This is a genomic window from Streptomyces sp. NPDC059989 (assembly GCF_042736975.1).
Classification (GTDB): Bacteria; Actinomycetota; Actinomycetes; order Streptomycetales; family Streptomycetaceae; genus Streptomyces.
This window is the reverse complement of the sequence record NZ_JBHWUO010000011.1, coordinates 101,205-158,381: the sequence shown is the minus strand read 5'-3', so window position 1 is coordinate 158,381 and position 57,177 is coordinate 101,205. Positions and strand designations below refer to the sequence as shown.

46 protein-coding genes and 2 pseudogenes (2 of these 48 running past the window's edge) are annotated in these 57,177 nt (G+C 71.6%); 26 read left to right on the top strand and 22 right to left on the bottom strand.

Going from position 1 to position 57,177, the window contains the following annotated elements; genetic code table 11:
• Both iolB and iolC read right to left on the bottom strand, forming a co-directional pair.
• On the bottom strand, positions 1-740 hold the 5' portion of the coding sequence (gene iolB / locus ACFWBN_RS12775) for a 5-deoxy-glucuronate isomerase (protein ID WP_385175009.1). The gene continues 319 nt to the left of window position 1, outside the view; the window shows 740 of its 1,059 coding nt (coding positions 1-740); it begins with the start codon at positions 738-740; its stop codon lies off the left edge, out of view.
• Positions 724-1,695: a 5-dehydro-2-deoxygluconokinase gene (gene iolC / locus ACFWBN_RS12770; RefSeq protein ID WP_385175006.1), complete on the bottom strand. Its 972-nt coding sequence runs from the start codon at positions 1,693-1,695 to the stop codon at positions 724-726. Before iolC ends, iolB begins: the two co-directional genes overlap by 17 nt.
• A 42-nt stretch (positions 1,696-1,737) precedes the next feature.
• On the opposite strand from iolC, the gene ACFWBN_RS12765 reads away from it, so the two are divergent.
• From ACFWBN_RS12765 to ACFWBN_RS12755, 3 genes are all read left to right on the top strand, one after another.
• On the top strand, positions 1,738-2,652 hold the full coding sequence (locus tag ACFWBN_RS12765) for a sugar phosphate isomerase/epimerase family protein (RefSeq protein ID WP_385175003.1): 915 nt from the start codon (positions 1,738-1,740) through the stop codon (positions 2,650-2,652).
• Positions 2,653-2,672: 20 nt separating this feature from the next.
• A complete protein-coding gene (locus ACFWBN_RS12760) occupies positions 2,673-3,683 on the top strand; it encodes a Gfo/Idh/MocA family protein (protein WP_385174999.1) in 1,011 nt (336 codons plus the stop codon).
• Positions 3,684-3,926: 243 nt separating this feature from the next.
• Positions 3,927-4,127, top strand: coding sequence for an AlpA family transcriptional regulator (locus ACFWBN_RS12755; RefSeq protein ID WP_030710687.1), 201 nt, complete (start codon positions 3,927-3,929; stop codon positions 4,125-4,127).
• A gap of 58 nt (positions 4,128-4,185) precedes the next feature.
• Here the strand turns inward: ACFWBN_RS12755 and ACFWBN_RS12750 are convergent, their stop codons facing one another.
• Positions 4,186-6,432: an MMPL family transporter gene (locus tag ACFWBN_RS12750; RefSeq protein WP_385174995.1), complete on the bottom strand. Its 2,247-nt coding sequence runs from the start codon at positions 6,430-6,432 to the stop codon at positions 4,186-4,188.
• A 132-nt stretch (positions 6,433-6,564) separates the two neighbouring features.
• Here ACFWBN_RS12750 and ACFWBN_RS12745 point away from each other — a divergent pair, with 132 nt between their 5' ends.
• A complete protein-coding gene (locus ACFWBN_RS12745; RefSeq protein ID WP_385174991.1) occupies positions 6,565-7,236 on the top strand; it encodes a TetR/AcrR family transcriptional regulator in 672 nt (223 codons plus the stop codon).
• On the opposite strand, the pseudogene ACFWBN_RS12740 reads toward ACFWBN_RS12745, so the two are convergent.
• Positions 7,237-7,360 (bottom strand): annotated as a pseudogene (locus ACFWBN_RS12740) (cation:proton antiporter); the annotation flags it as partial.
• Between the two features lie 147 nt (positions 7,361-7,507).
• Between ACFWBN_RS12740 and ACFWBN_RS12735 the strand changes: the two are divergent.
• The gene (locus ACFWBN_RS12735; RefSeq protein ID WP_385174988.1) at positions 7,508-7,738 is read left to right on the top strand and encodes a heavy-metal-associated domain-containing protein; all 231 of its coding nucleotides are present in this window, start codon (positions 7,508-7,510) and stop codon (positions 7,736-7,738) included.
• 114 nt (positions 7,739-7,852) lie between these two features.
• A complete protein-coding gene (locus ACFWBN_RS12730) occupies positions 7,853-10,126 on the top strand; it encodes a heavy metal translocating P-type ATPase (protein ID WP_385174985.1) in 2,274 nt (757 codons plus the stop codon).
• 386 nt (positions 10,127-10,512) lie between these two features.
• Here the strand turns inward: ACFWBN_RS12730 and ACFWBN_RS12725 are convergent, their stop codons facing one another.
• The gene (locus tag ACFWBN_RS12725) at positions 10,513-11,802 is read right to left on the bottom strand and encodes a citrate synthase (protein WP_360902915.1); all 1,290 of its coding nucleotides are present in this window, start codon (positions 11,800-11,802) and stop codon (positions 10,513-10,515) included.
• Between the two features lie 182 nt (positions 11,803-11,984).
• Positions 11,985-14,231, bottom strand: coding sequence for an ATP-dependent RecD-like DNA helicase (locus tag ACFWBN_RS12720; RefSeq protein WP_385174982.1), 2,247 nt, complete (start codon positions 14,229-14,231; stop codon positions 11,985-11,987).
• 278 nt (positions 14,232-14,509) lie between these two features.
• Here ACFWBN_RS12720 and ACFWBN_RS12715 point away from each other — a divergent pair, with 278 nt between their 5' ends.
• Both ACFWBN_RS12715 and ACFWBN_RS12710 read left to right on the top strand, forming a co-directional pair.
• Positions 14,510-15,055, top strand: coding sequence for a DUF937 domain-containing protein (locus ACFWBN_RS12715; protein ID WP_385174979.1), 546 nt, complete (start codon positions 14,510-14,512; stop codon positions 15,053-15,055).
• A gap of 154 nt (positions 15,056-15,209) precedes the next feature.
• Positions 15,210-15,707 (top strand): annotated as a pseudogene (locus ACFWBN_RS12710) (GNAT family N-acetyltransferase); the annotation flags it as partial.
• Here the strand turns inward: ACFWBN_RS12710 and ACFWBN_RS12705 are convergent.
• Positions 15,658-16,593, bottom strand: coding sequence for an EamA family transporter (locus tag ACFWBN_RS12705; RefSeq protein ID WP_385174976.1), 936 nt, complete (start codon positions 16,591-16,593; stop codon positions 15,658-15,660). The pseudogene ACFWBN_RS12710 and the gene ACFWBN_RS12705 sit on opposite strands and share 50 nt — an antisense overlap.
• A gap of 100 nt (positions 16,594-16,693) precedes the next feature.
• On the opposite strand from ACFWBN_RS12705, the gene ACFWBN_RS12700 reads away from it, so the two are divergent.
• Entirely contained in the window at positions 16,694-17,590 is an 897-nt protein-coding gene (locus tag ACFWBN_RS12700; RefSeq protein ID WP_385174973.1) for a LysR substrate-binding domain-containing protein, read from the top strand.
• Here the strand turns inward: ACFWBN_RS12700 and ACFWBN_RS12695 are convergent.
• Positions 17,547-18,557, bottom strand: coding sequence for a GlxA family transcriptional regulator (locus ACFWBN_RS12695; RefSeq protein ID WP_385174970.1), 1,011 nt, complete (start codon positions 18,555-18,557; stop codon positions 17,547-17,549). The genes ACFWBN_RS12700 and ACFWBN_RS12695 overlap by 44 nt on opposite strands.
• Positions 18,558-18,648: 91 nt before the next feature.
• On the opposite strand from ACFWBN_RS12695, the gene ACFWBN_RS12690 reads away from it, so the two are divergent.
• Complete coding sequence (locus tag ACFWBN_RS12690) at positions 18,649-19,245, top strand: MBL fold metallo-hydrolase (protein ID WP_385174967.1); 597 nt, start codon at positions 18,649-18,651, stop codon at positions 19,243-19,245.
• Positions 19,246-19,413: 168 nt separating this feature from the next.
• Positions 19,414-21,222 (top strand): glycoside hydrolase family 3 protein, encoded by a 1,809-nt coding sequence (locus ACFWBN_RS12685; RefSeq protein WP_385174964.1) that lies wholly within the window; start codon positions 19,414-19,416, stop codon positions 21,220-21,222.
• Positions 21,223-21,248: 26 nt separating this feature from the next.
• On the opposite strand, the gene ACFWBN_RS12680 is transcribed toward ACFWBN_RS12685, so the two are convergent.
• Together ACFWBN_RS12680 and ACFWBN_RS12675 are read right to left on the bottom strand one after the other, a co-directional pair.
• Positions 21,249-22,682 (bottom strand): aminopeptidase, encoded by a 1,434-nt coding sequence (locus ACFWBN_RS12680; RefSeq protein WP_385174961.1) that lies wholly within the window; start codon positions 22,680-22,682, stop codon positions 21,249-21,251.
• Between the two features lie 84 nt (positions 22,683-22,766).
• Positions 22,767-23,171, bottom strand: coding sequence for a hypothetical protein (locus tag ACFWBN_RS12675; protein WP_385174959.1), 405 nt, complete (start codon positions 23,169-23,171; stop codon positions 22,767-22,769).
• 271 nt (positions 23,172-23,442) lie between these two features.
• Between ACFWBN_RS12675 and ACFWBN_RS12670 the strand changes: the two genes are divergently transcribed.
• On the top strand, positions 23,443-23,997 hold the full coding sequence (locus ACFWBN_RS12670; RefSeq protein WP_385174956.1) for an EF-hand domain-containing protein: 555 nt from the start codon (positions 23,443-23,445) through the stop codon (positions 23,995-23,997).
• Between the two features lie 63 nt (positions 23,998-24,060).
• Here the strand turns inward: ACFWBN_RS12670 and ACFWBN_RS12665 are convergent, their stop codons facing one another.
• The 6 genes from ACFWBN_RS12665 to speB all read right to left on the bottom strand — a co-directional run bounded on the left by ACFWBN_RS12665 (position 24,061) and on the right by speB (position 34,040).
• The gene (locus ACFWBN_RS12665) at positions 24,061-27,858 is read right to left on the bottom strand and encodes an ABC transporter ATP-binding protein (RefSeq protein WP_385174953.1); all 3,798 of its coding nucleotides are present in this window, start codon (positions 27,856-27,858) and stop codon (positions 24,061-24,063) included.
• 217 nt (positions 27,859-28,075) lie between these two features.
• Positions 28,076-28,729: a hypothetical protein gene (locus tag ACFWBN_RS12660; RefSeq protein ID WP_385174950.1), complete on the bottom strand. Its 654-nt coding sequence runs from the start codon at positions 28,727-28,729 to the stop codon at positions 28,076-28,078.
• Between the two features lies 1 nt (position 28,730).
• Entirely contained in the window at positions 28,731-30,875 is a 2,145-nt protein-coding gene (locus ACFWBN_RS12655; RefSeq protein ID WP_385174947.1) for a hypothetical protein, read from the bottom strand.
• Between the two features lie 15 nt (positions 30,876-30,890).
• Entirely contained in the window at positions 30,891-31,334 is a 444-nt protein-coding gene (locus tag ACFWBN_RS12650) for a hypothetical protein (RefSeq protein ID WP_385174944.1), read from the bottom strand.
• 61 nt (positions 31,335-31,395) lie between these two features.
• Positions 31,396-33,066 (bottom strand): thiamine pyrophosphate-binding protein, encoded by a 1,671-nt coding sequence (locus ACFWBN_RS12645; protein WP_385174941.1) that lies wholly within the window; start codon positions 33,064-33,066, stop codon positions 31,396-31,398.
• 5 nt (positions 33,067-33,071) lie between these two features.
• Positions 33,072-34,040: an agmatinase gene (gene speB / locus ACFWBN_RS12640; RefSeq protein WP_385174938.1), complete on the bottom strand. Its 969-nt coding sequence runs from the start codon at positions 34,038-34,040 to the stop codon at positions 33,072-33,074.
• Positions 34,041-34,167: 127 nt separating this feature from the next.
• Between speB and ACFWBN_RS12635 the strand changes: the two genes are divergently transcribed.
• Positions 34,168-35,697 (top strand): PucR family transcriptional regulator, encoded by a 1,530-nt coding sequence (locus ACFWBN_RS12635; RefSeq protein ID WP_385174935.1) that lies wholly within the window; start codon positions 34,168-34,170, stop codon positions 35,695-35,697.
• 177 nt (positions 35,698-35,874) lie between these two features.
• On the opposite strand, the gene ACFWBN_RS12630 is transcribed toward ACFWBN_RS12635, so the two are convergent.
• Positions 35,875-36,750 carry a hypothetical protein gene (locus ACFWBN_RS12630; protein WP_385174932.1) on the bottom strand — a complete coding sequence of 292 codons (876 nt, stop codon included), beginning with the start codon at positions 36,748-36,750 and terminating at the stop codon, positions 35,875-35,877.
• Between the two features lie 252 nt (positions 36,751-37,002).
• Between ACFWBN_RS12630 and ACFWBN_RS12625 the strand changes: the two genes are divergently transcribed.
• Together ACFWBN_RS12625 and tesB are read left to right on the top strand one after the other, a co-directional pair.
• Entirely contained in the window at positions 37,003-38,160 is a 1,158-nt protein-coding gene (locus tag ACFWBN_RS12625) for an acyl-CoA dehydrogenase family protein (protein ID WP_385174930.1), read from the top strand.
• A 27-nt stretch (positions 38,161-38,187) separates the two neighbouring features.
• Positions 38,188-39,066 carry an acyl-CoA thioesterase II gene (gene tesB, locus ACFWBN_RS12620; RefSeq protein WP_385174927.1) on the top strand — a complete coding sequence of 293 codons (879 nt, stop codon included), beginning with the start codon at positions 38,188-38,190 and terminating at the stop codon, positions 39,064-39,066.
• Positions 39,067-39,078: 12 nt separating this feature from the next.
• Here the strand turns inward: tesB and ACFWBN_RS12615 are convergent, their stop codons facing one another.
• The 3 genes from ACFWBN_RS12615 to ACFWBN_RS12605 form a co-directional block, all read right to left on the bottom strand.
• The gene (locus ACFWBN_RS12615; protein WP_385174924.1) at positions 39,079-39,891 is read right to left on the bottom strand and encodes a DUF4253 domain-containing protein; all 813 of its coding nucleotides are present in this window, start codon (positions 39,889-39,891) and stop codon (positions 39,079-39,081) included.
• A 282-nt stretch (positions 39,892-40,173) separates the two neighbouring features.
• The gene (locus tag ACFWBN_RS12610; protein WP_385174921.1) at positions 40,174-40,983 is read right to left on the bottom strand and encodes a phosphatase; all 810 of its coding nucleotides are present in this window, start codon (positions 40,981-40,983) and stop codon (positions 40,174-40,176) included.
• Positions 40,984-41,039: 56 nt separating this feature from the next.
• Entirely contained in the window at positions 41,040-41,618 is a 579-nt protein-coding gene (locus tag ACFWBN_RS12605) for a TetR/AcrR family transcriptional regulator (RefSeq protein ID WP_385174918.1), read from the bottom strand.
• 99 nt (positions 41,619-41,717) lie between these two features.
• On the opposite strand from ACFWBN_RS12605, the gene ACFWBN_RS12600 reads away from it, so the two are divergent.
• The 10 genes from ACFWBN_RS12600 to ACFWBN_RS12555 all read left to right on the top strand — a co-directional run bounded on the left by ACFWBN_RS12600 (position 41,718) and on the right by ACFWBN_RS12555 (position 55,035).
• Entirely contained in the window at positions 41,718-43,334 is a 1,617-nt protein-coding gene (locus ACFWBN_RS12600; RefSeq protein WP_385174914.1) for a carboxyl transferase domain-containing protein, read from the top strand.
• Positions 43,335-43,350: 16 nt separating this feature from the next.
• Positions 43,351-45,453, top strand: coding sequence for an acetyl-CoA carboxylase biotin carboxylase subunit (locus tag ACFWBN_RS12595; protein WP_385174911.1), 2,103 nt, complete (start codon positions 43,351-43,353; stop codon positions 45,451-45,453).
• Positions 45,450-46,382, top strand: a complete 933-nt coding sequence (locus ACFWBN_RS12590; protein ID WP_385174908.1) for a hydroxymethylglutaryl-CoA lyase — start codon at positions 45,450-45,452, stop codon at positions 46,380-46,382. Before ACFWBN_RS12595 ends, ACFWBN_RS12590 begins: the two co-directional genes overlap by 4 nt.
• Positions 46,383-46,390: 8 nt before the next feature.
• Positions 46,391-47,551: an acyl-CoA dehydrogenase family protein gene (locus ACFWBN_RS12585; protein WP_385174905.1), complete on the top strand. Its 1,161-nt coding sequence runs from the start codon at positions 46,391-46,393 to the stop codon at positions 47,549-47,551.
• A 143-nt stretch (positions 47,552-47,694) separates the two neighbouring features.
• On the top strand, positions 47,695-48,735 hold the full coding sequence (locus tag ACFWBN_RS12580) for an ABC transporter substrate-binding protein (protein WP_385174902.1): 1,041 nt from the start codon (positions 47,695-47,697) through the stop codon (positions 48,733-48,735).
• 41 nt (positions 48,736-48,776) lie between these two features.
• Complete coding sequence (locus tag ACFWBN_RS12575; RefSeq protein WP_385174899.1) at positions 48,777-49,712, top strand: siderophore-interacting protein; 936 nt, start codon at positions 48,777-48,779, stop codon at positions 49,710-49,712.
• Positions 49,713-49,879: 167 nt separating this feature from the next.
• The gene (locus tag ACFWBN_RS12570; protein ID WP_385174897.1) at positions 49,880-51,370 is read left to right on the top strand and encodes a pyridoxal phosphate-dependent decarboxylase family protein; all 1,491 of its coding nucleotides are present in this window, start codon (positions 49,880-49,882) and stop codon (positions 51,368-51,370) included.
• Positions 51,354-52,655, top strand: coding sequence for a lysine N(6)-hydroxylase/L-ornithine N(5)-oxygenase family protein (locus ACFWBN_RS12565; protein WP_385174894.1), 1,302 nt, complete (start codon positions 51,354-51,356; stop codon positions 52,653-52,655). The genes ACFWBN_RS12570 and ACFWBN_RS12565 overlap by 17 nt, the downstream gene beginning before the upstream one ends.
• A complete protein-coding gene (locus tag ACFWBN_RS12560; protein ID WP_385174891.1) occupies positions 52,652-53,257 on the top strand; it encodes a GNAT family N-acetyltransferase in 606 nt (201 codons plus the stop codon). Before ACFWBN_RS12565 ends, ACFWBN_RS12560 begins: the two co-directional genes overlap by 4 nt.
• Positions 53,254-55,035 (top strand): IucA/IucC family protein, encoded by a 1,782-nt coding sequence (locus ACFWBN_RS12555; protein ID WP_385174888.1) that lies wholly within the window; start codon positions 53,254-53,256, stop codon positions 55,033-55,035. The genes ACFWBN_RS12560 and ACFWBN_RS12555 overlap by 4 nt, the downstream gene beginning before the upstream one ends.
• 53 nt (positions 55,036-55,088) lie before the next feature.
• On the opposite strand, the gene ACFWBN_RS12550 is transcribed toward ACFWBN_RS12555, so the two are convergent.
• The gene (locus tag ACFWBN_RS12550) at positions 55,089-55,286 is read right to left on the bottom strand and encodes a hypothetical protein (protein ID WP_385174886.1); all 198 of its coding nucleotides are present in this window, start codon (positions 55,284-55,286) and stop codon (positions 55,089-55,091) included.
• 151 nt (positions 55,287-55,437) lie between these two features.
• Here ACFWBN_RS12550 and ACFWBN_RS12545 point away from each other — a divergent pair, with 151 nt between their 5' ends.
• A complete protein-coding gene (locus ACFWBN_RS12545) occupies positions 55,438-56,856 on the top strand; it encodes a hypothetical protein (protein ID WP_385174883.1) in 1,419 nt (472 codons plus the stop codon).
• Positions 56,857-56,905: 49 nt separating this feature from the next.
• Here ACFWBN_RS12545 and ACFWBN_RS12540 read toward each other — a convergent pair whose 3' ends face one another.
• Positions 56,906-57,177, bottom strand: partial view of a hypothetical protein gene (locus ACFWBN_RS12540; protein ID WP_385174880.1) — the 3' portion only. Its footprint extends 253 nt past the window's final position; only the last 272 of its 525 coding nucleotides appear in the window; its start codon lies off the right edge, out of view; the stop codon is at positions 56,906-56,908.

Sequence of the window (57,177 nt, the reverse complement as noted above, 5' to 3'; positions counted from 1 at the left end):
TAGTAGATCTCCTCCAGGCGGGACTCGGTGCCGGGGTGGTGCTCGTCGTGCTTGTGGGGCGGGTACGAGGACCAGTTCCCGCCGGGGGTGAGCACCTCGACGGCGATGAGCCGGTCGCACGCGAAGCCGGCCGGTCCCGCGGCGGCGAAGTTGTTGACCTGCCGGGAGCAGTGCCCGGCGCCGCGCAGCTCGACGGCCACGTCTGCGGCCGGGCCGTACCGGGCCGTGAGCCGGCGCTCGCACCGGGCCCCGACGAGCGCGAACCGCCCGCCTCCCGCTGAGCGGACCTCGGCATGCCCGTCCCTGGGCAGGTAGGCGAAGTCGGTGATCCCGTCGAACACCCCGGTCCGCCCCCGCAGTTCGAAGACCTCTGGCCCGTTGCCGGGCTCTGCCCGGACCCGCGCCTCAAACGCCGGCGAGGCTGGATTCGTCCCGCCTGGCGCAGCTGGACCTGCGGTCCGCGCGTCCCCTCCGTCGGGCGGGTTGCCGCGCAGCGGCAATTCCAGCCCCTCCGGCGTTTGAGGAGCGGGGTGCGGGGCGGAGCCCCGGTCTTCCAGCCCCGCCGGCGATTGAGGCGCGGGGTCTGGGGCGGAGCCCCGGCAGCGGACGCGGCAGGCGCCCGACAGCGGGAGCACGATCCACTCCGCGTCACCACAGACGTGCGCGTAGGTCTCCCCCGGAGCAAGGTCCAGGACCACCAGCCTCGTCCACTCCATCCCCCACTCAGCAGCCACCGGCACGGCCCACCACCTCCTCCACCTCGTCGGAGAACGGCATGGCCGTCGAGCACGCCAGCCGCGAAGCCACGATCGCCCCCGCCGCGTTGGCGAACCGCATGACCCGCTCCAGCCCCCACCCGGCGAGCAGCCCGTGGCACAGCGCCCCGCCGAACGCGTCCCCGGCCCCCAGTCCGTTCACCACCTCCACCGGCACCGGCGGCACCTCCGCCACCGTCCCGTCGCGGTGGACCGCCAGCACGCCCTCTGGACCCCGCTTGACCACCGCCAGCTCCACGCCGGCGGCGAGCAGCGCCCGCGCCGCCGCGTACGGCTCCGTCGCCCCCGTGGCGATCTCGCACTCCTCCGCGTTGCCGACGGCCACCGTCGCCCCGGCCAGCGCCCGCTCGTAGTACGGCCCGGGTTTCTCCCGCCACAGCATCGGCCGCCAGTCCAGGTCGAACACCGTGATCCCGGACTTGGCCCGCGCGTCCAGCGCGGCCAGCGTCGCGGCCCGCGAGGGCTCCTCGCTCAGGCCCGTCCCGGTCATCCAGAACACCCGTGCGGCCCGTACCGCCTCCAGGTCCAGCTCCTCCGCCGCGATCTCCAGGTCGGGGGCCTTCGGCAGCCGGTAGAAGTACAGCGGGAAGCGGTCGGGCGGGAAGATCTCGCAGAAGGTGATCGGCGTGGGGAAGTCGGTGACCTCGGCGACCCACCGGTCGTCCACTCCGAACCCCCGCAGCTCGGCCCGCAGATACGCCCCGAAGGGGTCCGCCCCGGTGCGCGTGATCATCGCCACGCGCCGCCCGAGCCGGGCCGCCGCGACGGCCACGTTCGCCGGGGAGCCGCCCAGGAACTTGCCGAAGGTCTCCGCGTCCGCCAGTGCTACGCCGGTCGCCAACGGGTAGAGATCCACCCCGATCCGGCCGATCGTGATCAGGTCGAACGCGAACGGATCGCCGGTGCCTGTGCCGGTCACGGTCAGTCCTCCCAATTCGTCTTGCACCCTAAGGTGGCCGCTATGACGTCCTCCCCGCCCGCGTTGACCCGTATCCGTATCGGTTCGGCTCCGGATTCCTGGGGTGTCTGGTTTCCCGACGACCCCCGGCAGACCCCCTGGGAGCGGTTCCTCGACGAGGTCGCCGACGCGGGGTACGAGTGGATCGAGCTCGGCCCCTACGGCTATCTGCCCACCGATCCCGCGCGACTCGCCGAGGAAACCGCCAAACGCGGGCTGCGGGTCTCGGCCGGAACCGTCTTCACCGGACTCCATCACGGGCCCGCCGTGTGGGAGGACACCTGGGAGCACGTGTCGCGGATCGCGGCGCTGACCCAGGCCATGGGCGCGGCCCATCTCGTCGCCATCCCCTCTTTCTGGCGGGACGACAAGACCGGCGAGGTACTGGAGGACCGCACCCTCACCCCCGGGCAATGGCGTGAACTGACCGCCCAGACCGAGCGGCTGGGCCGGGAGGTGCTGGACCGGTACGGGCTGCGGATCGTGGTCCACCCGCATGCCGACACGCACATCGACACCCCCGAGAACGTGGCCCGCTTCCTGGACGCCACCGACCCCGGCCTCGTCTCGCTCTGCCTGGACACCGGGCACTACGCGTACTGCGGCGGCGACAGCGTCCAGGCCATCGAGACCTTCGCCGAGCGGATCGGCTACCTGCACCTCAAGCAGGTGGACCCGCGCGTCCTCGCCGAAGTCGTCGCCGACCAGGTGCCCTTCGGGCCGGCGGTGGCCCGCGGGGTGATGTGCGAACCGCCGTCGGGGGTGCCCGCGCTGGAACCGGTGCTGGCGGCGGCCCAGCGGCTCGGCGTGGACCTGTTCGCCATCGTGGAGCAGGACATGTACCCCTGCGAGCCCGACCGGCCGCTGCCGATCGCCCGCCGCACCCGCGCCTACCTGCGCTCCTGCGGCGCCCGCTGAACCCCCGGGAGGGATACGACATGAGCACGCTCGGTATCGCCGTGATCGGCACCGGGAAGATGGGGACCGACCACGTCCGCCGGATCGGCCGGACCGTCGGCGGGGCCCGGGTGGTGGCCGTGGCCGACCCGGACGGGGACCGGGTCAAGGAGGTCGCGGGCGCTCTGGACGGGGTCGGCGCGTACACCGACCCGGCGGCCGCGATAGCCGCGCCCGGAGTGCAGGCCGTCCTCATCGCCTCCCCCGGACCCGCCCACGAGGAGGCGATCGGACATGCGCTGGCGCGGGAGCTGCCGGTGTTGTGCGAGAAGCCGCTCACCCCGGATCCGGCGGGGGCGCTGCGCATCATGGAGGCCGAACGGCGGCTGGGGCGCCGGCTGGTCCAGGTGGGCTTCATGCGGCGCTACGACGCCGAGTACCAGCGGCTCAAGGAGCTGCTGGACGGGGACGGGATCGGGCGGCCGCTCTTCCTGCACTGCCGGCACCGCAACGCCTCCTCGCCGTCCTTCTTCACCAGCGACATGCTGATCAGCGACTCGGTGGTGCACGAGGTGGACGCGGCCCGCTGGCTGCTGGGGCAGGAGATCACCGCGGTCACCGTGCTCTCCCCGCGACCCACGGCGGCCGCCCCCGAGGGGCTGCGCGATCCCCGGCTGGTGCTGCTGGAGACCTCCGGCGGGGCCGTCGTCGACGTGGAGATCTTCGTCAACTGCGGTTTCGGCTACCAGGTGCAGTGCGAGGCGGTCGGCGAGTCGGGCAGCGCCCGGATCGGCGACGGCCACGCGATGGTGGTGCAGTCGGCGGGCCGGTGGGGCGGCGCGATCGACCAGGACTTCACGGTGCGCTTCGCCGACGCCTACGACCGGCAGCTGCGCAGCTGGGTGGCCGCGGCGGCGCGGGGCCGGGTGGCGGGCCCGGACGCGTGGGACGGCTACGCGGCGGCCGCCGTCTCGGAGGCGGGCCTGACGGCCTCGCGCACCGGCGTACGGACCCCCGTAGAGCTGGCGGAACGCCCGGCCCTGTACCACTGACCCCTTCCTGCAGGGCCATTTCCTCCCGTGCGACCCCTGTGCCACATCTGTCACAGGGGTCGCCTTTGTGTCACGCATGTCCGCATTACGCGGGTCTTCCGTCACAGGCGTTCTACAGCCCCTCCCCTGCCCTCACCCAGCGTCGTTCCCCGGGCAGAACCCCGAGTGATCGTCAGTGTCCACGCGCCGGCTCCCCCGACGGCCTCCCGGCCGGCCCCGCGGCGTGGACAAGGAGGTGCCGTCATGAGCGACCGACAGCTGTGGTCGTACAAGGAGATCGCTGCCCACATCCGGGTCCAGCCGGACACCGTGCGCTCCTATCGCAAGCACGGCCTGCTCCCCCCGCCCGACCATGTGGAGGGCGGCAAGCCCTATTGGTACGCCGACACCGTCCGAGCCTGGGTGGCCCGCCGCCCCGGCAACCGAGGCCGCCGCGAAGACTGACCCCGCCTCCCCCAGCCCAGGGACGGAGCCCACCGGGGCCCCGTCCCGCCGCGCACCCCTACCGTGTCCCGGCCGGGACGGGCTCCGGCGCTTCCGCCGTCGGCTGCGGCGACTCCCCCTCGCTCAGCCCGATCCGCTCGTGCAGCCGCCGCAGCGGGCCCGGCGCCCACCAGGTAGCCTTGCCGGTCAGCTTCATGACCGCCGGGACCAGGAGGCTGCGGACGACCATGGCGTCCATCAGGACCGCCAGCGCGATCCCCAGGCCCAGCATCTTGGTGTTGGTCACCCGCGAGGTGCCGATGGCCACCATCACCACCGCCAGGATCAGCGCCGCCGCGGTGATCAGCCCGCCGGTACGGGCCAGTCCGGTGCGCACGGCCCCCTCGTGGTCCCCGGTCCGGTCGTACTCCTCCTTGATCCGGGATATGAGGAACACCCCGTAGTCCATGGACAGTCCGAAGGCGATGCAGAACATCAGGACGGGCAGCGTGGTCTCGATGTCCCCGGTTGCGGTGAAGGAGAGCAGCCCGGAGAGGTTGCCGTCCTGGAAGACCCACACCACCGCCCCGAACATCGCGGTCAGGCTGAGCGCGTTGAGCAGTACCGCCTGGAGCGGTATCAGCAGGCTCCCGGTGAGCAGGAACACCAGCAGCAGGGTGGCCAGTACCACCACGGCCAGGGCGGTGGGCAGTTCGGCCGCGATGGCCTTCTGGGCGTCGACCAGCACCGCCGCCTCCCCGGTCACGGAGGTCGGGAACGGGGCTTCCACCTTCCGCACCTCGCCGACCAGGTCCTGGGCCTGCTGCCCCACGGCCTCGCCCTCGGAGACCACCGAGAGGTAGGCGTACTCGCCCCCGGCGCCCTGGCCGACCGGACCCTCGACCCGGATCACCCCCGGCAGCCCGGCCAGCCGGTCCCGGTACGCGGCCAGGTCCGCGGGGCCGGCCGCGCCCTCGGTGAGGACGGTCAGCCGGCCTCCGGGGCTGCCCTGGAAACCGTCCCGGATCTGCTGCTGGACCACATGCGACTCGGCGGTCTTCGGCAGCTGCCGGTCGTCCACGGTGCCGAACTTCACCCCGAGGAAGGGCAGTCCGAGGAGCAGCAGCCCGGCGGTGGTGGCCACGGCGAAGACCGGGGCCCTGCGCATCACCAGCGCGGCGGCGCGTCCCCAGCCCCGCCCGGGCTCGGCCGCACGGTCCTCCCCGGCGCTCTGGGAGCCCCGCGCGCCGCGCCGCCACATGCGCCGCAGGTCGAGGGAGTTGACCCGGTCGCCGAGCAGCACCAGGGCCGCCGGCAGCAGGATCAGCGCGGCCCCCGCCGCGAGGAGGACCACCGCGACCCCGGCGTAGGCGAAGGAGCGCAGGAAGTACATGGGGAAGAAGAGCATCGCCGAGAGGGAGACCGCGACGGTCAGCGCCGAGAACAGCACCGTGCGCCCGGCGGTGCGCAGGGTGGCTCCCACGGCCGCGACCGGGTCCCGCCCGGCGGCGAGCTCCTCGCGGAACCTGCGGACGATGAACAGGGCGTAGTCGATGGCGAGGCCGAGACCGAGCGCGGTGGTCAGGTTCTGGGCGAAGACGGAGACGTCGGTGAATTCTGTGAGGCCGCGCAGCACCGCATTGGTGCCGAGGATGGCCACGATGCCGACGCCGAGCGGCAGCAGGGCCGCTATGGCGCTGCCGAAGACGAGGACGAGCAGGACGAGGGTGACGGGCAGGGCGATCATCTCGGCGCGAAGGAGGTCCTCCTGGATGGTCTCGGTCACCTCCCGCTGGACCGCGACGGGTCCGCCGAGCGAGACGCGCACCGGCCCGTGCTCACCCCGGTAGCGCGGGGCGATCCGCTCCAGCACCCCGGTGGCGGCCTTCTCGTCGCCGAGCACGCGGGCGGCGATCAGGGCCTGCCGGCCGTCCTCGGAGCGCAGCGCGGGCAGTCCCGTGCGCCAGTAGGAGCCGACTCCGACGACCCCCTGCTCGGCGGCGAGCTGCGCGGTCAGCCGCTCCGCCTCGGCCGCGACGGCGGGATCGTCCACCCCGGCGGCCCCCGGCCCGGCGTCGACGAGCAGCAGCAGATTGGGCTGGGAGCCCGGGAATTCGCGCTCCAGCGCTCTGGCGGCGAAGGTGGACTGGGCGCCCGGGTCCTCCCAACCGCCGCTGCCCATCCGGTCGGCGACGCCACCGCCCGCGAACACGGCCAGCGCCGTGACCACGAGGGCGAGCAGCAGCGAGAGCCGCGGCCGGGCCGTGACGAACCGGGTCCACCTGCCGATCTCCCCGGACGACGGCGGTTTTTTGACTTCGGACATGACTCGGGTGTCCCCTTCACCGTGATTGCCAGGCCGAATAGACTGGCAAACACGAGCAGTCGCTCGCGTTTTCTCAGAATGCGAGTGATCTCTCGTGTTTGTCAATCACCCACGGGAAGCAAGGGATTGGACATGCCGAGGGCAGCCAAGGACAAATCCACAGAAACCGGTGCGGAGAGCGACGCCGACACGGCCGCCCCGCGCCGCCGCCAGGCCCGCGGCGAGCGCCGGATCAGCCAGCTCCTGGCGGCCGCCGCCGGCGTGTTCTGCCGTACCGGCTACGCCGCCGCCAGCACCAACGCCATCGCGCGCGAGGCCGGCGTATCACCGGGCACGCTCTACCAGTTCTTCCCGAACAAGGAGGCCATCGCGATCGAGCTCGGCGGCCAGCTGCTCCACCGCGCCCAGGAGACGCACGGCCAGGCCTTCCTGCCCGAGAACCTGTGCCGCCCGCTGCCCGAGCTGCTGGACGCCGTCCTGGACCCGCTCATCGCCTTCAACTGCGAGAACCCGGCCTTCTGGGCCCTCATGCACGGATCCGGCATCCCCGGCATCGCCCAGGAGCACGAGGAGCTGCACTCCACCATGCTCGGGCGGGTCCAGGGCGCCCTGCGCACCATCAGCCCCGAGATCGCGCCCGCCGAACTCGACCACACCTCGAACATGATCCTGGGCATCTTCAAGTCGTCCCTGGACCTGATCCTGGCCCACGAGGGAGCCGAGCGCGACGCGTACGTCGCGGAGCTGAAGACCGTCCTCCTGCGCTACCTGGAGCCGATGGTCACCACGACCCACTCCCGGTGACCCGCTGAGCAGCAGGGCCATGGCGATGATCGGCCCGAACTCGCCGATCGCCCCCCATCGCCGTCATCACCGAGCCGACCCGGCTCCGCAGGTCCCCGGCATCCCTCAGCACCGGCAGGATCGTGCAGTCCTGGGGGCGTGGGCGAAAGAGAGTGGGCGTCGACACTCGCTTCCATACCCCCTAGGGGTATAGTCTCTGATTGTCGGGAGGACGGTGGAGTGATCCGCCACCCCCGGCGACCGGACACGTACGCCTGAAGAGGAGAACGAGATGACCGCCGAGACGGACACCCAGACCACCACCGTCTACCGGGTGACCGGCATGACCTGCGGGCACTGCGAGGGTGCGGTGACCAAGGAGCTCGCCGCCCTGCCGGGCGTCAGCTCGGTCAAGGCCGTCGCGGCGACCGGCGAGGTCACCGTGGTCTCCGCCGCCCCGCTCGCCGACGAGGACGTCCGCGCCGCCGTGGACGAGGCCGGCTACGAGCTCGCCGAGGTCTGAGCACCGGCGGCACCGGCGGCACCCCGCCACGCCCGCAGCACCCCGCCGGGCCGTACCGACCAGCTCATACTGGTTCCGTACGGCCCGGCCCGCACTCCCCCCTGGAGCCGGAACATGACCAGCACAGTGCACGACGGACCCATAGCGGCGGTCGAGCTCACGATCGGCGGAATGACCTGCGCCTCCTGCGCGGCCCGCATCGAGAAGAAGCTCAACCGGATGGACGGCGTCGAGGCCACGGTGAACTACGCCACCGAGAAGGCCAAGGTCACCTACAGCGGTGACGTCCAGGTCGCCGACCTGATCGAGACCGTCGTGAAGACCGGGTACACCGCCGAGGAGCCCCCGCCGGCTCCGGCCGCCGCCGGGGAAGGCACCGAGGGGAGAGGGGAAGCGGAAGCGGAGACCGAGGCCCCGGACCGGGTGCTCGCCGCCCTGCGCCAACGGCTCCTCGTCTCCGCCGCGCTCGCCCTGCCCGTCGTCCTGCTGGCCATGGTCCCGTCCCTCCAGTTCGACAACTGGCAGTGGCTCTCGCTGACCCTCGCCGCCCCCGTCGTGGTCTGGGGCGGGTTCCCCTTCCACAAGGCCGCCTGGACCAACGCCCGGCACGGCGCCGCCACCATGGACACCCTGGTCTCGGTCGGCACGCTCGCCGCCTTCACCTGGTCGCTGTGGGCCCTGTTCTTCGGCCACGCCGGCATGCCCGGCATGCGGCACGGCTTCGACTTCAGTGTGTCCCGCACCGACGGATCCTCCGCCATCTACCTGGAGGTCGCGGCGGGCGTCATCTGCTTCATCCTCCTCGGCCGCTACCTGGAGGCCCGCTCCAAGCGGAAGGCCGGCGCGGCCCTCAGGGCCCTGATGGAGCTGGGCGCCAAGGACGTCGCCGTCCTGCGCGCGGGCCGCGAGGTCCGCATCCCGGTCAGCGCGCTCGCGGTCGGCGACCGGTTCGTCGTCCGCCCGGGCGAGAAGATCGCCACCGACGGCACGGTCGTCGAGGGCAGCTCCGCCGTGGACGCCTCCATGCTGACCGGCGAGTCCGTCCCCGTCGAGGTCACGGTGGGCGAATCCGTCACCGGCGCCACCGTCAACACCTCCGGCCGCCTGGTCGTCGAGGCCACCCGCATCGGCGCCGACACCCAACTCGCGCGCATGGCCCGGCTCGTCGAGGAGGCCCAGAACGGCAAGGCCGAGGTCCAGCGCCTCGCCGATCGGATCTCCGGGATCTTCGTTCCCGTCGTCCTCGTGCTCGCGCTGGCCACCTGGATCACCTGGCTGCTGATCACCGACGATCCCACCGCCGCCTTCACCGCCGCCGTGGCCGTCCTGATCATCGCCTGCCCGTGCGCCCTGGGCCTGGCCACCCCGACCGCCCTGATGGTCGGCACCGGCCGGGGCGCGCAGCTCGGCATCCTCATCAAGGGCCCCGAGGTACTGGAGTCCACCCGCCGCGTGGACACCGTCGTCCTGGACAAGACGGGAACCGTCACCACCGGCCGGATGACCCTGGCCGGCATGCACACCGCCGAGGGCGTCGAGGAAGCGGAACTCCTGCGCCTGGCAGGCGCCCTGGAGCACGCCTCCGAGCACCCGATCGCGCGGGCCATCGCCGCCGCGGCGGCCGAGCGGGCCGGCGCCCTTCCGGTCCCCGAGGGCTTCGAGAACCACGGCGGCCTCGGCGTCCAGGGCGTGGTCGACGGACACGCCGTCCTGGTGGGCCGCGAACAGCTGCTGTCCGACTGGTCGATCGAGCTGCCGGCCGAGCTCAAGGAGGCCAAGGCGGCCGCCGAGGCCGAGGGCGGCACCGCCGTCCTGGTGGCCTGGGACGGTGCGGCGCGCGGGGTCCTGACCGTGGCCGACGCGGTCAAGGAGACCAGCGCCGAGGCGGTTTCCCGGCTGCGGGCGCTGGGCCTCACCCCGGTCCTGCTGACCGGCGACAACCGGGCCGTCGCCGAGACGGTGGCCCGCGCGGTGGGCATCGACGAGGTGATCGCCGAGGTGCTCCCGCAGGACAAGGTCGACGTCGTACGCCGCCTCCAGGCGCAGGGCCGTACGGTCGCCATGGTCGGCGACGGGGTCAACGACGCGGCCGCGCTGGCCCAGGCCGACCTGGGCCTGGCCATGGGAACCGGTACGGACGCGGCCATCGAGGCGGGCGACCTGACCCTCGTACGGGGGGACCTGCGGGTCGCGGCGGACGCGATCCGGCTGTCCCGCCGGACCCTGGCCACCATCAAGGGCAACCTGTTCTGGGCCTTCGGCTACAACGTGGCGGCCCTGCCGCTCGCGGCCGCCGGACTGCTCAACCCGATGATCGCGGGGGCCGCGATGGCCTTCTCCTCGGTCTTCGTGGTGACCAACAGCCTCCGGTTGCGCTCCTTCCGCTAGTGGACCTCCTCCTCACGGTGTACACGATTCCTTCACGGGAGACGCAGATCACAGTGATCGCAACGTAACCATCCGGGGTCGTCACGGGTCTAATGGGGCGATGCCAGGAACGTCTTGGGGGACGTTCCACGGATGTCTTGGGGGACGTCCGGGGGCATCGGCCGGCCGGGACACGTGCCCGCGGGAAGCCTTGAGCGGCCTTCCCGACCCGAACGGGTCCCGGCACACACCGACGCCCCGGCGCGGGTCCCGTGGGGGGAATCCGTACCGGGGAAAGGAAAGCGCCCCGACCGTCGACCCGTGGGGGGATCGACGGCGGGGCGCTTTTCGTATGCGCTCGCGGCGTGTTGGCGCCGAAGGCGTACCTCGGGTCAGCGGACCTCGGGTCAGCGGGCCTCTACGGGAACGAAGTCGCGCAGGACCTCGCCGGTGTAGATCTGACGCGGGCGGCCGATGCGGGAACCCGGCTCCTTGATCATCTCGTGCCACTGGGCGATCCAGCCGGGAAGGCGGCCGAGCGCGAAGAGCACGGTGAACATCTCGGTCGGGAAGCCCATGGCCCGGTAGATCAGACCGGTGTAGAAGTCCACGTTCGGGTAGAGGTTGCGGGAGACGAAGTACTCGTCGGCCAGCGCGTGCTCTTCCAGCTTCAGCGCGATGTCGAGCAGCTCGTCGCTCTTGCCGAGCGAGGAGAGGACGTCGTGCGCCGCGGCCTTGATGATCTTCGCCCGGGGGTCGAAGCTCTTGTAGACGCGGTGTCCGAAGCCCATGAGGCGGACGCCGTCTTCCTTGTTCTTCACCTTGCGGATGAAGGCGTCGACGTCGCCGCCGTCGTTCTTGATGCCTTCCAGCATCTCCAGCACCGACTGGTTGGCGCCGCCGTGCAGCGGGCCCCACAGCGCGGAGATGCCGGCCGAGATCGAGGCGAACATGTTCGCCTGCGAGGAGCCGACCAGACGCACGGTGGAGGTCGAGCAGTTCTGCTCGTGGTCCGCGTGCAGGATGAGCAGCTTGTCGAGCGCCGCGACCACGACCGGGTCCAGGTCGTACTCCTGGGCCGGCACGGAGAAGGTCATGCGCAGGAAGTTCTCGACGTAGCCGAGGTCGTTGCGCGGGTAGACCACCGGGTGGCCGACCGACTTCTTGTACGCGTACGCCGCGATCGTCGGGAGCTTGGCCAGCAGCCGGATCGTCGAGAGGTTGCGCTGCGTCTCGTCGAACGGGTTGTGGCTGTCCTGGTAGAACGTCGACAGCGCGCTGACCACGGAGGACAGCATCGCCATCGGGTGCGCGTCACGCGGGAAGCCGTCGTAGAAGCGCTTGACGTCCTCGTGCAGCAGCGTGTGCTGGGTGATTTCGTTGCGGAACGACGCGAGCTGGTCGACGGTCGGCAGCTCACCGTTGATCAGCAGGTACGCGACCTCGATGAAGGTCGAGCGCTCCGCCAGCTGCTCGATCGGGTAACCGCGGTAGCGCAGGATGCCCTGCTCGCCGTCGAGGTAGGTAATCGCGGACTTGTAGGCCGCGGTGTTGCCGTAGCCGCTGTCCAAGGTGACGAGCCCGGTCTGGGCCCGCAGCTTCGAGATGTCGAAGCCCTGGTCACCGACGGTGCTCTCGACCACCGGGTAGGTGTATTCACCGTCCGCGTACCGGAGTACTACAGAGTTGTCGCTCACGTCATCCCTCACCGACGTAGTGCCTCTTCTTCGAGGTGCCCTGACTGCCTCTACCTTCCCCCATTTGGCGCAGGAGAGTGCACTCGGGGTCGGCCTTTGGTGCTTTTGACGGCACTCAGTGCCGCCAAGCTGCTCATCCTGCCCCCTCCGCACCGGTGGTGGAACCCCAAATGATCGATCATTTAGGTGATGTTTCCCACCGGTATCCGGCCGGACAGCCTGGGTGCCACCGCCGTGTACCTCCTGCCTGCGGAAACGGTACGCACCGCCTGGCCCAGGGCCTTGCGGGACCCGACCAGGACGACCAGTTTCTTCGCCCTCGTCACCGCCGTGTAGAGGAGATTTCGCTGGAGCATCATCCAAGCCCCGGTGGTGACCGGGATCACGACCGCCGGATATTCACTCCCCTGGGAGCGATGGATGGTGACGGCGTACGCGTGCGACAGCTCGTCGAGCTCGGAGAACTCGTAGCCGATCTCCTCGTCCTCCTCCGTCCGGACCGTCAGGCGCTGTTCGTCGAGGTCGAGGCCGGTGACCACGCCGACCGTGCCGTTGAACACGCCATTGGCCCCCTTCTCGTAGTTGTTCCGGATCTGGGTGACCTTGTCGCCCACCCGGAAGACCCGGCCGCCGAACCGCTTCTCGGGCAGGTCGGGCCGGGCGGGCGTCATCGCCTGCTGGAGCAGGCCGTTGAGGTTTCCGGCGCCGGCCGGGCCGCGGTGCATGGGCGCGAGCACCTGGACGTCCCGGCGCGGGTCCAGCCCGAATCTGGCCGGAATCCTTCGGGCCGCCACGTCCACGGCGAGCACTCCGGCCGCCTCGGTGTCCTCCTCCGGGAAGAGGAAGAAGTCCGGCAGCCCGTCCGTGATCGGCGGCACCCCGGTGTTGATCCGGTGGGCGTTGGTGACCACGCCCGACTGCTGGGCCTGCCGGAAGATCCGGGTCAGCCGGACCGCGGGCACCGGGCCGCCCTCGGCCAGCAGGTCCCGCAGCACCTCCCCGGCGCCGACCGACGGCAGCTGGTCCACATCCCCGACCAGCAGCAGGTGGGCACCCGGCGCCACGGCCTTGACCAGCTTGTTCGCCAGCAGCAGGTCCAGCATCGAGGCCTCGTCGACCACGACCAGGTCGGCGTCCAGGGGCCGTTCCCTGTCGTACGCCGCGTCCCCGCCCGGCTTGAGTTCGAGCAGCCGGTGCACCGTGGAGGCCTCGGCCCCGGTGAGCTCGGCGAGCCGCTTCGCCGCCCGGCCGGTGGGCGCGGCCAGCACCACCTTGGCCTTCTTGGCCCGGGCCAGCTCGACGATCGAGCGCACGGTGAAGGACTTGCCGCAGCCGGGCCCGCCGGTCATGACGGCGACCTTGCGGGTCAGCGCGAGCCTGACCGCGTCCCGCTGCTCGGGGGCGAGGGTGGCCCCGGTCCGCCCGGCGAGCCAGCCCAGGGCCTTGTCCCAGTCCACGTCCTGGAAGCCCGGCATCCGGTCCTCCTCGGCGCGCAGCAGCCGCCGCACCTGTCCCACCAGCGACAGCTCGGCCCGGTGGAAGGGCACCAGGTACACGGCCGTCAGCGGGTCGGGTCCGCCCTGCGGATCCGGCACGGACTCCCGTACGACGCCCTCCGGGTCGGCGGCGAGCTCGGCCAGGCACTCGATGACCAGCCCGGTGTCCACCTGGAGCAGCTTGACCCCGTCGGCGATGAGCTTCTCCTCGGGAAGGAAGCAGTGGCCCTGGTCGGTGGACTGGGACAGGGCGTACTGGAGCCCGGCCTTGACCCGCTCGGGGCTGTCGTGCGGGATGCCGACGGCCTGGGCGATGCGGTCGGCGGTGAGGAAGCCGATGCCCCAGACGTCGGCGGCGAGCCGGTAGGGCTGGTTCTTCACCACCGAGATGGAGGCGTCGCCGTACTTCTTGTAGATGCGCACCGCGATGGAGGTGGAGACGCCGACGCCCTGGAGGAAGACCATGACCTCCTTGATGGCCTTCTGCTCCTCCCAGGCGGCGCCGATCAGCTTCGTGCGCTTGGGGCCGAGCCCGGGCACCTCGATCAGCCGCTTCGGCTGCTCCTCGATCACATCCAGGGTGTCGGTCCCGAAGTGCTCCACGATCCGGTCGGCGATCTTCGGGCCGATGCCCTTGATCAGGCCGGAGCCGAGGTAGCGGCGTATGCCCTGGATGGTGGCGGGCAGGACGGTGCGGTAGTTCTCCACGGTGAACTGCCTGCCGTACTGCGGGTGGGAGCCCCAGCGGCCCTCCATGCGCAGCGATTCGCCGGGCTGGGCGCCGAGCAGGGCGCCGACGACCGTCAGCAGGTCTCCCCCGCCGCGGCCGGTGTCGACGCGGGCGACGGTGTACCCGCTGTCCTCGTTGGCGTAGGTGATGCGCTCGAGCACCCCCTCGACCACCGCCAGTTGCACAGCCCCGTTGGTTGCCATGCCCCGAAACTACCGCCCGGCTCCGACAGCGCGTCAGCCCTGTGGACAACCGGGGCGGGAGACCAGAAGGGGGTCCGGCCTCGCGGCCGGACCCCCTCACGGTTACCCCTCCCGTGTCGGACTTCCCGATCCCCCCAGATCCCCTCCCGGAAGTACCGACGCACCATACGACCCGCAATCCCCGTGGAGGGTTGCACCCGGATCCACAGCTTTACTTTTCCATTACCCAACGCTCGTCCGAGGTGCCGCTAAATCACCACAGAAGTAGCGTTTCAGGCATGAGCGAATCTTCATTCCAGGACGACGTCCTCACTGAGCTCGGCGACGAGAAGCTGACCGAGATCGCGGGACTGCTCGGCACCGACGCGAACGGCGCCCGCGACACCGTCGCGCAGACGGTCGGCGCCATGACCGGCGGCCTCCAGGAGAAGGCCGGCGCCGATGACGACGACGGCGTGGAGGTCCGCCAGGCCTTCGCGGAGGTGGCGGAGCCGCCGCTCCAGGGCGTGGCGACGCTCGGCGGCGGCCTGGGCGGCCTGTTGAGCGGCGGGATGATGGCCGGGGTGCTCGCCAAGGTGAGCAAGCCCGTGGCCAACGCCGTCTCGAAGAAGACCGGCATCCCCGCCCCCACCATCGCCCGGGTCATCGAGCTGCTGATCCCGGTCCTGCTGGCCGTCTTCGCGAAGCGCGCGGCCGCCGGCAAGGCCGCGGGCGCGGGCGCCCCGACGGCGGGCGCGGCCCCGGGTGCGGCCCCGGGTGCGGCCGCGGAGGGCGGCGGCCTCGGCGACCTGCTGGGCCAGATCCTCGGCAGCGGCAAGAAGTAGCGGCAAGAAGCAGCGGCCGGAAGCAGCGAGAAGCGGCGGGAAGCGACACGTACGGGTGAAGGGCGGGCCGGGGCGTACGAGCCATCCCCCGGCGCCGCCCCCCGCGCTATCCTCGGGCGCCATGGACACGTCCAAGGACACCCCCGCCGGCCCGGTGCGCCTGCGGGATCCCCGGCCCGGCGAGCTGGGCTGGATCGTGCAGCGGCACGGCGCGCTCTACGCCGCCGAATACGGCTGGAACACGGAGTTCGAAGGCCTGGTGGCCCGGATCGTCGCGGACTTCGCCGAGGACCACGACCCGTATCTGGAGCGGGTCTGGATCGCCGAGCTGGACGGCCGCCCGGTCGGCTCGGTGATGTGCGTACGGGAGGACGGCGCGCCCGGCACCGCGCGGCTGAGGCTGCTCCTGGTGGACCCGGAGGGCCGCGGCCACGGCATCGGCACCCGGCTCGTCGACGCCGTCGTCGCCTTCGCCCGCTCGGTGGGCTACCGCGAGCTGGTGCTGTGGACCAACGACGTGCTGACCTCGGCCCGTTCCCTCTACCTGCGGGCCGGCTTCACCCTGGTCGCCGAGCGCCCGCACCGCTCGTACGGGGTCGCCCTCACCGGGCAGGACTGGCGGCTGCCGTTGCAGGAGCACTCCCCGCACTGACGCCCGAACCGACCCCCGTACGGTTCGCGGCGCGCGCGGGGGCCAGCGAGGTGAGCGCGACCCCGCCGACCAGGAGCACCGCCGCCAGCCAGCGCAGGCCCGAGACGGACTCCCCCAGCACCAGGGCCGCCGAGGACATCCCGAAGACCGGGACCAGCAGCGAGAACGGCGCCACCGAGGAGGCCGGGTAGCGGCGCAGCAGGTAGCCCCAGGCGCCGAAGCCGAAGACGGTGGAGATCCAGGCGACGTAGCCGATGACGGCCGCCCCGGACCAGTCCAGGGCCCGCAGCGCGGCCAGGTCCCGCTCGGGCCCCTCCAGCAGCAGCGACAGCGCGAACAGCGGCAGCACGGGCACCGTGCACACCCAGACCATGAAGTTCAGCGCGTCGGGCGGGGAGGCCTTGCGGGTCAGGACGTTGGAGACGCCCCAGCAGGCGGCGGCCGCGACGACCAGCACGAATCCGGTCACCGGCCCGGAGATCCCCCGGTCCACGGCGGCGACCCCGATCCCGGCGAGCGCCACGCCCATGCCCAGCACCCGTACCCGGCCGGGCCGTTCGCGCAGGACGACGGCGGCGAGCACGGCCGTGAAGACGGCCTGGATCTGGAGCACGAGGGAGGACAGCCCGGCCGGCATCCCGGCGGCCATCCCCGTGAAGAGCAGGCCGAACTTGGCGATGCCGAGGGCCGCCCCGACCCCGAGGATCCACTTCCAGGCGACCTTGGGGCGCCCGACGAAGAACACGGCGGGCAGGGCGGCGACGAGGAAGCGCAGGGCGGACAGGAGCAGCGGCGGGAAGTGGTCGAGCCCGATCTCGATGACGACGAAGTTGACGCCCCAGACGGCTGCGACGAGCACGGCGAGAGCGGTGTGTACGGGACGCATGTTCCGAGCATCGCCCCCCCGACCCAGTAGCACCAGCGCGCATCTCTTCCGGGATGGATGAAGCATTGCTTACGCATGGCCCCGGTGCCACGATGGGGGCATGCTCGATCTCGCCCGGCTGCGCGCCCTGCACGCCGTCTCCGTCCACGGCTCGGTCGCGGGTGCCGCGGCCGCCCTCGGCTACACCCCCTCCGCCGTCTCGCAGCAGATCTCCAAACTGGAGCGGGAAACCCGCACCACCCTGCTGGAACGGCGCGGGCGAGGGGTCGCCCTGACCGAGGAGGCCCGCCACCTGGCCGATACGGCCCAGGAGTTGCTGGCGATCGTGGAGCGCGCCGAGACCACCCTGGAGGAGCGCCGCGGGCAGCCGAGCGGGCTGCTGACGGTGGCGGCCTTCGCCTCGGCGGCGCGCGGGCTGCTGCCGGGGGTGCTGGCCGATCTGGCCCGCCGCCATCCGGCGCTGGACGTACGCCTCACCGAGGTGGACCCGCACCTGTCGGTGGACCTGGTGGCCCGGGGCGTCACCGACCTGGCGGTGGCCCACGACTGGGACATCGCGCCGCTGCCCGCCCCCGAGGGCATCGAGCAGGCGGTGATCGGGGACGACCTGTGCGACCTGGTCGTGCCCGAGGGGCACCCGTTCACCAGGCGGCAGGTCATCCGCCGCGCCGACCTCGGCGGTGAGCGGTGGGTGTGCCAGCCGCCCGGCCGGGTCTGCCACGACTGGCTGGTCCGCACCCTGCGCACGGCCGGCTACGAGCCCGACATCGCGCACGTGGCGGAGGAGAACCACACCATCGTCGCCCTGGTCGCGGCCGGGCTCGGGGTGGCGGTGGTCCCCCGGCTGGGCACGGGCGGGCTGCCGCCCGGCGCGGTGGCCGTGCCGCTGGAGCCCGGGCCCGTACGCCGGCTGTACGCCCTGTGGCGGACCGGGGCCGCGCGCCGGCCCGCGATCACCGAGGCCGTGCGGACCCTTCAGGAGCACTGGATCCGCTGACCGCGCCGGCGGCGGGCGTCCGCGTGAAGGAGCGGCGGTAGGCGCGGGGAGGCACCCCCCGGCGGCGTACGAACTGCTCGCGCAGGACGGCGGCGCTGCCGTAGCCGACCTGCCGGGCGACCTCCTCGACCGGCATGTTCGTGGTCTCCAGGAGCTCCTCGGCACGGCTGAGGCGCAGGTTGAGGAGCCAGGTGTGGGGTGTGGTGCCGGTCGCGGCGGAGAACCGGCGGGCGAAGGAGCGCCTGCTCATCAGGGCGCGCCGGGCCAGTTCCGCGACGGGGAGCGGCTCGTGGAGGTGCTCGCGGGCCCAGGCGAGGACCTCGGCCAGCCGCTCGTCCCGGCAGTCCTCGGGGACGGGCGCGGCCAGGTACTGGGCCTGTCCGCCGTCCCGGTGCGAGGGCAGCACCAGGTCGCGGGCGATGGCGTTGGCCGTCGCGGCACCGTGCTCGCGGCGCAGCAGGTGCAGGCAGAGGTCGAAGCCCGCCGCGGCCCCGGCCCCCGTGATGATCCGGCCCTCGTCGACGTACAGGGCGTCGGGGTCGACGGTGACCTCCGGGTGGCGGCCGGCCAGCAGGCCGGCGAACCGCCAGTGGGTGGTGGCCCGGCGGCCGTCGAGGAGCCCGGCGGCGGCGAGCGTGAAGGCGCCGACGCAGTGCGCCCCGACCAGCGCGCCCCGCTCGTACGCGGCGCGCAGGGCATCGAGGACGGCGGGTGGCGGGGGCGTACGGAAGTCCGCGCCGGGCAGGGCCAGTACGAGATCGGCGGCGGCCAGGCGCTCCAGTCCGTGCGCGACGGCGAGCGGCACGCCGAGGTCGGTGGCGACCTGTCCGGGCCGGTCGGCGCACAGGGCGAAGTCGAAGCGGGGCAGCCCCTCGCCGCGGGCGCCGAACACCTCGGCGACGACGCCCACCGCCAACATCCCGACGCCGGAAGGGGCGTAGGCGGCGACGCTCGCGAAGGGAGGCATGCGGGCAGTGTGCCACGCGTGGCACGTTTCCTGCGATCAGTGGCAGTGCGGCCACTCGTGGGCGGCCGGTCCGGACGGAAGGATGATCGTCATGACAGAGACCCCGCTCGGCCGCAGCGCCGTGTACACCGTCCTGACCACCGGCTACGTCGGCTCGACCGGCCCCGGAGTCGCCGCCACCGTCAGCTACGTCTCCGACGCCGACCGGCACGTGATCTTCGACCCGGGGATGGTGGCCGACCGCGACCACATCCTCGGCCCGCTCGCGGAGTTGGGGCTCGGCCCCGACGACATCACCGACGTGGTGCTCAGTCACCACCACCCCGACAACACCATCAACGTGGGCCTGTTCGGCCGCGCCCGGATCCACGACCACAAGGTGGAGTACCGGGGCGACCAGTGGACGAACCGGGACGCGGAGGGCTACGAGCTCACCCCCTCGCTGCGGCTGATCCGCACTCCGGGGCACAGCGCGGAGGACATCACGCTGCTCGCCGGCACGGATTCGGGCGTCGTGGCCTTCGCCGGCGACCTGTGGTGGCACGCGGAGGGGCCTGCGGACGACCCGGTGGCCCCGGACCGCGAGCTGCTGCGCGCCTCCCGGCAGCGGGTGCTGGCCGCCGCCGACGTGATCGTGCCGGGGCACGGCGCCCCGTTCGCGGCCGACGGCGCCGGCGTGCCGCTCTGAACGGCCATCCCGCGCGGCGCGACCCCGCGCGACGCGGCCCCGCGCGAAACGGCCCCGCGCGAAACGGCCCCGCGCGAAACGGCCCCGCGCCCGGTCGAAGGGTGTCATCCGGGGGACCTCCCGAGTGTCCGGAGCCGTCCGGGCCGGGCCCGGAGTAGGGTCCGGCGCGTGCCGAACCACGCCTCCCGCCGGACCCTGCTCGCCGCGGCCGCCGCAGCCGCCGTCGCGGCCGCCGGAGCCGCCTCCGCCGCCGTGGGGATCCGCAGCGCCCCCGACGACCAGCGCCCCGGGGACCTCGCGCCCGGCCGCCACCCCGACCGGGCGCGGCTGCGCCGCTTGGTGGACCGGATGAGCCTCGCCGAGAAGGTCGGCCAGCTCTTCGTGTCCCGGGCGTACGGGCATTCGGCGACCGACCCCGACCCGGCCGACGCCGAGAAGAACCAGTCGCTGTTCGGGGTGCGCACCGCAGCCGAGCTGGTCTCCCGCTACCACCTCGGCGGGATCATCTACTTCGCCTGGGCCCACAACACCCGCACCCCGCACCAGATCGCCGAGCTCTCGGGCGGCCTCCAGCAGGCCGCCCTGGCCACCGGCGCCGGGATCCCGCTGCTGCTCTCCACCGACCAGGAGCACGGCATCATCGCCCGCATCGGCAAGCCGGCGACCCTGCTCCCGGGGGCGATGGCGCTCGGGGCCTGCGGCTCCACCGCCGAAGCCCGCAGGGCCGGGCGCATCGCGGGGCAGGAGCTGGCCGCCCTGGGCATCCGGCAGGACTACGCGCCGGTCGCCGACGTCAACGTCAACCCGGCCAATCCGGTCATCGGCGTACGGTCCTTCGGCTCCGACCCGCAGGCGGTGGCGGCCCTGGTCGCCGCCCAGGTCCGCGGCTACCAGAGCGCCGGGGTGGCCGCGACCGCCAAGCACTTCCCGGGCCACGGGGACACCGAGACCGACAGCCACGTCGGGCTGCCGGTGATGCGGCACACCCGGGCCGTGTGGGAGGAGCTGGACGAACCGCCCTTCCGGGCCGCGGTGGAGGCGGGGGTGGACGCCGTCATGACCGCGCACATCGTCTTCCCGGCGCTCGACCCCTCGGGGGACCCGGCGACCCTCTCGCAGCCCATCGTCACCGGGATCCTGCGCCAACGCCTGGGCTTCCGGGGGGTGGTGGTGACCGATGCCCTCGACATGGCCGGGGTCCGGCAGAAGTACGGCGACGACCGGGTCCCGGTGCTGGCGCTGCTGGCGGGCTGCGACCAGCTGCTGAACCCGCCGGACCTGGGGCTCGCGCACCGCAGCGTGCTGGCGGCCGTCGAGGCGGGCGAGCTGACGGAGGAGCGGATCGAGGAGTCGGTGCTGCGGATCCTGGAACTGAAGGCGCGCCGGGGCCTGTTCGACGAGGCCGCTCCGACGGCCGCGGAGGTGGACGCGTCCGTCGGCATCCCGCAGCATCTGGAGGCCGCCGACGACATCGCGGCCGCCACGACGACCCTGCTGGCCAATCCCGCCGGGCTGCTGCCGCTCGACGCCTCGGCCGGGCCCCGGCTGCTGGTCACCGGCACCGACCCGGTCTCCCCCAGCGGCACCACGGGGCCTCCCACGGCCGTGCTGGCCCGGGAGCTGACCGCGCTGGGCTGCCGGGCCGCGACGGCGGCGCCCGACCGGGCGGTGGCGGCCGCGGCCGGTCACTCGGCGGTGCTGGTGTGCACGTACAACGTCCCGGAAGGGGACAGTCCGCAGCGCACCCTGGTGGCGGAGCTCGTCGCGACGGGCGTTCCGGTGATCGTGGTCGCCATCCGCAATCCGTACGACCCGGCCCGCCTGCCGGCCTGCGCGGCGGAGCTGGCGACGTACTCCTGGACGGACGTGGAGATGCGGGCGGCGGCCCGGGTGCTCACCGGCGCGGTGCGCCCGGCCGGTCACCTACCGGTCCCGGTGCCGGGCCGCTACCCGCTGGGCCACGGGCTGACGTACTAGCCCGCGGCCCAGCCGGAGGTCGCGCGCTACGGCCGCAGCTGCGGCTCGCGCTCCAGGTCGCGCTGGTCGAGCTGCGCGTCGGGCGCCGCCAGCGGCGCCGCCCGGCCCGCGTCCGCGAGCGCGGCGGCCGGGGCCACCCCGGCCCACTGGAGGATCTTCGCGGTCGCGAGGGCCTTCTCGCCGTCCAGGAGCTTGGCCACGTTGGCCCCGTGGTTGGCGCCCGGGGCGGTCATCACGTAGCTGTCGCGCGCCCCGTAGCCGAGGTGGAACGGCTCGGCGCCCCACGGGTCGTTCTGCCCGTAGACGAAGAGCATCTGGTTGGCGTTGTTGCGCACCCAGGTGTCGACGTCCTTCATGGCTCCCGGCTGGAAGGTCATGGGGATGTCGCGGGGCACGAAGTTGCGCGGCGGCTGGTAGCCGTAGCGGCTCAGGCCCGCCAGGTGCGGCTGCTTGATGTCCGGGGAGCCGAGCTGGGTCCCGGCCTGGTAGTAGTACGGCGTGTACGTCTCCAGGCCCTGGTCGGCGTAGGCGGAGAAGCCGGAGATCGCGTCGACCGTGTCCCAGATCTCCTGGTCGGTGGCGGTGGCGGCGGTCGGGATGGCGGCGCAGTCCGCGAGCAGGCTGTACTGCCAGAAGGCCCACACGTAGTCGAGCACGACGGCCTCGTAGGCCTTGTCGAGGTCGCCGACGGTGGTGAAGGTCCAGCCGTTCTCGGCGGCCGCGACCGCGTACTTGGCCTCCAGCGGCTCACGCCGTACGAGGGCCTCGCGCTGGACCGCGTTCAGCTTGTCACGGCACTCCTTGGTGCCGACCTTGGCGAAGAACCGGTCGTAGGCCGAGTCCTCCTTGTTGACGACGTCGTTGGGGGCGACGTACGCGACGACGCCGTCCATGTCGCGCGGGTAGAAGCGCTCGTAGTACGTCGCCGTCATGCCGCCCTTGCTGCCGCCCGTGGCCAGCCAGTTCTTCGAGTAGATCTTCTTCAGGGCGCCGAAGATGCGGTGCTGGTCGCTGGCGGCCTGCCAGATGTCCAGGTTCGCCCAGTTGGCGGGGTCGGGGCGGGACGGCGTGAAGAATCGATACTCCAGCGACACCTGGTTGCCGTCGACGATGGTCGTCGGCTCACTGCGGCGCGGGCTGGTGTTGACGTTGTAGCCGGAGGTGAAGAACACCGTGGGCCGGGAGACGTCCTTGTGTAGAAGGGTCAGGCGCTGCTTGAAGGTGCCCTTCCACGGCTGCCGGTGGTCGACCGGCTGCTCGTAGTTCAGTACGAAGAAGCGGTAGCCGGGGTACGGCTTCTCCTCTATCAGGCTCATCCCCGGGATGCCGAGGATCTGGTCCTTGATGTCCGTGGCGGCCGCCGGCTGCGCGGCGGTGGCCGCTTGTGCCGTGAAGCCGGCCGCGCCCATGGTGCCGATCAGCACCACGAGCGACAGCAGCCATCCGAGCGTCTTGCGCATTCACACTCCCCTTGAGTTCACTTCGGTCGCCGTGAACCTAGCGGGGTCAACACGCTGCTGAACAGACCTAGTTGGGTCGCTCCATCAACACAGGATCCAGCCGGAATCGGCAGATCCGGCCCCCACGCTCCCCTTTACATACACGCAGCGGTTGATCGCGCCCACGGTGACAGGACCGGCATAGCGGGTGAATCGCCCGATATCGCGGACCGGAACTCCGCCGCGCGGCTGAATGCTCACCGCCATCGGACGCCGCTCCCCGGGAACGCGGGCCACGGTCATCGCGCAGGCCTGGGTGCGGCTCTTGTACACGCGCACCTCACCCGTGTCGAACGGCAGCGTCCGGGCCAGCCGGCCCCCGCAGCCGGCGCCGGCCGACTGCGCCCCCTGCGCGGTCCCGGTCCGTGCGGTCTGCGTCCCCTGGGCCGCATGCGCGGGCGGCGCCGCGAACAGTCCGCCGACGCAGAGCCACAGCGCCGCCGCGAACACCCCCAGGGGCGCGGCCCGTCGGCCGCACCTCCTCCACCCCTCCAGCACCCTGTCCCCCGATCGGTCGTACGTACAACGTGTGCACGCACGTACGACGCCCGGGCCTCCCGGAAGGTTGCGGTGGACAAGGGAGTCGGCAAGGGCCCGTCCCGCCGGACCCTCGTACGAGTGCATCCACCGCTCCCGGCGGAAGAGCGTGGGTTCGGGGCCGCGCCGGACCCTACGCTGGGTGACTCGATCACCACTTGCCGTAGCCGCGAAAGGCACTGCCATGGACACCGACCTGCTCGACCGCAAGCTGGAGCGCTCCTTCAACCGCCTCGACGCGGACGGGAGCGGCGTCATCGACGCCACCGACATCATCGCGCTGGGGTCCCGGCTGCTGACGGCCCTGAACGAGCCCGACGACTCCCCCAAGGCGGAGGCGGTGATGAACGGGCTCACCGACTTCTGGCAGGACCTGTTCACCGAGCTGGACGGCAACCGGGACGGCAAGGTCACGCCGGAGGAGTACAAGCTGGGCATGACGCGGCTGTACGCACGGGGCGGGGACGCCTACGACCGCTCCTTCCGGCCGATGATGAAGGCGCTCCTGACGATCGTCGACACCGACGGCGACGGCCGCATCAGCCCGGAGGAGTTCCACCGGGCGCAGGAGGCCTTCGACACGGAGGTGAGCCCCGCCGACGCCGAGGCGCTGTTCCGGCGGTTCGACGCGAACGGGGACGGCACGCTGACCGTGGACGAGCTCCTCGCCGCCCTCCGCGGGTACTACACGGGCACCGACGCGGACGCCCCGGGCAACCTGCTCTTCGGCGAGCTCTGAGCCGCTGACCGGGGCCGGGAGGGGCCGGGCGGGCCGGGGTGCCGGCCGCCGGCCCCGCAGGGCTCACGCCGCGGCGGCGGGCTCGTCCTCCCCGACGAAGGTGCGCCACAGCTCGGCGTAGCGGCCGCCGCGCGCCAGGAGTTCGGCGTGCGTGCCGTCCTCCACGACCCGGCCGCGGTCCATGACCACGACCCGGTCGGCGCGGGCCGCGGTGGTCAGCCGGTGGGCGACCACGAGGGTGGTGCGCTTGCCGGCGAGCCGGTCGGTGGCCTGGTTGACCTGGGCCTCGGTGGCCAGGTCGAGGGCGGCGGTGGCCTCGTCGAGCAGCAGCACGTCCGGGTCGACGAGCTCGGCGCGGGCCAGCGCGATCAGCTGGCGCTGGCCGGCGGAGAGGTTGCGGCCGCGCTCGGCGACGGCGTGCAGGTAGCCGCCGTCGAGGGTGGCGATCATGTCGTGGGCGCCGACCGCGCGGGCGGCGGCCTCCACCTCGGCGTCGCCCGCCCCGGGCCGCCCGTAGGCGATGGCGTCGCGGACGGTCCCCGGGAAGAGGTAGGGCTCCTGCGGGACGACGCCCAGGCGGTGGCGGTACGCCGTCAGGTCCAGCTCCCGCAGATCGGCGCCGTCGGCGGTGATCCGGCCGGAGGTCGGGTCGTAGAACCGGGCGACCATCTTGACCAGCGTGGACTTCCCGGCTCCGGTCTCGCCGACGAAGGCGACGGTCTGGCCGGCGGGTATCCGCAGGCTTATTCCGGCCAGCGCCTCACTCTTCTCGCCCCGCTCCTCGGCGGTCCCGTACTGGAAGCGGACGTCCTCGAAGGCGATCTCCCCGCGCAGCTCCCGCACCTCGACGGGATCGGCCGCACGCGGGGTGGTGGTCGGCTCGCGCAGCAGCCCCTGGATGCGGCCGAGGGAGACGGTGGCCTGCTGGTAGCCGTCGAACACCTGGGAGAGCTGCTGGACGGGGGCGAAGAACAGGTCGATGTAGAGCAGGTAGGCGACCAGCGCGCCGGTGGTGAGCGTCCCGGCCTCCACCCGGCCCGCGCCGACGATCAGCACGGCGGCGGCGGCGCCCGAGGACAGCAGCTGGACGAAGGGGAAGTAGACGGATATCAGCCACTGGCCGCGGACCCGGGCGGCCCGGTACGAGTCGCTGCGCTCCGCGAAGCGGACGGCTCCGGACCGCTCGCGGCGGAAGGCCTGGACGATGCGGAGCCCGGCGACGGACTCCTGGAGGTCGGCGTTGACCAGGCTGACCCGGTCGCGGGCGAGCTCGTACGCGGCGACCGACTTGCGGCGGAAGACGATCGTGCCGACCACCAGCAGGGGCAGGGTGGCGAAGACGATCAGCGCGAGCTCGACGTCGAGGACGAGCAGGGCGACCAGGATGCCGAAGAAGGTGAAGACGGAGACGACGGCGGTGACGAGCCCGGTCTGCAGGAAGCTGGACAGGGCGTCCACGTCGGTGGTCATCCGGGTCATGATCTTGCCGGTCAGCTCGCGCTCGTAGAAGTCGAGACCGAGGCGCTGGAGCTGGGCGAAGATCTTGACGCGCAGCGCGTACAGCACGCGCTCGCCGGTGCGGCCCGTCATCCGGGTCTCCGCGAACTGCGCGGCCCACTGCGCGACGACCACGGCGAGGGCGAGCCCCGCGGCCACCCAGACGGCGCCGAGCGCGGCCTGCTCCACGCCCTGGTCGATGCCGTGCCGGATCAGGATGGGCAGCAGCAGCCCGGAGCCCGCGTCGACGGCGACGAGGCCGAGGCTGATGGCGAGCGGCGCCCAGAACCCGCGGAGCAGGCGGCGCAGGCCGTAGCTCTCCTCGGCGGCCGCGGCCCGGGTCTCGTCCACGTCGGGGGCGTCGTCGGCGGGCGGCAGCGCGGCCACCTGCGCGAGGAGTTCGGGGGTGGCCCCCGGCATACCGGCGGCGGCGGCGCTGTCGGACTCCTCCTGCTCCTCCTGGCGCTGCCAGAGCTCGGGGGTGATCCCGCCCGCGACCCGGCGCTTGGCGTTGACCGGCTCGGAGTCGATCTCGGCTTCGAGCTCGATGTCCCGCTCGATGTCGCGCTCGAACTCGGCCATCGCGGCCGCGGCGTCGGGGGTGCGCGGCGAGGCGGCCCCGAGGGCGTCCGGGTCGGTGAGCAGCCGCCGGTACAGGGGGGACCTGCGCTCCAGCTCCTCGTGCGTGCCGATGTCGGCGAGCCGGCCGTGTTCGAGTACGGCGATCCGGTCGGCGAGCGCGAGGGTGGAGCGGCGGTGGGCGATGAGGAGGGTGGTGCGGCCGGCCATGACGGCCCGCAGCGCCTCGTGGATCTCGTGCTCGACGCGGGCGTCGACGGCGGAGGTGGCGTCGTCGAGGAGGAGCAGGCGCGGGTCGGTGAGGATGGCGCGGGCGAGGGCGATGCGCTGGCGCTGGCCGCCGGAGAGGGTGAGCCCCTGCTCGCCGACCTTGGTGTCGTACCCGGCGGGCAGGGCCTCGATGAAGCCTTCCGCCTGCGCGGCCCGGGCGGCGGCGCGTATCTGCTCGTCGGTGGCGCCCGGGTGCCCGTAGGCGAGGTTGGCGCGGATGGTGTCGGAGAAGAGGAAGGAGTCCTCGGGCACCAGCCCGATGGCGTCGCGCAGGGAGGCGTAGGTCAGCTCGCGGACGTCGTGGCCGCCGACGCGGACGGCGCCGTGGTCGACGTCGTAGAAGCGGGGCAGGAGCAGCGAGAGGGTGGACTTGCCGCTGCCGGAGGAGCCGACGACGGCGACGGTCTCCCCCTCCGCGAGGGAGAGCGAGAACCCGTCGAGGACGGGCCGCTCGGGGTCGTATCCGAAGCGGACGCCGTCGAAGTCGACGGTGGCGGGCACGTCGGCGGGCAGCTCGTGCGCGCCCTCCTGGATGACCGGCTCGGTGTCGATGAGCTCGAAGACGCGTTCGACGCCGGCGCGGGCCTGCTGGCCGACCGTGAGGACCATGGCGAGCATGCGGACGGGGCCGACGAGCTGGGCGAGGTAGGTGGAGAAGGCGACGAACGTACCCAGCGTCACCTGCCCCTTGGTGGCCATCCAGCCGCCGAGGGCGAGCATGGCGACCTGCCCGAGGGCGGGCACGGCCTGGAGGGCGGGGGTGTAGCGCGAGTTGAGCCGGATGGTCCGCATCCGGCCGGCGAAGAGCCCGCGGCCGGCGGTGCGCAGCTTGGCGGTCTCCTGCTCCTCCTGCCCGAAGCCCTTGACGACGCGGACGCCGGTCACGGCGCCGTCGACGACGGTCGCGACGGCGGCGGCCTGGCCCTGGGCGTACCAGGTGGCGGGGAAGAGCTTCCTGCGGCTGCGCTTGGCGATGAACCAGAGGGCGGGGGCCATCAGCAGGGCGACGAGGGTCAGCAGCGGGGACAGCGCCAGCATGATCCCGAGGGATATCCCGAAGAGCAGGAAGTTCCCGATGGTCATGGGCAGCATGAACAGCAGCCCCTGGATCAGCTGCAGGTCACTGGTCGCCCGCCCGACGACCTGCCCGGTGGACAGCTCGTCCTGCCGCCGCCCGTCGAGGCGGGTGATGGAGTCGTACATGTCGGTGCGCAGGTCGTGCTGGACGTCGAGGGCGAGCCGCCCGCCGTAGTACCTGCGTATGTAGGTCAGCACGTAGACGAGGACGGCGGCGCCTATGAGCAGGCCCGCCCAGGGCCCCATCGGCTTGGTCTTCTCCCCGATGACGTCGTCGAGGATGACCTTGGTGACCAGCGGCACGAGCGCCATGACGGCCATGCCGGCCAGCGAGGACCCGAGCGCGAGCAGCACATTGACCTTGTACCGCCAGGTGTAGGCGGCGAGCCTCCTGCCCCAGCCCTGTTTTTCCCCTGCCGCCGTCTCTGCCGCCGCCACGTGGTGCCTCCCCGTTCGTCCTGTCCTGCCGGAAGCGCCAACGCCCCGACCGGCGGATTTCATCCCGCCGCAACAATTCGAACGTGTACGCAGGGCGCCTCCGGCGCACGCGGGGAGCGGCCGATAGTGGCAGTCGGCGGGGCCGGCCGGGCGGCACGGCCCCGGGTGCGGGTGCGGGTCCGGGGGCCACGGGCGGGGGCGGGGCCGCCCCCTCGGCTCACGGGCTGGGCAGGGGCTTCACCACGGGGGGCTTCTCCAGGGGCTTGTTCTCGCAGCCGAGGGCTTCGGTGACGCGGCGGGTCATGAGGTAGGTGAGGGTCATCCGCCGGTCCTTACCCGCCTGGTCCACCACAGCCGCCCCGGTGGCCGGCAGGAATGAGAAATAGGCGTCCGCCGAGAACCACACGTTCCGCGACTGCGCTCCGAGCTCACCAGGCAGATCGCACTGGACGAGCAGCGTGGAGTTGGACTCGTTGGTGACACCGCTTGCGCCGTTCAGTTCGTAGGACACGCCATTGGAAGGGAGCCCGGGAGGTACCCGAGGGGACCAGCCGAAGGAGAAGGTCGCACTGACGGCGCGATGCTCGTCTTCCACCCCGTAGCGGCATGCGGCGTTGAAGTACGAATGCTTGCCCGGCCGCATGCCCGGCAATGCCCGTTTCACCTTGTCCACCAGCTCGCTCGTGGACTTGAACGCCTTCGTCTCGAAGTCCTCGGTAGCGAGGATCTCCCGGATGAGCGCGTCTTCCTCCGAGGAAGCGCTGATCCCACACGGGTTCACAGCCTTCGCTTCGGAGCCGCCCGAGGTGCACGATGCCAGGGCCAGCACGCAGACCAGTGCGGCCGCCGACAGCTTGATGGTCTTGAGCACGTCAGGACCGGAGGTGCGAGCGGGCGGCGTCCCGTCCGGTCGTGTAGCCGGTGTTCGACATGTCCTTGGCATGGTCGAAGCCGGGGTTGTCGCTGATCTGCCGTTCCTTCCCCCAGGCATCGAAGAGCTGATTGGTGCTCTCCATACCGGCCGCGTAGTTGTTGCTGGAGTCCTTCTTTCCTTGGCTCTCGGCCTCATCCTTGACGCCCTCCACCCAGTCGTACTTGACGGTGTCGATCAGCGAGCCTCCGAGCGTGCCCACGACCGGGATCTCGCCGATGAGACCGTTCACGCCGGCGGCCGAGTATTCGGCCGTGCCTTCCGCCCACTTGACCTTGTCGTCTTCCTTGTCCTTGTAGACATCGGCGCCGATGGCGTTGAGCGCACCGGTCGCCGCGCCGATGTCGTGTGCGCGGTTGTCCCAGTCCGCGTTCACTCCGTCGCCCTTCTGCGGGCCGGCGGTGGCCAGCAGGTCGGCCGAGTACCCCCGCTCCGCCTCGACCATCAGGGCGTAGGCCGGGCCGTCGTCCGCGATGCCGCGCATCACGCGGACCAGGCTGCCCTGGCCGACCGCGATCTGGGACTTGTCGCCCGAGCCGTGGATGGAGTCGCTGCCCTTGATGCCGCCCAGGTCGGAGTTCTGGCCGCCGAGGATCTCGTGCGTGTCGCCGACGTAGTCGACCAGCGCCTTCGCCATCGGCTGGCGGATGTTCTCCAGATCCTCCGGGAACTTGTCGCCGTCCATCTCGCCGTCCAGCAGGCGGATGGCGTTGTGCATCACCCGGGCCTGGCCCTCGGTGTGCGGACCCGGCTCGCCCAGCTTCTCGCCGTCCACGTGACCCGTGGCCGCGGCCTGGATGGCCGCGCCCAGGCCGCCGGCCTTGTTCGGGTTCTCCATGTCCAGGGGCGGGCCGTAGCCGCCCGAGAGCCACTCGTCCTGCCAGTCCCGGTCGGTGAGCATGTAGTCGAGGTGGTTGTTCTTGTTGCCGGGCGCCTCGGGGTCGAGGAAGAACTCGGCCGAGGCCGGGTCTTTGGCCATGATGCCGAGCAGGCCGTCCAGTGGGTCGGCGACCAGGTTCGGGCGGGCCGCGTCGTACGCGTGGTTGTACATGTACGGCTTCGACTTCTCGGCCTCGATCATGCCGTCGCCGATGTCGTTGAGGAACTGCTTGCCGTAGCCGTCCCCGTTGCCCATCAGGGTCACGAGGGCCTGGTACCCGTACATCGGCCGCGCGCCCTTGGCGATGTTGTCGTCGCCCAGCTCCTTGAGCCCGTTGACGAAGGGCTTGTAGGCGTAGCTCTCCGGGTCCTTGGTGCCCGAGGCGATCGTCCCGGCGAGGCCGGAGCTGATCGATTCGTAGAGCTTCTTGTCGCCGGCCGACACACCGCGGTCGTTGGAGGCCAGGTTCATCTGGTCGGCCAGCAGCAGGGTGTCCTTCGGGCCCAGCGAGTTCAGGTACGCCTCGCTGAAGTGCTTGTCCCCGGAGTTCTGCTTCAGGAGGTCGTTGTAGTGCTGCAGTTCCTCAGGAGAGGCCTTGCCGTCACGGATCTTCTGGGTGAGCGCGAGCGCCTCAACGGCCTCGACGTCGTTGACCGGCTTGGAGTTGAAGCCGAACATCGAGGTGCCGTCGGCCCCCGAGGCGTTCAGCAGGGCCGTTTTGACGTCCGCGTCGAATTCCGTGATCGCCTTGACCGTGTCCGCGATCCGGCTCGTCCAGGACCGCTCGACCTCCGGGAGGTCGGGATCGTGGCGGATCGCGTTCGCGGAGGCCGGGTCGCACTTGCTGAAGTCGTAGCTGGCGATGCCGGCGTCCGAGACCTTCATGCCGGCGGTGACGGCGTCCGCGACGGCGGAGGTCACCTTGCCCTTGAGCTCCGTGAACCGGGCGAAGGCGTCACGGAGCAGCGACTCCATGGCCAGGGCCTCCGTCTGGGCCGCGTCGAACTCGTTGCGCGTGATGGTGGAGTTGTTGGCGGACACGTTGGCGCTGCTGCCCTGCCAGCCGTTGCCCTTGGAGACGCTCTGCACCTCCTTCTCGTACACGTCCTCCATCGTCTTGAACTGCGTTGCCATCGACTTCCAGCCGTCCGCGGCCGTGGTGAGCGCGGACAGGTCCGTGGTCATGACCTCGTGGTAATTCGGCATGTCTCCCCCGCTCCCTTAGAGTCCCGCGACCTTGGACGACTGGACCGGCTGGAAGCTCTGGCCCGTCAGCTGGTCGTTTCCGGTGAACAGGTTCGACGCGCCGCGCAGTGCCGTCTTCTCCGAGTTCAGCCGTCCCATCAGGCGCTTCACCTGGTCGTCCCAGTGCGTGTGCGCCTTCGTGAGTCCTGCCGCCGTCTCCCAGCCGGTGAAGGCCTTGACGGCGTTCTTCGTCGGCTCGTCGGCCGCGTCCGCGGCCTTCGTCGTACCGGGCTGCAGGACGTTCTCGATGGTGTTGGCCGCCTTCTTCTTCTCGGGCGGGGCCGTCGCGAAGACGCCCGGCCCGGTGCCCGGCGCCGAGGAGCCGCCTTGGTCGGCGGGGAGCTGGTTCAGTCGCATCTGCGGCGACGGACCCTCGACCGTGGCCTGCTTCTGACTGGCCCACTCCTGCTCGAACGACACTGCTCCCCCTCGTACTCCGCCCCGAACCTGATCACAGCCACCCTAACCAGCCGCGTTCATGTCACTGACCGTGTGTTGGGGCGAACATGTGAAGGTTGGCCGCCAGGACCAGTACGGAGGGGCCCGGCTGGGCAAGGGATTTGGCGAGGTCCTCGCGGAGGGTGGCCGGGGTGGTGGTGGCGGCCGGGACGCCGAAGGACTGCGCCAGCGCCACGAAGTCGGGGCAGAGCAGGTCCGTACCGGTCTCGGTGCCGTACGCGCGCAGGATGCCGTAGCCGCCGTCGTCCACGATCAGCCAGGTGACGTCCAGGTCGTGCTGCCGGGCCGTGGCCAGTTCCGCGAGGGAGTACATCGCGCCGCCGTCGCCGGAGACGGCCAGGACCGGGGTGCCGGGCTCGGCCACGCAGGCGCCTAGGGCCGCCGGGAAGGCGTAGCCGAGGCCGCCCGCGCCCTGGGCCGAGTGCATGGTGTTGGGGTGCTTCGCGTCGAAGGCCGACCACGCCCAGTAGGACAGGATCGTCATGTCCCAGAAGGACGGGGAGCGTGCGGGGAGGGCCGCACGGATCGAGGTCAGGAGCTGCTGCTCCAGGGCCAGGTTCTGGGAGGCGAGGCGGTCCTCGATGGCGGCGAGGAGCAGGCGGACGCGCTCGGGGGCCTGCGGGTCCTCGCGTTCCGAGACCGTCTCCAGCAGGGCCTGGAGGGCGAGGCGGGCGTCCGCGTGGATGCCCAGGGCCGAGTGGTTGGACTCCAGCTTGCCGAGGTCCGCCTCGATCTGGACGACCCGGCCGGTCGGGAAGAACGTGTGGTAGTTGGAGCTGAGTTCGCCCAGGCCCGAGCCGACCACCAGCAGGACGTCCGCGTCCTCCAGGAAGCCCGTCATGTGGCGGTCCTCCAGCCAGGACTGGAGGGAGAGCGGGTGGGTCCAGGGGAAGGCGCCCTTGCCGCCGAAGGTGGTGACCACCGGGGCGCTCAGGCGCTCCGCCAGCTGCTTCAGCTTGCCCGCCGCGTCCGAGCGGATGACTCCGCCGCCCGCGATGATCACCGGGCGGGCGGCGGAGGACAGCCAGTGGGCCGCCACCGCCGTCAGCTCCGGGCGCGGGGCGAGCTCGTGCGGGGTCGCGTCCATGCCCGTGACCTGCGGGATGAAGGTCTCGGCGCGGATCACGTCCTCCGGGATCTCCACCCAGACCGGGCCGTGCGGCACGGTGAGGGCCGACTCCCAGGCCTCGGCGACCACCGAGGGGATCTGGGAGGGGGTGCGGGCCACGTGGACGGACTTGACCACGTCCCGGAAGGAGGCGGACTGGTCGCGCAGCTCGTGCAGGTGACCGCGGCGGCCGCCGCCCAGGCCCACCACCGGGACCTGGGAGGAGATGGCCAGGACGGGGGCGGATGCCGCGGCCGCCTCCTGCAGGGCCGGCAGGGCCGTCAGGGCGCCCGGTCCCGTCGACAGCAGCAGGGGCGTGGCCTCGCCGGTGAGGCGGCCGTACGCGTCCGCCGCGAAGCCCGCGTTGTTCTCCACCCGGAGGGTGACGAGGCGCAGGTCCGAGCGGCCGACCGCGTCGAAGATGCCGAGCGCGTGCTGGCCGGGCAGCCCGAAGACGGTGGTGGCGCCGAGTGAGCGCAGCGTTTCCACGACCAGGTCCCCGCCCGTCCGCCCCGGCGGTGGCGCCAGTGCGGCCGCCGTCTGGGCTTCGGTGGGACGGAGTACCAGGTCGTGGTCGTGCGTCACGGTGCTTAGATGCCCTTCGCCTTCGCCGCAGCGATCTGACGGCTCATGATCGTGGTGAGCTCGTACGCGGTGTGCGAGGCCGCGACCGAGGTGATCTCGGCGTGATCGTACGCCGGGGCGACCTCGACGACGTCGGCGGAAACGAGGTTGCAGGAGGACAGGCCGCGGATGATCTCCAGCAGCTCGCGGGAGGTCATGCCGCCCGCCTCCGGGGTGCCGGTGCCGGGCGCGTGCGCCGGGTCCAGCACGTCGATGTCGATGGAGATGTACAGCGGGCGGTCGCCGATGCGCTGGCGCAGCTGGTCCGCGACCTCGTCGGCGCCGCGCCGGTAGACGTCCGCAGAGGTGACGATGCCGAAGCCCATCTTGGCGTCGTCGTCCAGGTCCTGCTTGCCGTACAGCGGGCCGCGGGTACCGACGTGGGACAGCGCTTCGGTGTCGAGGATGCCCTCCTCGACGGCGCGGCGGAACGGGGTGCCGTGCGTGTACTCGGCGCCGAAGTACGTGTCCCAGGTGTCCAGGTGCGCGTCGAAGTGGAGGAGGGCGACCGGGCCGTGCTTCTTGGCGACGGAACGCAGCAGGGGCAGGGCGATGGTGTGGTCGCCGCCGAGGGTCATCAGGCGGGAGCCGGCGCCGAGCAGCTCGTCGGCCGCGGCCTCGACCGTCTCCACGGCCTCGTTGATGTTGAACGGGTTGACGGCGATGTCACCGGCGTCCGCGACCTGGGCGAGGGCGAAGGGGGAGGCGTCCTGGGCCGGGTTGTACGGGCGCAGCAGGCGCGAGGCCTCGCGGATGGCGTTGCCGCCGAAGCGGGCGCCGGGGCGGTAGGAGACGCCGGAGTCGAAGGGCACACCGACGACGGCGACGTCGGCGGAACCGACCTCGTCGAGGCGCGGCAGGCGGGCGAAGGTCGCAGGGCCCGCGTAGCGCGGGATGCGGGAGGAGTCGACGGGGCCGCGCGGCTGCGTGCTCATGGGGGGTGCCCTTCTGGAGGTACTGCGGGTTCCTACTGGTGCGGTGTTTCGAGCGTAAGCCGACACCTCCGGGCCGCGAAGTGTACGTTTTATCCACAGAGCATCCCCTGATGTGTACGGAGTATCCATGGAGGCCCCGCCCACCCCGCCGGTCGCCCTCGGCGCGCTGCTCGCCGACCGGGAGCTGGGCCTGCGGCACCTGGCGGGGGCCGCCGAGGCGGAGGTGCACGGGGTGCACGCCTCCGAGATGGCGGATCCGTCGCCGTACCTGCTGGGCGGGGAGCTGCTGCTGACGGCGGGCGCGGACCTCGCGGGGGCGGACCTCGCGCAGGCGGACCTCGCGGGCGCGGACGCGGGCGCGGGCCACGGCGGAAGCGGGGGCCCGGGGCCGGCGCGGGACGGGACGGACCCCGGGGAGTACGTCGCCCGGCTGGTGCGGGCGGGGGTGGCCGCGGTCGGGTTCGGGGTGACCCCGGTGCACGAGACCGTGCCGGAGGCCTTGGTGGACGCCTGCGACCGCCACGGGCTGCCCCTGGTGGAGGTGCCGCCCGGAACCCCCTTCACGGCGGTTGCCCGGACGGTGTGGCGGCTGATGGCGGAGGCCCGGACCCGGGAGCTCCGCCGGGTGACCGAGGCCCAGCAGTCGCTGGCTGCCGCGGCCGGCCGGCCGGACCCGGTCGCGGCCGTACTCTCCCGCCTGGCGGGGAGCCTGGGCGGCTGGGCGGGCCTGCTCGCACCGGAACCGTCTCCGCCCGCCGAACCGGGCCGCGCCGGTACGGCCCGTACGGCCCCCGGCGCACCCCGCCCCGCCATCGCCGCCGCCATCGCCGCCGCCGGGGCCGAGCCGGGGGTGGAGCTTCGGGGCGCCCTGGAGGCGCTCGCACAGCGCGTGGCGCCCGGTTCCGCGGCGACCGCCACCGACACCTTGGCCGGGACCAACCTGGCCGCCTACGCGGTGGGCGGGGGCCGGGTGCTCGCCCTCGCCACCCCGGCCCGGGCCCCCGGCGACCACACCATCGCCTCCGCCGCCGCCGTGCTGCTCACCCTGCTCACCGCGAGCCGCCCCGCCGGGACGGAGGCGGCCGCCCTCACCCGGCTGCTGCTCGACGGCGATCCGGCCGGGGCCCTCGCCCCCGGGCCCTGGTACGCCGTGCACGCCCGGGGCGCCGGCGACCCGCAGGCCCTCGCCGGCGCGCTGGGCACCGTACTGCTGGACCCGCGCGGGCCGGTCGTACGGCTGCTCACCGACCGGGAGCCCGGGGCGCAGCCCGGCTGGCGGCTGGGGGTGAGCGCCGCGGCCGCGCCCGAGGCCCTGGCCGGCGCCGACGCGCAGGCCGGGCGGGCCCTGGAGCGGGCCGAGGCGGCCCGTACCCCGCTCGCCCGGCACCGGGACCCCGGCTTCGCGGGCCTGGTCGGCGAGGCCGAGGCCCGCGCCCACGCCGAGGCCCTGCTCGGCCCGCTCTCCCCCGCCCTCCGGGAGACCCTGCGCGCCTGGCTGGCCCACCACGGCAGCTGGGACCGCAGCGCCGCCGCGCTCGGCGTCCACCGCAACACCGTCCGCCAGCGCATCGCCCGGGCCGCCGGCCTGCTGGGCGCCGACCTGGACGACCCGGACACCCGGATGGACCTGTGGTTCGCGCTGCGCCGGCTGCCCTAGTGCTGTGGCCGGGAAGGTTTGCCGGGTCGCGGTGTCCGGTGCGGTGCATCGCAAGGCGGAGGACCGCGCCTCGTACTGGACGTACTTGCGTGGTCCGACAACGCGGCGAGGTGCCGTGCCGGGCACCGCGACCCGGTGAACCTTTCCGGTCACAGCACTAGCGCTGAGCTCTGGGCGCTAGGGGTTGGTCGTCACCTCGAAGCCGGCGCCGAAGACGTCGGCGGGGTCCGCCTCGTCGCGGGCGCGCAGGTCGGCCAGGATGTTCGCCGAGCTGGTGTACACGTACAGGGGGTACGAGATGATCATGCCCTTGGTGATGCCCGCCCAGGGCCCCTGGGCCTGGAAGCCGTTGGCTTCGGAGGGGTAGGCCGAACCCGGCACGTGCCAGATGGTGGGTCCGCCCGAGTCACCCGCCTTGTGCTGGGGGTGGGCCTGGTAGACGCCCCGGTCGTTGTTGGTGATCCGGCCGTACCAGACGCCCAGCTGACCGGAGACCACCAGCTCGTTGTTGTTGAACCAGGCCGCGCCGAGCAGCCGCTCGCTGTTCAGCGCGGGGCTGAGGGCGTTGGGGCTGGGCGTCCCGCCGGGCACCTCCAGCACCCCGGTCTGCTTCAGGTGCGGCCCCTGGGAGGAGGGCGTCACGCTCGGCACCAGCTCGATGACCATGTAGTCCTTGGTGAGGTGTCCCGTCATGGAACCCTCCGGGTCCTTGAACCAGCGGACGTACCCGATGGGCCCGTAGCCGATGTCCTGCCGGTGGTAGACGGGGGCGATGTCCTCGCGGATCTCGCGGTCGGCGTAGGCGGGGTCGTTGAGGCAGTGCCCGGCCGAGATGGCGATCTTCCGACCGTAGTCGTCGTTGCCGACGGCCCCGATGGTGCAGAAGGCGTCGGGCCGGGCGGGGTCGAAGGCGATCTGCATCGCGTTGTGGACGCGCTTCTCCTGCCGGGGCTCCTGCTCCGCGGCGTGGACCGTGCCCGCGCCGAGCGCCGTGGTGACCGCCATGGCGGCCGCAAGGCCTGACAGCCTCCTGAACAACGTCCTCCTGAGCATGCGGGTTCCTGTTCTGTCGGGACGAGGGCCGGAGGAACGAGTCAAGCTGGGGACGGGTGGCTTCAGAAGGGGGTATCCGGCCAGTCGCCATTGGCCGGGTCGCCCTGCGGACGGGCCGCCTGCGGGCCGGGCGCAGAAAGGTTTCCGGGGGTGCGTCACACGCCCTGGACAGCCGGAGTAACTGCCGGGTAACTTAGCTATGAGCAAGCGCTTAGGCATAGACTGGCGGACCAGGGATCAAGGAGGCGGCTCGTGCGCCGTACCGTATTCAACGAGGACCACGAGGCGTTCCGGGAGACCATCCGCGCCTTCATCGAGGCCGAGGTCGTCCCCGTCTACGACGAGTGGTTCGCCGCCGGCCAGGCGCCGCGCGAGTTCTACTACAAGCTCGGCGAGCTGGGCATCTTCGGGATCAACGTCCCCGAGGAGTTCGGCGGCGCGGGCCTGGACACGCACAAGTTCGAGGCCGTCCTCTACGAAGAGACCTCGCGCGCGGGCGTGAACTTCGGCGGCTCCGGCGTGCACGTGCTGCTCGCCCTGCCCTACATCAAGATGCTGGCCGACGACGAGCAGAAGAAGCGCTTCCTGCCGAAGTTCGTCTCCGGTGAGGAGATGTGGGCGCTGGCGATGACCGAGCCGGGCACCGGCTCCGACGTCGCGGGCATGAAGACCACCGCCAAGCTCTCCGAGGACGGCACCCACTACGTCCTCAACGGCGCCAAGACCTTCATCACCGGTGGCGTGCACGCCGACCGCGTGATCGTCTGCGCCCGCACCTCCGCCCCGAGCGCCGAGGACCGCCGCTTCGGCATCTCCCTCTTCGCCGTGGACACCAAGTCCGAGGGCTACTCGATCGGCCGCAAGCTGGACAAGCTCGGCCTGCGCACCTCCGACACCGCCGAGCTGGCGTTCGTCGACGTGAAGGTGCCGGTCGAGGACCTGCTCGGCGAGGAGAACAAGGGCTTCTACTACCTCGGCGCCAACCTGCCCTCGGAGCGCTGGGGCATCGCCTTCGGCGCGTACGCGCAGGCCAAGGCCGCCATCCGGTTCGCCCAGCAGTACGTGACGGAGCGCACCGTCTTCGGCAAGCCGGTCGCGCACTTCCAGAACACCAAGTTCGAACTGGCCGCCTGCCAGGCCGAGGTGGACGCCGCCGAGGCCGTCGCCGACCGCGCCCTGGAGGCCCTGGACGCCGGCGAGCTGACCGCCGCCGAGGCCGCCTCCGCGAAGCTCTTCAACACCGAGGTCGCGCACCGCGTGATCGACAAGTGCCTCCAGCTGCACGGCGGCTACGGCTACATGAACGAGTACCCGATCGCCCGTCTGTACGCCGACAACCGCGTGAACCGCATCTACGGCGGCACCAGCGAGGTCATGAAGTCGATCATCGCCAAGTCCATGGGCCTGTAAGTCCGTTAAGGCACTTACCCTTCCCCCATGAACGAGGCACTGACGTCGCTCCTCGATCTGCTCGACCTGGAGCAGATCGAGGAGAACATCTTCCGCGGTACCAGCCGGCCTTCCCTGGTACCGCGCGTCTTCGGCGGTCAGGTCGCGGCCCAGGCGCTGGTCGCGGCCGGCCGGACCGTTCCCTCGGACCGCACCGCGCACTCGCTGCACTCGTACTTCCTGCGCACCGGGGACACGAGCGCGCCGATCGTCTACTCGGTGGACCGGATCCGCGACGGGCGCTCCTTCACCACGCGCCGGGTCGTCGCCGTCCAGCACGGCCAGCCGATCTTCCACCTCTCCGCGTCCTTCCAGAAGTACGAGGAAGGCCTCGACCACCAGGTCGCGATGCCGTCGGCCCCGGACCCGGAGTCCCTGCCCACGGCGGCCGAGTCCCTGCCCGCGTACCGGGAGATCTTCCGCGACCCGGGCACGGTGGAGCGGCTGATCGAGACGCGCGAGGCGGTGGACCTGCGGTACGCCACGACCCCGCCCTGGGGCAGCGTCGGCGAGCCGGTGGAACCGCGCTCGCAGGTGTGGTTCCGCACGGCCGGCAAGCTGGAGGGCGACGACCCCCTGCTGCACACCTGCCTGGCCACCTACGTCTCCGACATGACCCTGCTGGACTCGGTACTGCTCGCGCACGGCCGGGGCGGCTGGGCGGTGGGTGACGTGGTCGGCGCCTCGCTGGACCACGCGATGTGGTTCCACCGGCCGTTCCGCGCCGACGAGTGGCTGCTGTACGACCAGGAGTCGCCGTCGGCGGCCGCCGGGCGGGGTCTGGGGCAGGCGCGGATCTGGACGCAGGACGGCCGGCTGGCCGTGACCGTCATCCAGGAGGGTGTCGTACGCGTTCCCCGCGGATGACGCGGCCGCTCCCTAATCCCACCAGAACGACCAGTGCGCCGAGCCGGCCACCGCCTCCTCGGCGTAGGCGCTGACGGTGCCCGAGCCCTGCCAGACGTTGTCCGGGCAGAACGCGAAGTGCTCCGCGGCCAGGGTCAGGGCCTCGGCGAGCGTTCGGGGCGGGGCCTGGACGTACAGATCGAGGCGGTCGAAGCCGAGGGCGAGGACGCGGGCGCCGTAGCGGTCCTCCCAGGAGCGCAGCACGGCGCTGATCCTGGCCGTGTCGGTCTCGTGGTTGAGGGGGCCGGACCAGCCGAGCACGGCGGGTACGTCGGCGCCCCGCCGGGCGGGGACCAGGGCCAGCCGGGGGCGGCCCAGCCGGCCGTCCCGGATGAGCGCGCCGGCGAGTCCGTCGGCCGCCGCGTCCGCGTCCGCGGTCCCGGTCGGTGTCCCGGCCGGGGCGAGGCCCGGCCAGTCCCTCCCGAAGGGGGCGATCAGCTCCTCGCCCTCCTCCCCCTCCTCCGGGTCCGGGATCACCGCTCGCCAGAAGTCCGGCAGGACCGACTCGGCGTCGTGGTCGTCGGGGTCGGACGCCCGGGCCGGGTCCAGGGCTCCGGTGCTCCACCAGCCCTCCGGTCCGGGCCGGTCGTGGAACAGCACGGCCTGCAACCCGGCGGGCACCGGGTAGGAGGCCGCCGGGGCGTCGACGGGCTCGTCGGAGAGCCACAGCAACGGCTCGGGCCTGGGCCGGCGGAGCCTGCGTCTCCTGGGCCGGCTGACCAGACTCCCAGCGGGCAGCCCCGGGAAGGATCCCAGCGCGGACAGCGGATTCGGGGCATCGCTCATGGCGGGGACCGTAGCGGCTCCCACTGACAGGGCCCGGAGCCTGCGACATCAGCTGCGGCGCCGCCGCCTGGGGCTCCGCCCCAGCCCCGCGCCTCAAACGCCGGCGGGGCTGGAATTGCCCTGCGGTCAATCCAGCCCGCCTGGGCGCAAGGTGGCGCTACGCGCACTTGCAAGCTGAGGGCGGCCAAATCCAGCCTCGCCGGCGTTTGAGGCGTGGGGGTCCCCCCGGACGGAGTCTGGGGGAGGGTCCGGGGCGGAGCCCCGGCAACGGCGCCGCACCCGCTACGCGACGCCCCGCAGGCCCGCCGTGGCCAACAGGTAGGCCACCACCGGGTCGTAGAACCGCGGGTCGCGGACGTGGTCGTCCAGGGGGACCGCCACCTGGAGGGTGCCCTCCGCCTCGCCGAGGAAGAGCGCCGGGTCGTTGCAGTCGGCGTAGCCCACCGCGTCCAGGCCCCGCTGGGCCGCGCAGCCCGCCCAGCCGTGGTCGGCGACGACGAGGTCCGGCTGGGGGCGGCCCGCCGCGGCCAGCCCGTCCAGGATCGCGGCCATCGGCTCCGGCGAATGCGTGTGCCACAGCGTCGCACCCCGTTCCAGTACGGCCACGTCCGCGAACTGCCACACCGAGCCCTCGTCGGCCGTCAGCCCGGCCGGGATGACGACGATCTCGCAGCCCGCCGCGCGCAGGGCGTCCGCCGTGGCCCGGTGGACGTCCAGCAGCCCGCCCGGGTGCCCGGTGGCCAGCAGCACGCTCTGCCGGTCCATCGCCGCCTTCCGCAGCCGCGCCGCCATCCGGTCCAGGCCGGCCACGGTCAGCTCCGGGTCGATCGTGTCCTGGCCGGCCCGGTGCGAGGGATCGTCCACGACGCCGACGCGCTCGGCCATCACCGCCAGGACGTCCTGCTCGTCGGTCCACCGGTCGCCCAGTTCCAGGCCGAGCCAGTAGTGCCGGTCGCCGTTGGCGAGCTTCCTGTAGTGGGAGAGGTTGTTCTCCCGCGGGGTGGCGACCTGCCCCGCGATCCGCGTGCGGACCAGGTGGTCGATGAGTTCGGCTCGGCTCGGCGTCTCTATCGGCTTCGGCATGCGGGCCATTCTGCCGCCGCCCGGGCGGAGGCGCCTCGTCCATTCCAGCTTGCGGACGCGCCGGCTCACCCCGACAGCGCCCCGAACGCCCCGTGCGCGAGCCGCCGGAGCAGCGACTCCGTCGCCTCCCGCCCCAGGGCCGCCAGGTGCGGGGTGGAGTTGAGCAGGCCGAAGACCGCGTGCACGGAGACCCGTACCTCCGCCTCGCCCACCTCCGGGTGCAGTTCCCGTACGACGTCCACCCACAGCTCCACGTACTGCCGCTGCAACTGCCGTACGAGCTTGCGGTCGGCCTCGCGCAGCCGGTCGAGCTCCCGGTCGTGCAGGGTGATCAGCGCCCGGTCGTCGAGCGCGAAGTCGATGTGCCCGTCGATGAGGGAGGACAGGACCAGGGCCGAATCGCCCGCCGCCTCCTCCACCCGGCGCCGGCCGCCGGTCAGCAGCCGTTCGCTGATGCCGACGAGCAGCTCGGCGAGCATGGCGTCCTTGCCCGCGAAGTGCCGGTAGAGGCCGGGGCCGCTGATGCCCACCGCGGCCCCTATCTCGTCGACGCCGACGCCGTGGAAGCCGCGCGCGGCGAAGAGGCGGGCGGCCTCATTGAGGATCTGCTCGCGACGGGTCGGGGCGGCCGCTCTGGTGCTCATGGGAAACCATTCTAGACAGGGCCGTTAGCGGTCGTTAACCTAGGCGGTACATGCGTTAACGCTCATTAACAGCGTGCACCGAGCAAGGGAGCTCGACCGATGCAGCAGGCACCAGTGCTGACGAGCGCCGCGGACCCGGCGTCCGAGGCCTGGCGGACCAACGAGGCCGCCCACCGCGAGCTCACCGAGGGTCTGCGGGCCCGGCTCGACGCGGCCCGGCTCGGCGGAGGCGAGAAGGCCCGCGCCCGCCACACCGCCCGCGGGAAGCTCCTCCCGCGCGACCGCGTCGACACCCTCCTCGACCCCGGATCCCCCTTCCTGGAGCTGGCCCCGCTGGCCGCCGAGGGGATGTACGGGGGCGCGGCCCCCGCCGCCGGGGTCATCGCGGGCATCGGCCGGGTCAGCGGCCGCGAGTGCGTCATCGTCGCGAACGACGCCACCGTCAAGGGCGGCACGTACTACCCGATGACCGTGAAGAAGCACCTGCGCGCCCAGGAGGTGGCCCTGGAGAACCGTCTCCCCTGCCTCTACCTGGTCGACTCGGGCGGCGCCTTCCTCCCCATGCAGGACGAGGTCTTCCCCGACCGGGAGCACTTCGGCCGCATCTTCTACAACCAGGCCCGCATGTCGGGCGCCGGCATCCCGCAGATCGCCGCCGTCCTCGGCTCCTGCACGGCGGGCGGGGCGTACGTCCCGGCCATGAGCGACGAGGCCGTCATCGTCCGCGGCCAGGGCACGATCTTCCTCGGCGGCCCGCCGCTGGTGAAGGCCGCCACCGGCGAGGTGGTCACGGCCGAGGAGCTGGGCGGCGGCGAGGTCCACTCGCGGATCTCCGGCGTCACCGACCACCTCGCGGAGGACGACGCGCACGCGCTGCGGATCGTACGGAACATCGTGGCGACCCTGCCGGAGCGCGCGGCCCTGCCCTGGTCGGTCGAGGCTCCCGAGGAGCCCAAGGTGGACCCGTACGGCCTGTACGGCGCGGTCCCCGTCGACTCCCGCACCCCGTACGACGCCCGCGAGATCATCGCGCGGATCGTGGACGGGTCCCGCTTCCAGGAGTTCAAGTCGGAATTCGGGCAGACGCTCGTCACCGGCTTCGCCCGGATCCACGGGCACCCGGTCGGGATCGTCGCCAACAACGGCATCCTCTTCTCCGAATCCGCCCAGAAGGGCGCCCACTTCATCGAGCTGTGCGACCAGCGCGGCATCCCCCTCCTCTTCCTCCAGAACATCTCGGGCTTCATGGTCGGCCGGGACTACGAGGCGGGCGGCATCGCCAAGCACGGCGCCAAGATGGTCACGGCGGTCGCCTGCACCCGGGTCCCGAAGCTGACCGTGGTGGTCGGCGGCTCGTACGGCGCGGGCAACTACTCGATGTGCGGCCGGGCCTACTCGCCGCGCTTCCTGTGGATGTGGCCCAACGCGAAGATCTCCGTCATGGGCGGCGAGCAGGCGGCCTCCGTCCTGGCCACGGTCAAGCGGGACCAGATCGAGGGCGCGGGCCAGGAGTGGCCGGCCGAGGACGAGGAGGCCTTCAAGGCCCCGGTCCGGGCGCAGTACGAGGAGCAGGGCAACGCCTACTACGCCACGGCCCGGCTGTGGGACGACGGGGTCATCGACCCGATGGAGACCCGGCAGGTGCTGGGACTGGCCCTGACCGCGTGCGCGAACGCCCCGCTGGGCGACTCCGCTTTCGGCATCTTCCGTATGTGACGTGAGGACCTCTTCGATGTTCAGCACTGTTCTGGTCGCCAACCGGGGCGAGATCGCGGTCCGGGTCATCCGCACGCTGCGGGAGCTCGGGGTGCGGTCCGTGGCCGTCTTCAGCGACGCGGACGCGGACGCCCGTCACGTACGGGAGGCCGACACGGCCGTCCGGATCGGCCCGGCGGCGGCTGCCGAGAGCTACCTGTCCGTGGAGCGGATCCTCGACGCGGCCCGGCGGACGGGCGCCGAGGCCGTGCACCCCGGCTACGGCTTCCTCGCGGAAAACGCGGCCTTCGCGCGGGCCTGTGCCGAGGCCGGGCTGGCCTTCATCGGGCCGCCCGCTTCGGCGATCTCCCTGATGGGCGACAAGATCCGGGCCAAGGAGACGGTGAAGGCGGCGGGCGTGCCCGTGGTCCCCGGCTCGTCCGGGAGCGGCCTGTCCGACGCCGAACTGGCCTCGGCCGCGGCCGGGATCGGCATGCCGGTGCTGCTGAAGCCCTCGGCGGGCGGCGGCGGCAAGGGCATGCGGCTGGTCCGCGACGCGGCCGTGCTGGCCGAGGAGATCGCGGCGGCCCGCCGCGAGGCGCGGTCGTCCTTCGGCGACGACACGCTGCTGGTCGAGCGGTGGGTGGACCGGCCGCGGCACATCGAGATCCAGGTGCTGGCGGACGCGCACGGAAACGTGGTCCACCTGGGCGAGCGCGAGTGCTCGCTCCAGCGGCGGCACCAGAAGGTGATCGAGGAGGCGCCGAGCGTCCTGCTGGACGAGGAGACGCGTGCGGCGATGGGCGCGGCGGCGGTGGAGGCGGCCCGCTCGTGCGGGTACGTCGGCGCGGGCACGGTGGAGTTCATCGTCCCGGGCGGGGACCCCTCCTCGTACTTCTTCATGGAGATGAACACCCGCCTGCAGGTCGAGCACCCGGTGACGGAGCTGATCACGGGCCTGGACCTGGTGGAGCTGCAACTCCGGGTGGCGGCGGGCGAGCCGCTTGGGTTCAAGCAGTCGGATGTCACCCTGACGGGCCACGCGATCGAGGCCCGCGTGTGCGCGGAGGACCCGGCGCGGGGGTTCCTGCCGTCCGGCGGTACGGTCCTGGCGCTGACCGAGCCGTCGGGCGGGGCGGTCCGTACGGACTCCGGCCTGACGGCGGGCGTGCCGGTGGGGTCGACGTACGACCCGATGCTGTCGAAGGTCATCGTCCACGGGCCGGACCGGGCCTCTGCCTTGCGCATGCTGCGCGCGGCCCTTGCCGACACGGTGATCCTGGGCGTCCAGACCAACGCCGGTTTCCTGCGTCGCCTGCTGGCGCACCCCGACGTGGTCTCGGGCGACCTGGACACGGGCCTGGTCGAGCGCGACCTCCCGTCCCTCCTCCCGGAGTCGGTGCCGCCGGAGGTGTACGCGGCGGCGGCAATGCTGTCTGTCCCCCACCCCGCCCCTTCCCGGCGTACCGAATATGCGGCTCCGCCGCGTGGGGGCTCCGCCCCAGACCCCGGTCCTCAAACGCCGGACGGGCTGAAAACGTGGGTCGACCCGTTCGACGCAGCCAACGGCTGGCGCCTGGGCGGTACCCCCGCCTGGACGGTGCACCACTTCCGCCTCCCGGGCCAGGACCCCGTAACCATCGAGACTCGGCTCGCCGGGGCAGATCCAGCCTCGCCGGCGTTTGAGGCGCGGGGTCTGGGGCAGAGCCCCAGCGCACCGGCCCGCGGCCGGATCATCACCCGCACCCCCGACACCGTCACCATCGAACTCGACGGCGTCACACACCGGTTCAGCCACGCCCCCTCCCCGGAGGGGACCTGGCTCGGACGCGACGGGGACAGCTGGCACGTCCAGACGTACGACCCCGTAGAGGCGAACCTTCGCGGCGGGACAAGGACCGGCGCCGACACCCTCGCCGCCCCCATGCCCGGCACCGTCACCGTCGTCAAGGTGGCCGTCGGCGACAAGGTGACCGCCGGTCAGAGCCTGCTGGTCGTCGAGGCCATGAAGATGGAGCACGTCATCTCCGCCCCGCACGCCGGGACCGTCACCGAGCTCGACGTCACCCCCGGCACCACCGTCGCCATGGACCAGGTCCTGGCCGTGGTCACCCCGGACGAGGAGGAGAAGACCGCATGAACGGCCTGCCCATGACCGTCCCGGACCCCGGTCTGCCGCCCCGGGTCCGGATCCACGAGGTCGGCGCCCGCGACGGGCTGCAGAACGAGAAGACGGCCGTACCCACGGAGGTGAAGGCGGAGTTCATCCACCGCCTCGCCGCCGCCGGCCTCACCACCATCGAGGCCACCAGCTTCGTGCACCCCAAGTGGGTCCCCCAGCTCGCCGACGCCGAGCAGCTCTTCCCGCTGCTCGGCGACATCGAAGCCGCGCTGCCCGTGCTCGTGCCCAACGAGCGCGGCCTCGACCGGGCCCTCGCCCTCGGGGCCACCCGTATCGCCGTCTTCGGCTCGGCCACCGAGACCTTCGCCCTGCGCAACCTCAACCGCACGGTCGCCGAGTCCCTCGCCATGTTCGAGCCCGTCGTGGCCCGCGCCAAGGAGGGCAGGGCGCACGTCCGCGGCTACCTCTCGATGTGCTTCGGCGACCCCTGGGAGGGCCCTGTCCCCGTCCACCAGGTCGTCCGCACCGCGCAGGCGCTGCTCGACCTCGGCTGCGACGAGCTGAGCCTCGGCGACACCATCGGCGTCGCCACCCCCGGCCACGTCCAGGAGCTGCTCAGCAGCCTCAACGAGGCGGGCGTCGGCACCGACCGCATCGGCGTGCACTTCCACGACACCTACGGCCAGGCCCTGTCCAACACCCTCGCCGCGCTCCAGCACGGCGTGACCACCGTCGACGCGTCCGCCGGCGGCCTCGGCGGATGCCCGTACGCGAAGAGCGCCACGGGCAACCTCGCGACCGAGGACCTGGTGTGGATGCTCGACGGCCTCGGCATCGAGACCGGGGTCGATCTGGCCGCCCTCACCGCCACGAGCGTGTGGATGGCCGAACAGCTGGGCCGTCCCAGCCCCTCCCGTACCGTCCGCGCCCTCTCCCACAAGGAGTAACGAAGACCATGGCCCTCGACCACCGGCTCACCCCCGAGCACGAGGAACTCCGCCGCACCGTCGAGGCGTTCGCGCACGACGTGATCGCGCCCAAGATCGGCGATCTGTACGAGCGCCACGAGTTCCCGTACGAGATCGTCGCCGAGATGGGCCGGATGGGCCTGTTCGGCCTGCCCTTCCCCGAGGAGTACGGCGGCATGGGCGGCGACTACCTCGCCCTCGGCATCGCTCTGGAGGAGCTGGCCCGCGTCGACTCCTCGGTCGCCATCACCCTGGAGGCCGGGGTCTCCCTCGGCGCCATGCCCCTCTACCTCTTCGGCACCGAGGAGCAGAAGCGGGAGTGGCTGCCGCGGATGTGCTCCGGGGAGATCCTGGGCGCCTTCGGCCTGACCGAGCCCGGCGCCGGCAGCGACGCGGGCGGCACCCGCACCACCGCCGTCCGCGACGGCGGCGAGTGGGTCATCAACGGCTCGAAGTGCTTCATCACCAACTCCGGTACGGACATCACCGGTCTGGTCACCGTCACCGCCGTGACGGGCCGCAAGGCGGACGGCCGCCCGGAGATCTCCTCGATCATCGTCCCGTCCGGCACGCCGGGCTTCACGGTGGCCGCGCCCTACTCCAAGGTCGGCTGGAACGCCTCGGACACCCGCGAGCTGTCCTTCGACGGCGTACGGGTCCCCCTCGCCAACCTGGTGGGCGAAGAGGGCCGCGGCTACGCCCAGTTCCTGCGCATCCTCGACGAGGGCCGGATCGCCATCTCCGCGCTCGCGACGGGCCTGGCCCAGGGCTGTGTGGACGAGTCGGTGAAGTACGCCAAGGAGCGGCACGCCTTCGGCAAGGCGATCGGCGACAACCAGGCCATCCAGTTCAAGCTGGCCGACATGGAGATGCGCGCCCACATGGCCCGCATCGGCTGGCGTGACGCGGCCTCCCGCCTGGTGGCCGGCGAGCCCTTCAAGAAGGAGGCGGCGATCGCGAAGCTGTACTCCTCCACGGTGGCCGTCGACAACGCCCGTGACGCGACGCAGATCCACGGCGGCTACGGGTTCATGAACGAGTACCCCGTGGCACGCATGTGGCGGGACTCGAAGATCCTGGAGATCGGCGAGGGCACGAGCGAGGTCCAGCGCATGCTGATCGCGCGCGAGCTGGGCTTCGCCGGCTAGCCGCAGCGCTCGTACGTCCGCAGGTCAGCGCGAGGGGGGCCCAAAAAACTTAGGGCCCCCTTACCGTTTTCGGCCAAGGTTAGGCTAACCTTCCCTCCGAACGGCCCCGTGGCCGCCCTGCACGCACGAAAGCGGACATCGACATGCCCAAGTCCCGAAGCTTCTCCCTCTCCCGTCGCGGATTCGTCGCGGCCGGCGGCGCCCTCGGCCTCGTCGCGGCGCTCGCCGCGTGCGGCGGCACCGACTCGGCGAAGGGTGACGGCGACAAGGACAAGGGCTCCGCGGCCTCCGGCCCCTGGACCTTCACGGACGACGCCCTGAAGAAGGAAGTCAGCCTCAAGGCCAAGCCGAAGAACATCGTCGCCTTCACCGGCACCGCCGCCGCGCTGTACGACTACGGCATCCCGGTCAAGGGCGTCTTCGGCCCGACCAAGACCGCCGACGGCAAGCCCGACGTCCAGGCCGGCTCGATGGACATCTCCAAGGTCGAGATCCTCGGCAACGTCTACGACGAGTTCAACGTCGAGAAGTACGCCGCCCTCCAGCCCGACCTGCTCGTCACCAACACCTGGGACGGCAGCTACTGGTACGTGCCCGAGGCCTCCAAGGACAAGATCCTGAAGCTGGCCCCGGCCGCCGCGATCGGCGTGGGCGGCGACGTCTCCATGGACAAGGCCCTGGAGCGCACCGCGGAGCTCGCCAAGTCCCTCGGCGCCGACCTGAACTCCAAGACCGCCGTCGACGGCAAGGCCCGCTTCGAGGCCGCCGCCGCGAAGGTCCGCGAGGCCACCAAGGCCAACCCGGGCATCAAGGTCCTCGCCGGCTCCGGCTCCGCCGACCTGTTCTACGCCTCGACCGCGGACACCTCGGCCGACCTGAAGTACTTCAAGTCCCTCGGCGTCGAGTTCATCACTCCGGACAAGCTGGACGAGGGCGGCTTCTTCGAGAGCCTGAGCTGGGAGAACGCCGGCAAGTACAAGGCCGACCTCATCCTGCTCGACAACCGCACCGGCACCCTGCAGCCCGAGGAGCTCAAGGCCAAGGCCACCTGGGCCGAGCTGCCCGCGGTGAAGGCCGGCCAGGTCGCCCCGCGCACCACCGAGCCGATCTACTCGTACGACAAGTGCGCCAAGATCCTGGAGGACCTCGCGAAGTCCATCCAGAGTGCCAAGAAGGTCGGCTGACCACCCTTCACGCCGGCTGACTCCCAGGGGGGACTCTCCGTATGACCGCCACCGCGTCCGACGCTCCGGCCATCGCACACTTCCGCTTCTTCGCGCTCGAAGTGCTGCGTACGCGCCGCCTCGGCCACTCGTTCCTGCGGGTCACGTTCGGCGGTGAGTCCCTCGCGGACTTCCGGTCGGGCGGCTACGACCAGAGCCTGTCGCTCTTCCTGCCGCCGCCGGGACGGGAGCACGCCGTGCTCCCGTCCACGGACGAGGACACCTGGTTCGCCGCCTGGCGCGGCATGCCGGACGAGGAGCGTCCGGTGATGCGCTCCTACACCGTGCGCGAGCAGCGCCGGACGTCCGAGGGCGTGGACGAGGTCGACATCGACTTCGTCCTCCACGGGGACCCCGCCGCGGCAGCGGCTGATGTCGCAGGGCCTGCGTCGTACTGGGCCGGGCGGGCGGTGACCGGCCGGCGGATCCTCGCGATCGGCCCGGCCGTCGCCGAGAACAAGTCGGTACGGTTCCAGCCGCCGGCCGCCACCGACGCGATCTGGATGTACGCGGACGAGACCGCCCTGCCCGCCGCGGCGGCGATCCTGGACCGGCTGCCCGCCGGGACCAGGGTCCGGGCCTGGTTCGAAGTCCCGCACGAGGACGACCGGCTGGCGCTGTCGACCCTCGCCGAGGCGGACATCACCTGGATCGTGCGCGAGAGCGCGGGCCGGGAGCGGACCGAGCAGGTGCTGGGCGCGCTGCGCGCCACCGACGCGAGCACCGGCGGACCCGCCGCCGAAGCCCCGTACGTATGGCTCGCGGGCGAGGCGGGCACGATCCGCGCGGTGCGCCGCCACTTCGTGCAGGAACGTTCCATCGACCGCCGCGCGGTGCGTTTCACCGGCTACTGGCGACTCGGTGCGAGCGAGGAGGAATTGCTCGCCGAGGCGTACGCGGGCAAGGCCCCGAGCGAGGACCCCGCGTCCGCGCTCTAGCGGACGGCAACACCCGCCGTTCATCAGGCATTTGAGAAGGGCCCCGGCTGTAGCCGGGGCCCTTCTCCATTTGGAGATCGAGTTAGGTTAGGCTAACCTAATCAACGCCCCACCGCCCCCACCAGCCCCACCAGCCCCCCTTCTCCCCCCTGCCCGGAGGAAAGTTGATGCGCCAGCATCTGCTGAACGAGACGACCGCGGACATCTACCGGCGTTCTGTCACCGAGGGCGTCGACCGTGTCGCCGCCAAACTCGCCACCACCGAACGGCCCCACACCGGTATATCCGTCGACGAACTCGCCCCGGTCATCAACGGGATCGACCTCGACACCCCGCTGGCCGACGCCTCGGCCGCGCTGGCCGAGCTGGAGGACGTCTACCTCCGCGACGCCGTCTACTTCCACCACCCGCGCTACCTGGGGCACCTCAACTGCCCGGTGGTCATCCCCGCGGTGGTCGGCGAGGCCGTCCTCTCCGCCGTCAACTCCTCCCTCGACACCTGGGACCAGTCCATCGGCGGCACGCTCATCGAGCGCCGCCTGATCGACTGGACCGCCGGCCGCATCGGCCTCGGCGAGGGCGCGGACGGCATCTTCACCTCCGGGGGCAGCCAGTCCAACTTCCACGCGCTGCTGCTGGCCCGCGACGAGGCCTGCCGGATCGTCATGAAGCGCGCCCTGGACGCGGGAATCGGCCTCACCAAGGCCGAGCTCCTCCCGAAACTGCGCATCTTCACCTCCGAGGCCAGCCACTTCAGCGTGAAGAAGTCGGCCGCCATGCTGGGCCTGGGCTACGAGGCCGTCATCTCCGTCCCGGTCGACCGCAACCGCCGGATGGACACCTCGGTCCTCGCCCTGGAGCTGGAGAACTGCGCCGCCGAGGGCCTCTTCCCGATGGCCGTCGTCGCGACCGCCGGCACCACGGACTTCGGGTCCATCGACCCGCTCCCCGAGATCGCCCGCCTGGCCGACGAGCACTCCGCGTGGATGCACGTGGACGCCGCGTACGGCTGCGGACTGCTGGTCTCCCCCACCCGCCGGCACCTCCTCGACGGCATCGAGCGCGCCGACTCGGTCACGGTCGACTACCACAAGTCGTTCTTCCAGCCCGTCAGCTCCAGCGCCATGCTGGTCCGCGACCGCGACACCCTCAAGCACGCCACGTACCACGCGGACTACCTCAACCCGCGCCGCATGGCCGAGGAGCGGATCCCGAACCAGGTCGACAAGTCCATCCAGACCACGCGCCGCTTCGACGCCCTCAAGCTCTGGATGACCCTGCGCATCATGGGCGCCGACGGCGTCGGCTCCCTCTTCGACGAGGTCGTCGACCTGGCCGCCGCCGGCTACGACGTCATCACGGCCGACCCGCGCTTCGAGGTCGTCGTCAAGCCGCAGATCTCCACCCTCGTCTTCCGCTTCCTGCCCGGCGAGGAGGTCCCGGCCGAGCTCGTCGACGAGGCCCAGCTCCACGCCCGCAAGGCGCTCTTCGCCTCCGGCGAGGCCGTAGTCGCCGGCACCAAGGTGGACGGGAAGCAGTACCTGAAGTTCACCCTCCTCAACCCGCAGACCACGACGGCCGACATCGCTGCCGTCCTCGACCTTCTCGCCGCACACGCCGAGCAGTTCCTGGGAGAATCCCTTGCCGTCCACCACTGAGCCCCACGATTTCATCGGTATCGGCCTCGGTCCCTTCAACCTGGGACTCGCCTGCCTGACCGCGCCGATCGACGAGCTGGACGGCCTGTTCATCGAGTCGAAGCCGCACTTCGAGTGGCACGCGGGGATGTTCCTGGACGGCGCACACCTGCAGACGCCGTTCATGTCGGACCTGGTCACGCTCGCCGACCCGACCTCGCCCTTCTCCTTCCTGAACTACCTGAAGGACAAGGACCGGCTGTACTCCTTCTACATCCGGGAGAACTTCTACCCGCTGCGCGCCGAGTACAACGACTACTGCCGCTGGGCCGCCGACCGGCTCGACAACGTCCTGTACTCCACCTCGGTCACCGAGGTCACCTACGACGAGCGGGTCGGCCTCTACGAGGTCCACACGGACAAGGGCGAGACCCACCTGGCCCGCCGCCTGGTCCTGGGCACCGGCACCCCGCCCTTCGTCCCGGAAGCCTGCGCCGGCCTCGGCGGCGACTTCCTGCACAACTCCGCCTACATGCAGAACAAGGCGGAGCTGCAGAAGAAGAAGTCGATCACCCTGGTCGGCTCCGGCCAGAGCGCCGCGGAGATCTACTACGACCTCCTCGCCGAGATCGACGTGCACGGCTACCAGCTCAACTGGGTCACCCGCTCCCCGCGCTTCTTCCCCCTCGAATACACGAAGCTGACGCTGGAGATGACCTCCCCGGAGTACGTGGACTACTTCCACGCCCTCCCCGAGGACACCCGCTACCGGCTGGAGACCCAGCAGAAGAACCTCTTCAAGGGCATCGACGGCGACCTGATCAACGCCATCTTCGACCTGCTGTACCAGAAGAAGATCACCATGCCGGGCCCGGTCCCGACCACCCTGCTGACCAACACCTCGCTGAACAGCACGGCGTACGACACCACCACGGGCACCTACACCCTGGGCCTGCGCCAGGAGGAGCAGGAGCGGGACTTCGCCCTCTCCACCGAGGGACTGGTCCTGGCCACCGGCTACAAGTACGCCGTCCCGGACTTCCTCGCCCCCGTGCGCGAGCGGCTGAACTTCGACGGCCGCGGCCGCCTGGACGCCGCCCGCAACTACAGCGTCGACACCACGGGCCGCGGGGTGTACCTCCAGAACGGCACGACCCACAACCACTCCCTGACCTCGCCCGACCTGGGCATGGCCGCGTACCGCAACGCGTACATCGTCTCCGAGCTCCTCGGCCGCGAGTACTACAAGGTCGAGAAGTCCATCGCGTTCCAGCAGTTCGCAGCCCCGGAAGGCACGCACGTATGAGCACCACCGACACCCTCTTCACCCGGACGGACCCGGCCCTCGGGACCTTCTCCATCCGCCCGCTGGACCCCTTCGCCGACGCGGAGCTGCTGCACGGCTGGGTCACGCACCCCAAGGCCTCCTTCTGGATGATGCAGGACGCCTCGCTGCCGGACGTCGAGCGCGAGTACATGCGCATCGCCGCGCACGAGCACCACCACGCCTTCATCGGCCTCCACGAGGGCCGTCCCGCCTTCCTGATGGAGAGCTACGACCCGAGCGAGCTGGAACTGGTCGGCCTGTACGACGCCCAGCCCGGCGACGTCGGCATGCACTTCCTCGTCGCGCCGAGCGACCGGCCCCTCAGCGGCTTCACCCGCGCGGTGATCACGACGGTGATGGCCGCCCTCTTCGGCGACGCGGAGACGGAGCGGGTCGTGGTCGAGCCGGACGTCCGCAACAAGGCCGTGCACACCCTCAACGAGGCGGTCGGATTCGTCCCCGAGCGCGAGGTCCGGAAGCCGGAGAAGGTCGCCCTGCTCAGCTTCTGCACCCGCGCCCGGTTCGAGGCCGCCACCGGCATCACCCAGACCGCTCCGATCACCGAGGAGGCGTCGATATGAGCCTGGCCGACGCCATCTCCCACCTCTCCCCCGAGCTGTGGGCCCGCGCGAACCGCGCGCTGGTCCGCAAGGCGCTCGCGGAGTTCTCCCACGAGCGCCTGCTGACCCCGAAGCCGCTGGGCGAGGACCGCTACTCGGTCCTCAGCGACGACGGCTCGGTCGAGTACCGCTTCACGGCCGCCCTCCACTCCCTGGACCACTGGGCGGTGGAGGAGAACTCCATCACCCGCCACAAGGACGGCGGTCAGGCCGAGCCGGACGCCCTCGACTTCCACATCGAGTTCCAGCAGACCCTGGGCCTGAGCGCGGAGGTCCTGCCCGTCTACCTGGAGGAGATCTCCTCCACCCTGGCCGGCACGGGCTTCAAGTACACGAAGCCGCAGATCCCCTCCTCCGTCCTGGCCAAGTCCACCTTCCAGGACATCGAGACGGGCATGACCGAGGGCCACCCGTGCTTCGTGGCCAACAACGGCCGCCTGGGCTTCGGCGTGCACGAGTACCTCTCGTACGCGCCGGAGACCGCGAGCCCGGTCCACCTGGTGTGGGTCGCCGCCCGCAAGGACGTCTCCACCTTCACGGCGGGCGCGGGCCTGGACCACGACGCGTTCATGCGCGCCGAACTGGGCGAGTCGGCCGTCGCCGGCTTCGCCGCCAAACTGTCCGCCCTGGACCTGGACCCGGCGGACTACCACTTCCTCCCGATCCACCCCTGGCAGTGGTGGAACAAGACCACGGTCACCTTCGCGGCCGAGATCGCCAACCGCCGGCTGGTCCTGCTGGGCGAGGGCGAGGACGCGTACCTGCCCCAGCAGTCGATCCGCACCTTCTTCAACACCACCACGCCGACGAAGCACTACGTCAAGACGGCCATCTCGGTGTTGAACATGGGCTTCATGCGGGGCCTCTCCGCCGCCTACATGGAGGCCACCCCGGCCATCAACGACTGGCTGCACCAGCTGATCGAGTCGGACGAGGTCCTGAAGTCCGTCGACTTCTCGATCATCCGCGAGCGCGCGGCGATCGGCTACCACCACCGCCAGTACGAGCGCGCGACGGACCGCTACTCCCCGTACCGCAAGATGCTGGCCGCCCTCTGGCGCGAATCCCCGGTGGACTCCCTCCGGGACGGCGAGCGCCTGGCGACGATGGCCTCCCTCCTCCACGTGGACGCGGACGGCAAGTCCTTCGTCGGCGCACTGATCGAGGAATCGGGCCTGACCCCGGCGCAATGGCTGAAGCCGTACCTGAAGGCCTACCTCCTCCCCCTCCTCCACTGCTTCTACCAGTACGACCTCGCCTACATGCCGCACGGCGAGAACACCATCCTGGTCATCAAGGACGGTGTGGTGGAGCGTGCGATCTTCAAGGACATCGCCGAGGAGATCGTGGTCATGGACGCGGACGCGGTCCTGCCGCCCGCGGTCGAGCGCATCAAGGCCGACATCCCGGAGGACATGAAGCTCCTGTCCATCTTCACGGACGTCTTCGACTGCTTCTTCCGCTTCCTGGGCTCGATCCTGGCGACGGAGGGCATCTGCGAGGAGGACACCTTCTGGCAGGCGGTGGCGGACTGCGCCCACGACTACCAGGACTCGGTCCCGGCCCTGGCGGACCGCTTCGCCCGCTACGACCTCTTCGCGGACGAGTTCCAGCTGTCCTGCCTGAACCGCCTCCAGCTGCGTAACAACAAGCAGATGGTCGACCTCGCCGACCCGTCGGCGGCCCTCCAGCTGATCGGCACCCTCAAGAACCCCGTCGCGCCCTTCGCGCGCCGGTGATCGGGGGTCGGGCGGGCGGTTCTGGTGCCGGCGCCCGTCGGGCGATGTCGTTGTCAGTTGATGGATTCGCCGTCGTAACTGCCGTTCACGCAGATCCACAGGCCGGCACCGGAGTCGTACTCCACCGTGCCGCCGCCGGCCACACACGCCGGCCCGCCGACGGCAGGTACGGCAGCCTGTGCGGCCGGGCCCATGGCACCAAGAGCGGCCAGAACCACGGTGGCGATGAATCCGAGAAGTCGTGTACGCATGGGGGCTCCTGTGAGGATGAGCGACACGGACACGTCAGGACCAGCTTCACCCCGAACCACGTCAAGCGCACCCTGACGGCTGCGGCCCCGCCGTGACGAAGTAGCTGCCGCTCCAGGGGCGCCTCCCGCGAAGAAGCGGGAGGCTGGTGCCATGGCGAACATGCCCGAGGTAACCGTAGGGCCGCCTGATGACCTTGGCTGGCGGAAAGTCACGATCAACCACAAGTCCGCGGGCAAGGTGCGGTCCCCCGGGGAACTCCGAACACTCCTGCAAGATGCCGGGCTCGAACCCGGGCACCCCGTCCAATGGCTCGGCGGAGACAGCCTTGTCTGGCCGGACCGAACGGTGCAGCGGATAACAGTGGGCAGCCTCATGTTCTTCGGCTTCCTGCTGACCGCCTGCCTGCTCATCAGGATCGGCTGGGCGGACTGCCGCAATGCCCTGACCTTCGGCGGGCGACTCGCAGGATATTCCGTACTGGCTGCAGCCCTGGTGGAAATAGTTGCCGCACTGGCCGCTCTCGATTATTGGCACAAGCGAAAGAGGAGCTATTCGGGGGCGGCCGTCCTGGCCGGAGTCGTAATCGCATTTCTCGGCAGTTCCTCGCTCCTCCTCCTGCAGATCGGCGAGCACTTCACCCGCTGGTCCGTGATTGGGATATTCTTCCTCGCGGGGTCCATATTGGCCGGGGTCGGACTCATCAGATCCCGGGCATGGAAGGGCCTCCGCTATCCCGGGCGCATCGCAATCGGGGCGATCATTCCCACCCTGCTCGCCAGCATCAACCTGGCGTATTCGCAAATCTATGTTCCCCATGCGACAGCCCCGCTGGTCATGAGCGGGGCCGAGTTCAAAGAGGCGAGCCTGGACAGCACGGGGAAGGTGCTGCGCGTGACGGTCCATGCGTACGTAAAGAACGACGGCCACGTTCCGGTCTATATCCTCGGCAGTATCTACTGGGTCCACGGCGGCCCCGCAACCGATATTTCCGACCTCAGGGATCCCCCTTACACATTGATCTACGACGGCGAGTTCGTCAGACCGGCGGGTCGCGAGCTGAATCCGGGGGAAGAGGTCGCGCAGGACGCGGTCGTCGAGATCAAGGATCCCGACAAGGTCGATTACGAAGTGATCAAGGCCCAGACCGAGGCGTACGTGGTCAGGAGAGACAGAATGACACTGGCCACCGAGTACGAGCAGTCCCGGGCGACCATCGAGACACTCAAGAAGGAAGGCAAGTGGCGCCCCGAGGAACCCGAAAACGCAAAATACAGGAACGAATCCGGAATCTCGGACAGCAGCGAGATCCTGAATATCATCCGAGGTCCGCAAAGCATATCCGTATGGCGGGTTCCCAGTGGCGACCGGTCGCGTATAGATGTGGCCATATCACCGCCGGGGGACAAGATCGTATTCGATTCCAAAAATCCCCGCTTCAACCAACGAAACCTTGACCGGTACGGCTTCTCGCTGGTGCGCGGTTCCATGGACCAGACACCCTTCAAGATGCTCGTGGAGAAGGCCCGTTCCGCGGAGGAGGGCTCAAGCCCGGACCAGTCGGGCCAGTGACGGGCCGGCCATGGGGGTGGGCGCGTGTCGGGCGCCCACCCCGGCGGAGTCACCGCGGGCGTCGCCTGTACCCCCGTAACCAGGCGATGCCCGCGGCCGCCCCGGCGGCCCGTCCCGGCGAACTCGACGCCGGGACCGCCGAACCCACCGCCGCGGCCTCGTGCCCGACGGGCAGGCACGCGGCGAGCCACGGCACGGTCAGGTCCTCCAGGTCCGTGCCGGCCGTGGCGATCTCGGCCGGCGGCCGGCCGTCCGGGCCGTACGCGGCCGTGCGTACGGCCGACAAGCCGTGGCGGGGCCACATCGCGACGGCCACGAGCA

Bases quoted from the DNA above. Each gene is read 5' to 3' on its own strand.
- ACFWBN_RS12600 (WP_385174914.1), top strand. From the start codon at position 41,718: ATGCAGCAGGCACCAGTGCTGACGAGCGCCGCGGACCCGGCGTCCGAG.
- ACFWBN_RS12635 (WP_385174935.1), top strand. From the start codon at position 34,168: ATGGAGGCCCCGCCCACCCCGCCGGTCGCCCTCGGCGCGCTGCTCGCC.
- ACFWBN_RS12720 (WP_385174982.1), bottom strand. From the start codon at position 14,231: ATGGCAACCAACGGGGCTGTGCAACTGGCGGTGGTCGAGGGGGTGCTC.
- ACFWBN_RS12690 (WP_385174967.1), top strand. From the start codon at position 18,649: ATGACAGAGACCCCGCTCGGCCGCAGCGCCGTGTACACCGTCCTGACC.
- ACFWBN_RS12695 (WP_385174970.1), bottom strand. From the start codon at position 18,557: ATGCCTCCCTTCGCGAGCGTCGCCGCCTACGCCCCTTCCGGCGTCGGG.
- ACFWBN_RS12545 (WP_385174883.1), top strand. From the start codon at position 55,438: ATGGCGAACATGCCCGAGGTAACCGTAGGGCCGCCTGATGACCTTGGC.
- ACFWBN_RS12595 (WP_385174911.1), top strand. From the start codon at position 43,351: ATGTTCAGCACTGTTCTGGTCGCCAACCGGGGCGAGATCGCGGTCCGG.
- ACFWBN_RS12765 (WP_385175003.1), top strand. From the start codon at position 1,738: ATGACGTCCTCCCCGCCCGCGTTGACCCGTATCCGTATCGGTTCGGCT.
- ACFWBN_RS12585 (WP_385174905.1), top strand. From the start codon at position 46,391: ATGGCCCTCGACCACCGGCTCACCCCCGAGCACGAGGAACTCCGCCGC.
- ACFWBN_RS12700 (WP_385174973.1), top strand. From the start codon at position 16,694: ATGCTCGATCTCGCCCGGCTGCGCGCCCTGCACGCCGTCTCCGTCCAC.
- ACFWBN_RS12570 (WP_385174897.1), top strand. From the start codon at position 49,880: ATGCGCCAGCATCTGCTGAACGAGACGACCGCGGACATCTACCGGCGT.
- ACFWBN_RS12575 (WP_385174899.1), top strand. From the start codon at position 48,777: ATGACCGCCACCGCGTCCGACGCTCCGGCCATCGCACACTTCCGCTTC.
- ACFWBN_RS12550 (WP_385174886.1), bottom strand. From the start codon at position 55,286: ATGCGTACACGACTTCTCGGATTCATCGCCACCGTGGTTCTGGCCGCT.
- ACFWBN_RS12555 (WP_385174888.1), top strand. From the start codon at position 53,254: ATGAGCCTGGCCGACGCCATCTCCCACCTCTCCCCCGAGCTGTGGGCC.
- ACFWBN_RS12610 (WP_385174921.1), bottom strand. From the start codon at position 40,983: ATGGCCCGCATGCCGAAGCCGATAGAGACGCCGAGCCGAGCCGAACTC.
- ACFWBN_RS12655 (WP_385174947.1), bottom strand. From the start codon at position 30,875: ATGCCGAATTACCACGAGGTCATGACCACGGACCTGTCCGCGCTCACC.
- ACFWBN_RS12590 (WP_385174908.1), top strand. From the start codon at position 45,450: ATGAACGGCCTGCCCATGACCGTCCCGGACCCCGGTCTGCCGCCCCGG.
- ACFWBN_RS12705 (WP_385174976.1), bottom strand. From the start codon at position 16,593: ATGCGTCCCGTACACACCGCTCTCGCCGTGCTCGTCGCAGCCGTCTGG.
- ACFWBN_RS12615 (WP_385174924.1), bottom strand. From the start codon at position 39,891: ATGAGCGATGCCCCGAATCCGCTGTCCGCGCTGGGATCCTTCCCGGGG.
- ACFWBN_RS12760 (WP_385174999.1), top strand. From the start codon at position 2,673: ATGAGCACGCTCGGTATCGCCGTGATCGGCACCGGGAAGATGGGGACC.
- ACFWBN_RS12680 (WP_385174961.1), bottom strand. From the start codon at position 22,682: ATGCGCAAGACGCTCGGATGGCTGCTGTCGCTCGTGGTGCTGATCGGC.
- ACFWBN_RS12735 (WP_385174988.1), top strand. From the start codon at position 7,508: ATGACCGCCGAGACGGACACCCAGACCACCACCGTCTACCGGGTGACC.
- speB (WP_385174938.1), bottom strand. From the start codon at position 34,040: ATGAGCACGCAGCCGCGCGGCCCCGTCGACTCCTCCCGCATCCCGCGC.
- tesB (WP_385174927.1), top strand. From the start codon at position 38,188: ATGAACGAGGCACTGACGTCGCTCCTCGATCTGCTCGACCTGGAGCAG.
- ACFWBN_RS12745 (WP_385174991.1), top strand. From the start codon at position 6,565: ATGCCGAGGGCAGCCAAGGACAAATCCACAGAAACCGGTGCGGAGAGC.
- ACFWBN_RS12580 (WP_385174902.1), top strand. From the start codon at position 47,695: ATGCCCAAGTCCCGAAGCTTCTCCCTCTCCCGTCGCGGATTCGTCGCG.
- ACFWBN_RS12670 (WP_385174956.1), top strand. From the start codon at position 23,443: ATGGACACCGACCTGCTCGACCGCAAGCTGGAGCGCTCCTTCAACCGC.
- ACFWBN_RS12560 (WP_385174891.1), top strand. From the start codon at position 52,652: ATGAGCACCACCGACACCCTCTTCACCCGGACGGACCCGGCCCTCGGG.
- ACFWBN_RS12750 (WP_385174995.1), bottom strand. From the start codon at position 6,432: ATGTCCGAAGTCAAAAAACCGCCGTCGTCCGGGGAGATCGGCAGGTGG.
- ACFWBN_RS12630 (WP_385174932.1), bottom strand. From the start codon at position 36,750: ATGCTCAGGAGGACGTTGTTCAGGAGGCTGTCAGGCCTTGCGGCCGCC.
- ACFWBN_RS12730 (WP_385174985.1), top strand. From the start codon at position 7,853: ATGACCAGCACAGTGCACGACGGACCCATAGCGGCGGTCGAGCTCACG.
- ACFWBN_RS12715 (WP_385174979.1), top strand. From the start codon at position 14,510: ATGAGCGAATCTTCATTCCAGGACGACGTCCTCACTGAGCTCGGCGAC.
- ACFWBN_RS12605 (WP_385174918.1), bottom strand. From the start codon at position 41,618: ATGAGCACCAGAGCGGCCGCCCCGACCCGTCGCGAGCAGATCCTCAAT.
- ACFWBN_RS12755 (WP_030710687.1), top strand. From the start codon at position 3,927: ATGAGCGACCGACAGCTGTGGTCGTACAAGGAGATCGCTGCCCACATC.